This is a genomic window from Pseudomonas sp. PD9R, from assembly GCF_019200975.1.
GTDB lineage: Bacteria > Pseudomonadota > Gammaproteobacteria > Pseudomonadales > Pseudomonadaceae > Aquipseudomonas.
On record NZ_JAHTMR010000004.1, the window covers coordinates 1 to 57,671 of the forward strand.

Below are 57,671 nucleotides of genomic sequence, written 5' to 3' on the forward strand. Positions count from 1 at the left end.
AGATCGCAGCCTGCGGCAGCTTAAAAAAGATCAAAAGATCGCAGCCTGCGGCAGCTCCAGGGTGGAAAGGAGGTTTTGTGAAAATGAACAATAAACGTCATCGCGACTTGTGCAGTGGACCGGCGTCATTGTTCATGGCAACTGGCAGCATGGTCTCCATAACAACCGGAGAACTCACATGAAAATCGTCATCGCCCCCGACTCGTTCAAGGACAGCCTGAGTGCCCAGGGCGTGGCTGACGCCATCGCCCTCGGTCTGGCAGAGGTCTGGCCCGATGCGCAATTGGTCAAGTGTCCGATGGCCGACGGTGGGGAAGGGACCGTCGAATCGATTCTGGCCGCCTGCGATGGCGAACTGCGCCGCACTGAAGTTCGTGGCCCCTTTCGCGCAACCGTCGATGCCGCTTGGGGCTGGTTGCCGCACAGCCACACCGCGATTATCGAAATGGCCGAAGCCAGCGGCTTGCAGTTGGTCCCGGTGGGCCAGCGCGATGCCTGCATCAGCAGCACGTTCGGCACTGGTGAGCTGATCCGCGCGGCATTGGATACCGGGGCGCAGCGGGTGATCCTGGCAATTGGTGGCAGTGCGACCAATGACGGTGGCGCGGGGGCCATGCAAGCGCTGGGGGTGAGACTGCTCGACGCCCAGGGTCAGACGCTGGCACCGGGCGGCCTAGCGCTGGCGCACCTGGCACGCATCGACCTGAGCGAGATTGATCCAAGGCTGGCCACGGTGCGTTTCGACATCGCAGCCGACGTCAACAATCCGTTGTGCGGCCCTCATGGTGCCTCCGCCATTTTCGGCCCGCAAAAGGGTGCTTCACCGGAGCAGGTCCAGCAACTGGATCGCGCCTTGGGGCACTTTGCCGAGCATTGCGCGCAGGTTCTGAACAAAGACGTGCGCGACGAAGCGGGCAGCGGTGCGGCGGGTGGCCTGGGGTTTGCTGCCAAGGCTTTTCTGGGCGCGCAATTCAAGTCCGGCGTCGACGTGGTTGCCGAGCTGGTGGGACTCGCCGAGGCAGTTGCGGGCGCCGACTTGGTGATCACCGGCGAAGGCCGTTTTGATGCGCAGACCTTGCGTGGCAAGACTCCCTTTGGCGTAGCGCGCATTGCTCAGAAGCATGGCGTACCGGTCGTCGTCCTCGCCGGCACCTTGGGCGAGGGCTATCAGCAGCTGTATGCCCATGGCATTGATGCAGCGTTTGCCCTGGCGAGCGGGCCGATGACGCTGGCGCAAGCCTGTGCCGAAGCCCCGCGTTTGCTGCGTGAGCGCGCAACAGACATCGCTCGCGTGTGGCAAATGGCGGCGCGATAAAATCAAAAGATCGCAGCCTTCGGCAACTCCTGCATTTTAAATGCGATCTCCTGTAGGAGCCGCCGAAGGCTTCGATTTTTTGATCTTGCTGTTTCACGAATGAAACACTCGTAACCTCTTGAAATATATTTGCTCAACCCCCGAAGAATTTCTCAAGCCTGGCCGATACAGCTAACAGGCGCACTCGAATCCTTTACGACAGTGACGCCCGGTTGAAAGGCAGCGCGCCCGCGTGCCCGACAGCGATTACGGCACGGACGCTCGCAGCCTCAATCCCCCGAGAGTCGTCCTATGTCCCTGCGCAATCTGAATATCGCACCTCGAGCCTTCCTTGGCTTCGCCTTCATTGCCTTGCTGGTCATCGTGCTGGGTGTTTTTTCCGTCAACCGCATGGCGATTATCCGCCAGGCCTCCGTGGACATGGAAAGCAACCAACTACCCAGCGTGACGTTCCTGGGCACCATCACCGAAAACGTCCTGCGCTTGCGCATTCTTTCATTCCGGGTGCTGGTGAACCGCGACGCGGCGGGTTTGCAGGAAGCCGAGCAACGCATCTCCGTGTTGGTGGACAAGGTCAAACAGGCGCAGGCCGGTTATGCGACATTGCCGGCAGGCGACGAAGAAGCGGCGGTGTTCAAGACCTTCAACGCCACGCTCGACAACTATTTTCAGGCCCAGCGCCAGATGATGGAGTTGTCACGGCAGAACAAGCTCGACGACTTGCGTGAGTTGATCAACACCCGCATCAAGGACGGCACCGATCAGATGGGCGAGCAGTTGAACAAACTGATCGCGATCAACAAAACGGGCGCGACACAAGCCGACGCCGAAGCAAATGAACAGTATGCCTATGCCACCAACGGCATCATCGCCGTGTCAGTGTTTGCGGCACTCATGACCGTAGTGCTGGCCTGGTTGTTGACCCGCAGCATCGTTGTGCCGTTGACCCGTGCAGTTCAGGCGGCACAGACCATTGCCGATGGCAATCTGACCAAGGCCATCGAAGTGGATGGCAAGGATGAGCCGGCGCGTCTGCTCGAAGCGTTGTCGGCGATGCAGGTCAACTTGCGTAAAACCATCGAACAGATTGCCGGTTCCGCCACGCAACTGGGCGCCGCCGCCGAAGAACTCAGTGTTGTGACGCAGGAAGCGTCCCGAGGCCTGCAACAGCAGAACAATGAAATCGAACAAGCCGCTACCGCCGTCAACGAGATGACCGCTGCGGTAGAAGAAGTCGCGCGCAATGCCGTGTCGACCTCCGAAGCGTCTAACCAGTCGACCCAGGCTGCCCGTGAAGGCCGTGACCGCGTGGTGGAAACTGTCGGCGCAATCCAGACCATGACCCACGACGTGCAAAACACCTCGCTGATGATCGAAGGTCTGGCGGAACAGGGACGCGACATCGGCAAGGTGCTTGATGTCATTCGCGCTATCGCTGAACAAACCAACCTGCTGGCGTTGAACGCAGCGATCGAAGCGGCTCGCGCCGGTGAAGCCGGTCGAGGTTTTGCGGTGGTGGCGGACGAAGTTCGGGCGCTGGCCCATCGCACGGCGCAGTCGACCCAGGAAATCGAAAAAATGGTCGCCGGCATCCAGAACGGCACCGGTGAAGCGGTGGCGTCGATGCAACAAAGCAACCAGCGCACGCAAACCACGCTGGAATTGGCCCGCGCAGCCGGCGTTGCGTTGGAGCAAATCACCCAGTCGATCCACCTGATCAACGAACGCAATCTGGTCATTGCCAGCGCTTCCGAGGAGCAGGCTCAGGTGTCCCGCGAGGTTGACCGCAACCTGGTGAACATTCGCGACCTCGCTACGCAGTCTTCTGCTGGTGCCAACCAGACCAGCGTCGCGACCCACGAATTGTCGCGCCTGGCGGTGGATTTGAATGCCATGGTGGCGCGTTTCGTGATTTGAGATAGGGTTGTGGCTGGGAACCCGCGCGACAGGAGAATTACATGCGCTACTCAGCCTTGACCAAACGAATCGCCGGTGACGGAGCGGCGGCCTGGCAGATTCATTACCGAGCGCTGGAACTGCGCGAACAGGGAGTTGATGTATTGCTGTTGTCCGTCGGCGATCCGGATTTCGATACGCCAAAACCTATCGTGCAGGCCGCCATCGACAGCTTGCTGGCCGGCGATACTCATTACTCGGATGTGCGCGGCAGCCGGGGGTTGCGCGACAGCATCGCCCGCCGGCACAGTCGACGCAGTGGTCAGGCGGTGGATGCCGAGCATGTGATTGTGCTGCCGGGTGCACAGAGTGCGGTGTATTCGGTGACGCAATGCCTGCTCGATCCGGGCGATGAAGTGATCGTCGCCGAGCCAATGTACGTGACCTATGAAGGTGTGTTCGGTGCCTGCGGCGCCAAAGTCGTTCCCGTGGTCGTGCAGCCGCAAAATGGTTTTCGCGTTGATCCCGCGGACGTTGCTGCTTTGATCACCCCGAAGACCCGCGCCATTTTACTCAACAGTCCGAATAATCCCTCTGGCGCCAGTTTGCCGCTGCTGGTCTGGCAGGAGCTGGCCTCGCTGTGCATACGTCACGACTTGTGGCTGATCAGCGACGAGGTCTACAGCGATCTGCTGTACGAGGGCGAGCACATCAGCCCGGCGAGTTTGCCAGGCATGGGCGAGCGTACGGCGACGATTAACAGCTTGTCCAAGTCCCACGCCATGAGTGGTTGGCGGGTGGGTTGGGTGATCGGGCCGAAAACCTTGAATGACCATCTGGAGCATCTCTCGTTGTGCATGCTGTTTGGCATTCCGGAGTTTGTGCAGAAGGCTGCGCAACTGGCCCTTGATGAAGATCTGCCGGAAGTGGCGTTGATGCGCGAGGAATATCGCCAGCGTCGTGACCTGGTGTGTGCGAGCCTGAATCATTGCCCTGGCATCCGTGCCATCCGGCCCGATGGCGGGATGTTCGTGATGGCCGATGTGCGCCAGACCGGGCTGTCCGCCCAGCACTTTGCCGAGCGACTGCTGGAAGGTTATGGCGTGTCGGTGTTGGCGGGCGAGGCGTTCGGGCCGAGCGCGGCGGGGCACATTCGCATTGGATTGGTGGTCGACCAGCGCCAACTGGCAGACGCGTGCCGGCGCATTGCGCTGTGTGCGACGGATTTGCTGGAGGGGCTGCGGGCCTGAAGGCACAAGAAAAGATCGCAGCCTGCGGCAGCCCCTACACGGATCGATGTAGGCGCTGCCGAAGGCTGCGATCTTTTGATCTTTAGCCTTTCCAAACCACTGGATTTACCAAATTCACCGGCCGCTCACCCGCCAACGCCGCCAACAGATTGTCCACCGCGCATTGCGCCATGGCTTCCCGTGTCTCATGGGTCGCCGAGCCTATATGCGGCGTCGCCACCACATTGTTCAACTGCAACAACGGCGAATCAGGGCTCAGTGGCTCACGCTCAAACACATCCAGCCCCGCTGCGCGAATCTGGCCCGCGCGCAGTGCTTCGATCAGCGCCGCTTCGTCGACCACCTTGCCTCGTGAAATATTGATAAAGATGCTTTCCGGGCGCATCAGTGCGAACTGCTCGACGCCGATCAAACCTTCGGTTTCAGCCGTCAGTGGCAAGGTCAGGCAGATGAAATCGGCCTGCTGCAACAGCTCGGTCAAACTGCGGTACTGCGCGCTGAAGCGCTGCTCGACCGCCGGTTTCGGCGAGTGGCTGTGGTAGATCACCGGCATGCCAAAACCGAAATGCCCGCGTTGGGCCAGTGCTTCGCCGATGCGACCCATACCGATGATGCCCAGGGTTTTACCGTGCACGTCACTGCCGAATTGTGCGGGACCGATGTTGCGGTTCCACTGTCCGGCGCGGACCATGTTCGCCAGTTCCACCACACGCCGGGCGGTTGCGAGGATCAACGCGAACCCAGTGTCTGCGGTGGTTTCGGTCAGCACATCCGGCGTATTGCTGAGCAGGATGCGCCGCTCGGTGAGGTAGTCGATGTCGTAGTTGTCGACGCCCACCGAAACGCTGGCAATGGCTTCAAGGTTGGGCGCGAGGTCGAGCAGATCGGCATCCAGTTTCAGACTGGCACCGAGCAAACCATGGGCATGGGGCAGGGCGTCGCGCAGTTGAGCCAGACCTGCTGAATCGAGGCTGTCGATCAGCGTTACTTCGACCCGCTCGTGCAGGCGAGTCATCAGCGCTGGCGAGAGTTTTTTGTATAGAACGACCTGCTTTTTCATCATGGTTTTCTCAACATCAATTCATGGGTGGACAGCGGTACGGGGGCTCAGCGCAACCGTGGGACGCTCCCGGTCGCTGGCGCCGGGCTTGAGGAAAACTGTCAGCACCACCGAAAGCAACAATGCGCCGCTCATCAACAGGTACGACGCGCCCGGCGAGCCAGTGGAGCTGTTCAGATACCCGACCAGATACGAACCGCCAAACGAACCGAGTGCGCCCATGCTGTTGATCAGCGCCATGGCGCCACCGGCGACGTTGGCCGGGAGGATTTCCGGAATGATCGCGAAGAACGGCCCGTAAGGGGCATACATGCAGGCACCGGCAATCACCAACAGGGTGTAGGACCACCAGAAGTGTTCGGCGCCCAGGGCGTAGGAACCGTAGAACGCAATCGAGGCGATCAGCAGCGGCGGCCAGACGAAGCGTTTGCGTTTTTGCAACTTGTCCGAACCCCAGGACACCAGCAGCATGCCAATCACTGCCGCGAGGTAAGGCAGGGCCGAGAGCCAGCCGGCCTCGATCATGTCCATTCTGGCGCCGGCCTTGAGGATCGACGGCAGCCACAGTACGAAGCCATAGACACCAATGCTCCAGCAGAAAAACTGCAAGGCCAGGATGATCACTTTCGGCGAGCGGAAGGCTTCGGCGTAGTTTTTTACCGCTTTGATGCCGACCTGTTCGGCGGCCAGTGCGCTTTCCAGATCGAGCTTTTCCTGATCGCTGAGCCACTTGGCTTGCGCCGGGCGATCATCGGCCAGACGCCACCAGATAAATGCCCAAAGCACCGCCGGCAAGCCTTCGATGATGAACATCCAGCGCCAGCTGAAATGTTGCACCAGATACCCCGACACAACTGACATCCACAGCATCGTCACCGGGTTGCCGAGGATCAGGAAGGTGTTGGCCCGTGAGCGTTCGGCACGGGTGAACCAGTGGCACAGGTAGATCAACATGGCCGGCATCACTGCGGCTTCGACCACGCCGAGCATGAAGCGGATGACGATCAGCCAGTAGGCGTTGGAGACGATCCCGGTCAAGGTCGCCAGGCCGCCCCAGAGAATCAGACTGACGAAAATCAGTTTCTTCACGCTGTGTTTCTGGGCGTAGATCGCGCCGGGCACCTGAAAGAAAAAGTAGCCGAGGAAGAACAGTGCGCCGAGCATCGACGACAGGCCGGGGGTGATCATCAGGTCGGCGGCCATGCCGGACGCGGCGGCGAACCCATAGTTGGCGCGATCGAGGTAAGCCAGGCTGTAGGTGATGAACACGATGGGCATGACGTACCACCAGCGGCGGGCGGCGAGTGTGGCTGTTTTCATGGTTGGTGCTCCTGAGCTTGTTGTTTTTGTCGCAGCAGGTAACGGTTTTGGTTCAGATATTCAGTGACTGGGCGGGCCTCTTCGCGGGCAAGCCTCGCGCCTACAAAAGCAATGCGTTCCCCTGTAGGAGCGAGGCTTGCCCGCGAACAGCGTTCTCAAATTCGGCGGACATTTCAGTTCGGCTCGGCAACCCCTCCATATCCCCCCGGCTCTGCACCGCACGGCTGCCAATCCAGTTGGCACGCATCACGGCTTCGGCAAAGCTGTGGTTTTCCAGCAGTGCGCTGATCATGCCGACGGCAAAACCATCACCGGCTCCGACGGTGTCGACCACCGTTTCCACCGGCACGCCGGCGACGAAACCGGCGTCCAGTTGCGTGCGGTAATAAGCGCCGTGCGGCCCAAGCTTGATCGCCACGGCTTCGGCGCCCTGGTCGAGGTAAAACGCGGCGATGTCGGCCGGGTCTTCGTAACCGGTGAGCAACCGGCCTTCACTCAACCCCGGTAATACCCAATGGGCGAGGGCGGCGAGGCGGTTGATCTCGCTGATCATCTGTTGCTCGCTGGCCCACAGGCTCGGGCGCAGGTTCGGGTCGAAGGACACACTGCGACCGGCCTCACGCATGCGCGTCATCAATTCGAACGACATCTGCCGCGCGGTTTCCGACAGCGCTGGCGGAATCCCGGTGGCGTGCAGGTGTCGGGCGTTGAGCAATTCGGGAACGATTGAGTGCGAGGACAGGTGACTGGCCGCCGAACCCCGACGGAAGTACTCGACGGCAGGGTCGCTGCCATTGTCGGCACGTGACTTGAGTTGAAACCCGGTGGGGTGCGCGGTGTCGATGTCGACGTGGCGACAGTCGAGGCCTTCCTTCTCCAGCGTGTCGACGACGAAACGTCCCAACGAGTCGGCACCCACGCGGCTCAGCCATGCGACCTTGAATCCCAATCGCGATAGACCAATAGCAACATTGCTGTCAGCCCCGGCAATGCGCTTGTGAAACGCGTCGACTTTGGCCAGATCGCCGGCCTGTTCGGCGACGAACATCGCCATGGTTTCGCCGAACGACAGAATATCGAAATCAGACATGAGCGCTCTCCAGCCGTGATTGGCCCAGATGGGCGAGGGCGGCGACGTGTTCGGTGGTCAGTTGCACCAGGTCATCGCCTTGCAGCGGGTATTCCGCCGCTCGCATAACGCCTTGGGCCATGTGCCGCAGCAGGTGTTCCCACTGTTGCAGGTCGGTGGCCGCCGGCGGAATGGCAACCAGTTTGCCGTCGGCGCGGCGCGTTACCGCTTTGCAGTGCACATAGCCGACGTGACGCCCGAGCAGACGTGCGGCGCTGGCGGCTGACTGGTCTTGCCAGTGCCAGTTGCCAATGTCGAACGTCATTTTGATTGGCAGGCTGTGTTGCTCGACCTCATCGAAAAAGCGCTGAAACGGTTCGATGCGGCCACCGTGCAGGGTCTGGTCGTTTTCCACCAACAACAGCACCGGGCTCTTACCGAGCACGCGGGCCAAGGTTTGCAGGTCGCAGTTGTCGGTGAAGTAGCCCAGCGACACTTTCAGCCATTTCGCACCGAATGCCTGGGCGCGTTGCAGAGCGGTGATCAGTTCGGGGTTGGGTCTGGATTGACCGGCCAGCCACAGTTCCATTGGCGAGGAATACACACTCTCAAGGCCCTCGGCATGCGTTGCCTCGGCCAGTTGTATCGGGTCTTCGGCGGTCAGCAGTTCTTCGCGCCACTCAATGCGTGTCGCGCCGGCGGCGGACAATATTTCGATGAAACTGCCTTGGCCGCGTTGGCGTACCAGGTCGGCGCCATAGCTGGACAGGCTGATGGAAACGGGGGGTTTATTCATTGTTCTCTACCTCTGAAACCGGTTTCATTTTTGTTCAAAAAAATATTGTTATTGCTTTAGAGACTCTTCGCGGGCAAGCCTCGCTCCTACAGAGAATTGCAATGCCCTTGTAGGAGCGAGGCTAGCCCGCGAAGGCGACCTCACACCGAAACGCGCCTTGTAGTCGACCCTCGCACAACCAACCGCGCCGAAAAATCCAGCGTCCGCACCGCCCCGTCATCCCCACGCAAGCGCTTGAGCAAACACTCAAACGCACTGGCGCCAATTTCGCTGGTCGGCTGGGCGAGGGCGGTGATGCCGGTGCCCACCAGCGGGTACCAATCCAGGTCATCGAGGGCAATCAGACCCACGTCTTCAAATAAATTGCATTTGAGTTCACGCAAGGCGTGGGTACTGGCCAGCGCCGCAATCCCGTTCGCACAAAACAGCGCTTTCGGACCGGGGCCGGGCGTGTCGAGGAAGGTGTTCAGTTGGGCGGTGAGTTCGCTGCCGGTTTCGATCAGCGTGCCGCGAAGCATCGGGCGTTGCGCAATTTGTGTCTTGAAACTGGCGACTCGCTCAATCCGCGAACTGGTCCCGTCAAACGGTTCTGTCACCAGCAACACATCGCGATAACCGCGCTCTTCAAGGTGGGCGAGGGCCATCTCGGCAGCGGCCGGATTATTCAGCCCGACCATGTCGCTCTCAAGGTGCTCGACCTTGCGATCCACCAGCACCAGCGGCATTTCCCGATGCAGTTCGAGCAATTCGTCGCGGTGATGACCGAGGGTGTTCACGATCAGGCCTTCGATGTTGTACGAGCGCAGCAGGGCCAAGTGTTGGCGCTCCTGCTCGTCGTCGCGGTCGGTGTTGCACACCACCAAGCTGTAGCCGTACTGACGGCAGGCGGTTTCCACCCCGTGCATCACGGCAATCGAATAAGGGTTACGGATATCGGCCACCAGCATGCCGATCAGGCGGGTACGCCCACGCTTCAGGCCGCGGGCCATCTGGTTCGGGCGATAGCCCAGTTCGGCAATTGATTGTTCGATGCGCTGGGCAATGGCATCGGAAAGCAGGGCGCGATCATCGCCGATAAACCGCGAGACGCTGGCCTTGGAGACCTTGGCGTGTTCGGCCACGTCGAGCATGGTCACGCGGCTGCGCTGGGCGGCGGAAAAATCGTTCACGGGCTGAAACCTTCTTATTGGATTTATAAGGTTTGTGCTTTTGACTTAGCACTGAAACCGGTTTCAGAAGACACCAAAAACAAATACGCCGTCAAGTGGCGGGTGCACCCACAGGCGATTTACACCGACGGGCGGCAATCAGGCCAGCACACTCAGCCAGGCCGAACCCAGCAGCAACAAGGCCATGCAGCGGTTGAAACGCTGCATGGCGAGGGGGGAGCGCAACCAGCGATTGGAACCTGCGCCGAGCAAGGCCCAAACAGTCAGGCATGGCAAGGAAATCAAGAAAAACACCAGCGACAGGACCATCACATGCACAAATCGGTCTTCGCCCACGCCGGCGAACACGCTGACCACCGCCAACGCCATCATCCAGGTTTTCGGGTTGATCCATTGCAAACCCGCAGCGCCGAGTACTCCGAGACGTGTTTGGGTTTTCTGTGTGGAGATAGCCGCCGCCGGAGCGCGGAAAATCTGCCAGGCCAGATAGCTCAGCCACGCCACGCCGGCCCATTGCATAAACGTCTGCAGGGCAGGCCAGGCGGTCAATGTCGTACCGGCGCCAGTGCCGACCAACAACACAAGAACGGCAGCACTGGCACAGGCGCCGAAGATGATGGGGACGGCAGCCGCCAGACCAAATCGGGCACTGTTGCTCAACACCAGAATGTTGGTCGGGCCGGGCGTGATCGAAGCCACAAAAGCAAACAGCAGGAAGGGCAGTAACGTCGGGAAAGAGGACAGCATCGCGGGATAACTCCGGTGAAGATCGGTGATGTCGATCTTCACAATCCGCGGTTTACCTGTCTGGAAGATTTGAGCAGCGCTTGCGGTACAGCGCCGGCGTCAAGCCGTAGGCGCGCACAAACCAGCGCCCCAAGTGGCTCTGATCGGCAAAGCCCAGCGTCATGGCCACTGTCGCGGGTTGTTCACCCGCAGCGAGCATTCGCCGTGCGGTGGCCAGGCGCAATTGCACCAGATAGGCGTGCGGCGCTAATCCATAAGCAGCCTTGAAGGCGCGGGTCAGACGGAAGCGGTCGACGCCGGTTGTCGCAGCCAGTTGGTCGAGGCCGATGTCGCAATGGGCATTGGCGTGCAGATAGTCGCGCGCCTGTTGTGCCACTCGCGGCAGACGCGGATCTTCGGCGTATCGGGCGCGCCATTGCAGGTGGCTGGTCAGGCGTTCGAGTAAACCGTCGAGAGCCGTTTGCCGAACGATTTTAAGTTCACCGCGATGCAGGGTTTCGAATGCCAGGCTGGTGGCTTCGGCCAAACGAATGTCGGTGGTCAGGGTGTTGGCGAAGCTCAACTGGCTGTTGTCGGGCGCATTGTGGAACACGGCAGCGAGTTCGCGCTGCAACCACTGCGGGTCGAGGTACAGCATGCGATAGGTAAAACCGTCCTCGGTTGGGGCTTCACCGTCGTGAATGTCTCCCGGTTCGAGCAAGAACACCTTGCCCGGCGTGCTTTGGTGTTTGGCCCGCCGGCAATTGAATTGCTGAACCCCTTGCTCGGTGACGCCTACCAGGTAGCTGTCATGCCAGTGCGGATCGTAGGCATGGCCCTCGAAATGCGCGCGCAGGGTCTCGATGCCGGTATCGGCATCCTGGGCCAGGTCGATCCAGTTGTGAGAAGTCATGCGGCACCTGCGCGGCGGTTTTACCGAGCCATTAAACGCCAGCACCCAAAGCGATGACTAGAACGTTTGTGCGCTATCAGTTGAACAACCCCGCGGCAATGTTGATCGAGAACCCGAGAATCGCAGTGTTGAATAAAAAACCGATCAGCGATTGCGCCAGTACGATTTTGCGCATGTCACGGGTCGCCACGCCGACATCGGCGGTCTGCACCGCCACGCCGATGGTGAACGAGAAATACAGGAAGTCCCAGTAATTGGGCGTCGTCAGGCCCTCGGCAAAACGCAGTGCCGGTTCTTTGCCTTCCCAGGTGTAAAACAACCGCGCGTAATGCACGCTGAAAATCACCCCGATCAGCAACCATGAGCCGATCACCGTCAGCGCGGTAAAGCCGTAATGCAGCAACTTGCGAGCGGTTTCCAGATCTTTGCTGCCGGCCAGTTCGAAGGTGATGGTCGCCAGGCTGGCAATTGCCGCAATGCACACGACGAACAGCACGAGGCCGGCGTTTTCGTCCTCGATCTCGGCGATGCGTTTCACATCCGCCGCTTTGGAGCGTACGACAAGCCAGAACATCAGGATCAGGTATGCCCAGACCCCGACATTCCAGCCGAAGAGTATTTTGCTGATGATCGAATCGGCCGGAACCAGAATGCCCACCGCGATACCGAGGGTCATGGCCGCAGACAGGCGAGGGTGGGTGTGGGTGAGAAAGGACATGTGCGCTCACAGAAGCAGAAGTATCCCCACCATAGCCCAGGTAAACACGCTTTGTGTAGGCGCTATGTAGGAGCTGTCGAGTGAAACGAGGCTGCGATCTTTTGATCTCGTTTTTTAAAAAAAATCAAAAGATCGTCCGAACGCGGCCCGAGCCTGCGGCCGCTCCTACAGGGGATGTGTTGGGTCAGGTGTTCTTGTGGCGTTTGCGCACCAATTTCATCACCACCACAAAAAACACCGGCACGAACACCACGGCCAACGTCGCCGTGATCATCCCACCAATCACCCCGGTGCCGATGGCTTGCTGGCTCGCCGAGCTGGCGCCGGTGGCAATCGCCAGCGGTACCACGCCAAGGATGAAGGCCAGGGAAGTCATGACAATCGGCCGCAGTCGCAGGCGCGCGGCTTGCAGTGTGGCGTCGATCAGGTCGTGGCCTTCGTCGTACAGGCTCTTGGCGAACTCGATGATCAGGATCGCGTTCTTCGCCGATAACCCGATAATAGTGATCAGCCCGACCTTGAAGAACACATCGTTAGGCATTCCGCGCAAGGTCACGGCCAGCACTGCGCCGAGCACGCCCAGCGGCACGACCAAAAGCACCGAGGTCGGAATCGACCAGCTCTCGTACAGCGCCGCCAAACACAGGAACACGATCAACAGCGACAGACCGAGCAGGATCGGCGCCTGGCTGCCGGACAAACGTTCCTGCAACGACAACCCGGTCCACTCCTGCCCCAGCCCCGCAGGCCCCAAGGCCACCAGGCGTTCGATTTCCGCCATGGCTTCACCGGTGCTGTGGCTGGGCTTCGGTTCACCGGAAATACTGATCGCCGGGTAGCCGTTATAGCGAGTCAATTGCGCCGGGCCCTGGGTCCATTTGGCCTGGACGAACGCTGACAACGGCACCATTTTTCCGGCGTTGTTGCGCACGTGAATCTTCAGCAGGTCCGCCACCTGGCTGCGCTGATCACCTTCAGCTTGCACCACCACCCGCTGCATCCGCCCCTGATTGGGGAAGTCGTTGATGTAAGCCGAACCGACGGCCGTGGACAGCACGCTGCCGATGTCGGAAAACGACACGCCCAGCGCATTCGCCTGTTTACGGTCGACGATCAATTGCACCTGCGGCGCTTCGGCCAATGCACTTTCGCGCACGTTCATCAGGATCGGGCTCTTCTCGGCAGCCGCCAGCAACTCGCTGCGCGCCTGCATCAATGTGGCATGCCCGAGGCCGCCGCGATCCTGCAAGCGAAACTCGAAACCGCTGGAGGTGCCGAGTCCGTCGACGGGGGGCGGCAGCACGGAAAAGGCCATCGCGTCCTTGATCTGGCTCAACGCGATGTTGGCCCGGTCGGCAATCGAACTGGCCGAGTCGTCGGCACCGCGTGCGGACCAGTCTTTCAACGTGGTAAACGTCAACGCCGCGTTCTGGCCGCTGCCGGAAAAGCTGAAGCCGAGAATCACCGTGCTGTCGCCCACGCCGGGTTCGGTGGCGTTGTGCGCTTCGATCTGCTCGACCACCTGCACCGTGCGGTTCTTGCTTGCGCCCGGTGGCAGTTGAATGTCAGTGATGATGTAACCCTGGTCTTCCACCGGCAGGAACGAAGAGGGCAGGCGACTGAAGCACACCCCCAAACCAATCAACAGCACGCCATAGATCAGCAGGTAACGCCCGCTGCGTTTTAACGCGTAGGCAACCCAACTCTGATAGCGCTCGGTGAACGCATCGAAACGGCGGTTGAACCAGCCGAAGAAACCACGTTTTTCGTGATGCTCGCCTTGGGCAATCGGCTTGAGCAAGGTCGCGCAAAGCGCCGGAGTCAACGTCAGGGCGAGGAAGGCCGAGAACAGAATCGAAGTGGCCATGGACAAAGAAAACTGCCGGTAAATCACCCCGACCGATCCCTGCATGAACGCCATTGGGATGAACACGGCCACCAGCACCAGCGTAATGCCGATGATCGCCCCGGTGATCTGCTTCATCGCCTTGCGCGTCGCTTCCTTGGGCGACAGGCCTTCAGTGGCCATGATCCGCTCGACGTTCTCCACCACCACGATCGCATCGTCCACCAGGATGCCAATCGCCAGGACCATGCCAAACATGGTCAGCACGTTGATCGAGAAGCCCAGCGCCAACATGGTCGCGAACGTGCCCATCAGCGCCACCGGCACCACCAGCGTTGGGATCAGCGTGTAACGGATGTTTTGCAGGAACAGGAACATGACGGCAAACACCAGCAACATCGCCTCGCCCAAGGTGTAAACCACTTTGGTGATCGAGACTTTGACGAAGGGCGAGGTGTCGTAGGGAATCTTGTATTCCACGCCCGCCGGGAAGTAGCGCGATAGTTCATCCATCTTCGCCCGCACCAGCGTCGCTGTGCTCAGGGCATTGGCGCCCGGCGACAATTGCACGCCGACGGCCGTCGACGGTTTGCCGTTCAGCCGCGTAGAGAACTGATACTCCTGACTGCCGATCTCAACCCTGGCGACATCACCGACGCGCACGGTGGAACCATCAGGATTGGCTTTGAGCACGATGTCGGCGAACTCTTCGGGCATCGACAACTGGCCCTTCACCAGAATGGTCGCGGTGATTTCCTGGGTGGTGCGGCTGGGCAAGTCGCCAATGCTACCGGCTGACACCTGAGCGTTTTGAGCAACGATAGCGGCGTTGACGTCGCCCGGCGTGAGGTTGAAACCGACCAGTTTTTGCGGGTCGATCCAGATGCGCATCGCCCGTTCAGCGCCGTACAGTTGCGCCTTGCCGACGCCGTCCAGGCGCTTGATCTCATTCATGACGTTTCGCGCCAGGTAATCGCTGAGCGCAACGTCATCGAGCTTGCCATCGCTGGAGGTAAGGGTGATCAGCAACAGGAAACCGGCAGACACTTTCTCTACCTGCAAACCTTGTTGGTTCACCGCTTGCGGCAGGCGCGACTCGACGATTTTCAGGCGGTTCTGCACATCGACCTGGGCCATTTCCGGGTCGGTGCCGGGCTGGAAAGTCGCCTTGATCGTCGCGCTGCCGAGGCTGCTTTGGGATTCGAAGTACAGCAAGTGGTCAGCGCCGTTGAGTTCTTCCTCAATCAGGCTGACAACGCTCTCGTCCACGGTCTGCGCCGAAGCGCCCGGGTACGTTGCGTTGATTTCGATTTGTGGCGGCGCGACGTCGGGGTACTGCGCCACCGGCAACTGCGGAATGGCCAATGCACCGGCCAGCAAGATGAACAGTGCGACCACCCAGGCAAACACCGGTCGGTCGATAAAGAACTGCGGCATAAAAAAGCGTCCTGCTTACTGGCCAGAAACCTGGGCAAGTGGAAGAGGGGAGTCGTCGATCTGCACTTTTTCGCCGGGGCGCGCATGTTGCAGGCCTTCGATGACGATGCGGTCACCGGGCTTGAGTCCGCCGGTGACGACCCACCGATCGTTCTGCACCGGGCCCAGTTCGACCGGTTGCAGCCCGACCCGTAGTTCGTCGTCGAGCAGCAGCACTTGCGCCACACCCGCGCTGTCACGCTGGATGGCCCGCTGTGGCACGCTGATGCCTTGCTGATTGACCGCTTGCTCCAGGCGTACACGCACGAAACTACCGGGGAGCAGGTCGAGGTCCGGGTTGGGGAACTCGCTGCGCAGGATGATCTGCCCGGTGCCCGGATCGACCGTGATGTCGGTAAACAGCAGCTTGCCCGGTAATGGATAGAAACTGCCGTCGTCCTGAATCAGCGTGGCTTTGGCTTGTCCCTGACCGACTTCTTTCAATTGGCCGGAACGGAACGCGCGGCGCAGTTCGTTGAGCTCGCGGGTCGATTGGGTCAGGTCGGCGTGAATCGGGTTCAGTTGCTGAATCAATGCCAGCGGCGTGGTTTCGTTCTGCCCGACCAGTGCGCCTTCGGTCACCAGTGCGCGGCCAATGCGTCCGGAAATCGGTGCGGTGACGGTGGCGTAACCGAGGTTCAATTTCGCTCGTTCCAAGGCAGCCTTGTTGGCCGCGACATCAGCGGCGGTTTGCCGCGCATTGGCCCGGGCGTTGTCGTAGTCCTGGCCGCTGATGGCCTTGTCGTCGATCAACTGGGCGTAGCGCTGTTCTTGCAGCCTGGCCTGGAACGCGTTGGCGTCGGCCTTGCGCAGCGCGGCTTCGGCACTGTCGAGGTCGGCTTTGAACGGCGCGGGGTCGATGCGGAACAGCACGTCGCCCTTTTTCACGTCGCTGCCTTCACGAAAGGCACGTTGCAGCACCACACCGGCGACACGGGCGCGCACTTCGGCGATACGCGGCGCGGCAATCCTGCCGCTCAGTTCGCTGCTGATCGACAGCGGTCGGGCTTCGATGGTTTCGATGCGAACGGTGGCCAATGGCGCCTGTTCTTCGGCGTTGGAGGATTTGTCGCACGCGCTCAGCGTCAACGCCAGCGCCACGAGACTGAGCCTGGCAAGCAGATTCTTTGACATGAATGACCCCAATAATGACCCCAGCATCCTACTGGGCGTCGGCGAGGGTAGCGGTGAAGCTTTGTAGGTGCTGTGTGAAATTGTGTAAGGGTTTTGCTCAGGTGGGCGTTCGGGCGTATATCCTTCTGGCCTTGAATCTTATTGCGCCTGTTATGCCGCCTTCGCGGGCAAGCCTCGCTCCTACAGGATTTGCGCGGTCCCGGATTGACGCATGACCTGTAGGAGCGAGGCTTGCCCGCGAAGAGGCGCTAATGGTCGCCACTGCACTTTCTGGAACACCCCATGCCCAACATCCTCCTGGTCGAAGACGACACCGCACTCGCCGAGCTGATCGCCAGCTACCTGGAACGCAACGGTTACAGCGTCAATGTGATCGGTCGCGGTGATCAGGTGCGCGAGCGGGCGCGGGTCAGTCCGCCGGACCTGGTGATCCTTGACCTGATGCTGCCAGGGCTCGATGGTCTGCAAGTCTGTCGCTTGCTGCGCGCCGATTCGGCGACGCTGCCGATCCTGATGCTCACGGCCCGTGACGACAGCCACGATCAAGTGTTAGGCCTGGAAATGGGCGCCGACGACTACGTCACCAAGCCCTGCGAACCGCGAGTGTTGCTGGCACGAGTGCGCACCTTGTTGCGGCGCAGCAGCCTCGGCGAACCGCAGACCGCTAACGACCGAATTCTAGTGGGCAACCTGTGCATCGACCTGTCCGAGCGCACGGTGACCTGGCGCGATCAATTGGTGGAGCTGTCCAGCGGCGAATACAACCTGCTGGTGGTGCTGGCCCGGCATGCCGGCGAAGTATTAAGCCGCGACCAGATTCTGCAACGCCTGCGCGGTATCGAATTCAACGGCACCGACCGCTCGGTGGACGTGGCGATTTCCAAATTGCGGCGCAAGTTCGACGACAACGCGGGCGAGGCGCGCAAGATCAAAACGGTGTGGGGCAAGGGTTACCTGTTCAGCCGTTCCGAGTGGGAATGCTGAGACGATGTTCAGAATCCTCTTTCGCCTGTATGTGGTGACCATCGTCTCGTACAGCGCGGCGATTTATCTGGTGCCGGATCTGGTGGTCAAGGTGTTCCACGAACGCTTTGTCACCTACAACCTCGATTATTCCCGAGGCTTGCAAAGCCTAATCGTTAAACAGTTCAAGGCGGTGCCTGCTGCACAATGGCCGGCGTTGGCCGCCGACATGGACAAGGAATTCAATCCGCTGCACATCGTGCTTAGCGGCAACGACGATGCCGGCTTTTCCCACGATGAGCAGCAGCGTTTGCAGCGCGGCGAGAACGTGGTGCGCATCGGTGACTGGGGCTGGCGCACCCTGGCGGTGGCGCCGCTAAACGAGCGCACCGTAGTGCAAATGGTCGTGCCGCCGGATCCGATGGACGTCAATCTGTTGTACTGGAGCATCAACGTGTTGATCGGCGCGACCATGCTCGCGTGCCTGTTGCTGTGGTTGCGCCCGCACTGGCGTGATCTGGAGCGGCTCAAAAGCGCGGCTGAACGCTTCGGCAAAGGTCATTTGAGTGAGCGCACGCAGATTGCCGCCAGTTCCAACATCGGCAGCCTGGCCAATGTGTTCGACACCATGGCCGGGGACATCGAAAACCTGCTGAACCAGCAACGGGACCTGCTCAATGCGGTGTCCCACGAATTACGCACGCCGTTGACGCGCCTGGATTTCGGCCTGGCCCTGGCCCTGTCCGATGACTTGCCCGCAACCAGTCGCGAGCGCCTGCAAGGGTTGGTCGATCACATTCGCGAACTCGATGAGTTGGTGCTGGAACTGCTGTCTTACAGCCGCCTGCAAAACCCGGCGCGGGTACCGGAGCAGGTCGAGGTATCGCTGGACGAATTCATCGACAGCATTTTGGGCAGCGTTGATGAAGAGCAATCGCCGGATATCGTTATCGATGTATTGCTCCACGGCCAACTCGAACGCTTCAGCCTTGACCCGCGCCTGACCGCCCGTGCCCTGCAAAACCTGCTGCGCAATGCCATGCGTTACTGCGAAAAACGCATTCAGATCGGCGTGCAGGTCTGCCCCAAGGGCTGCGAGATTTGGGTCGACGATGACGGAATCGGCATTCCGGATATTGAGCGCGAACGGATTTTCGAACCGTTCTACAGGCTGGATCGCAGCCGTGATCGGGCGACCGGCGGGTTTGGCCTGGGACTGGCAATCAGTCGGCGGGCACTTGAGGCGCAGGGTGGGACCTTAACCGTCGAAACCTCACCGTTGGGTGGCGCGCGATTCAGGTTATGGCTACCCACCCCGGCTTAACTCGCCAGCCAAACGACGATCAAAATGTAGGAGCTGCCGAAGGCTGCGATCTTTTGATTTTTTTTAACGACAAGATCAAAAGATCGCAGCCTCCGGCATCAGGCGCAATCAGGCGCAATCAGGCGCAATCAGGCGCTTAAACGGGTGCGCAATACCTTGGCCATCCCCTCAAGCTCTGCGGCCGGGTTATGCCCGATTAGCATCCACGCGTGCTCCATGTCCGCCCAATAGACAATGTTCAGCCCGCGTCGACGTTCCTGGGCGAAATGCCGGCTGCCCGTATTGGAGCGAGTGATGCACAGCGCGAGCGGGCCGTGGACCGGATCGAGGTAGGTGATCTGGGCAATGGGCACGCCATCGTATTCAAGGATTTGCGCTCGCTTGAGTTCGATGCGCGGCAAGCTCAGCTGTACGGGCGCGATGTTCAGGCCCAGGCGTTCATCGAGGGTGCGCAATTGCGCGCTCTGGCCGGCTTCGTCGCTGGGTAAGTGATCCAGGGTTTGCGGCACATAAAGCGACATGTAGTCCGCCACCAGGCCGCGCCAGTTGTGTTTCTGCTGGCTCGCTTGCCAACCCAGGAACAATCGGTCCGCCACCACACTACCGGCCACCAGCCCGGCCGCCGCCGCGAGAAACCAGCGGCGACTCATCGGCGGGCGAGCCGGTGAGGGCAGGGTGTCGAGCATGGCTTGCAGGCGATCGACCGGGGCCTGTCGATTCAACTGGCTGTAAGCTTCCTTGAACGGCAGGCTGCTGCGGTTCAGCCATTGCAGGCGCAGGCCGAGCATCGGGTCTTCGGAGATGGCGGCGTCGATGCGCTGGCGCTGTTCGGCGTCGAGCTGGTCGTCGAGGTAAGCCACCAGTTGCTCGTCCGAGAGTTTCGCGTTCATCGACGTTCTCCGGTGGAAGGGTTTGGCACGGACTGTAACGGCGGATACTCGGCCAGCTTTACCCGGGCGGCCGCCAGGCGGCTCATCACGGTGCCGATGGGTATTTGCAGCACTTCGGCGACTTCGCGGTAGGACAAGCCTTCGACGTACGCGAGGAACACCGCCTCGCGTTGCATTTCTGGCAGTGCGTCGACGCGGCGGATGACCTGCGACGCCAGCACATGAGTCTGCGCCGCGTATTCACCATCGAACGACAAAGCGCTGTCGGCATCCACCAGGCCCTCGCCGATACGCACCCGGCGCGCACGGACTTCGTTGACCCAGATCGAATGCAGAATGCTCATCAGCCAGCGGTCCATTCGCGTGCCGGACTCAAATTGCCCGGCCCGCTCCAGCGCCCGCACACAAGTGGCCTGCACCAGGTCCTCGGCGACATGCCGTTGTCGGGACAACAGCAAGCCGTAGCGCCATAACCGCGCCAGGTGTTGGCTCAACTCTGTCCGTATTGCCTGATCGCTGGCGATGGTGACCTCCGCCCGTTCGGGGTGTCAGGTTTTCGATGAATCGTTGATGGCTTCGGCAAGGTCCTGGTATTCCTCGCAAGCGGTGTTACCGCAAATCGACTTGATCCGCTGTAGCTGTTCCTGCGCTAGATCCAGCCGACCTTTAACCACATAGGCTTCGCCCAGGTATTCACGGACTTTCGCGTACTGCGGGTCAAGTTTGACTGATTGCAGGTAGTAACCGATGCCTTCGTCGGTGCGCCCCAGTTTACGCGTGGCATAGCCGCGATAGTTCAGTGCCTTGGCGGTATTTGGGTTTTCGAGTGTATCGAGCAGGGCCAGCGCTTCTTCATAGCGTCCGTCCTTGGCCAGTTGATAAGCGTAGTCGGTACGATCCTCGTCCGGCACCAGTTTGCTGGTCTGCAGGACGCACTTGCGCGCCTTTGAGTCGAAAACCTGCCCTCTGGGGCACTGGGGTTTGGCCGGGGAGTCATCACCGCCGCCGCCACCACTGGCCAGCGCCAATGGGCTGGAGAACACGACCACCAACAACAAAGGCGCAAGGTAAAAACGGCTATTCATGGGAACGCTCCATAGGGTCAAGGGTGGGACATCGAACAGGCCGAAAACATTGAGACGTGCTGTTGGCACCCGGTAATAGGTAAACACCGCACCGTGAACAATTATTCATTTCTTTCCAGGATTCTTTGCAAGGAAAGCTCAAATCGAAGGGTTATGCTCGTCAGCATTGGTCATTGATCTGGAGTTTCGTCATGAAAAATCAGGTTCATCACTCGGCGGCGGCCGGCTATAAAACCGGTGCCGATACCTATGTGCGCGGACGCCCGGATTACCCGTCGCCAGTGGCCGACTGGCTCACCCAAACCCTGGGATTGAACGCGGACAAAGCCGTTGTCGACCTCGGGGCCGGCACCGGCAAGTTCACAGGCCGGCTGCTGGCCACTGGCGCGCAAGTGATCGCCGTGGAACCGGTGGCACAGATGCTGGAAAAGCTATCCGAAGCCTTTCCCGAGGTGTTGGCCGTAAACGGCACCGCGGCGGACTTGCCGCTGCCTGATGCTTCGGTGGACGTGGTGGTGTGTGCCCAGGCATTCCACTGGTTTGCCAGTACTGACGCGCTGGATGAAATCGCCCGAGTGCTCAAGCCCGGCGGCAAGCTTGGGCTGGTGTGGAATCTGCGTGATACCCAAGTGGGTTGGGTGACGAAACTCGATGCGATCGTCAATGCCTTGGAGGGCGACACCCCGCGTTATTACACCGGCGCCTGGCGCAAGGTATTTCCGCACCCGGCGTTTGGGCCGCTTGAGGCGCAGCATTTCAGCCATGGGCACACCGGCCCACCGGAAGACGTGATCTTCAATCGCGTACGCTCCACCAGTTTCGTTGCCGCGCTGCCGGGTGCCGAGCGGTCGAAGATCGACGAACAAATCCGTTCGCTGATTGAGAGCGAGCCTGAATTGCGTGGGCGGGATGTGGTGACCGTGCCTTATGAAACGGCGGCGTTTGTGGTGGTCAAGGGAGGTTAGAACGGTGGTGCGGCTGTTCGCGGGCAAGCCTCGCTCCTACGGCATATCCGCCGCCTGTAGGCGCGATGCTTGCCCGCGAAGGGGCCTATCCCGACACTCAATGTCCCAAATTAGTCCCGCATTTGGCCGAACCACTGCCTTACTGCCCACCTAGATGCCTTGTTATAGTTCGGGCCTCTTTTTTGCCCGCTAAAGGATCACTGGCATGTCTGAATACACAGCGTTCAACGTCGAACTGGTCGATAAAATCGCCCATGTACAGATCAACCGTCCGGAAAAGATCAATTCGATGAACGCTGCGTTCTGGAGTGAAATCGTCGAGATTTTCCAGTGGATCGAAGACACCGACGAAGTGCGCGTGGTGGTGCTCAGCGGTGCCGGCAAGCATTTTTCTTCCGGCATCGACCTGATGATGCTGGCCGGCGTGGCCAATGAACTGGGCAAGGATGTCGGGCGCAACGCGCGTCTGCTGCGACGCAAAATCCTCAATCTTCAAGCTTCCTTCAATGCCGTCGACAACTGCCGCAAACCGGTGCTCGCGGCCATTCAGGGTTATTGCCTGGGCGGTGCCATCGACCTGATCGCCGCTTGCGACATGCGCTACGCCGCCGAGGACGCGCAATTCTCGATCAAGGAAATCGACATCGGTATGGCTGCCGATGTCGGTACGCTGCAACGCTTGCCGCGGATAATCGGTGACGGCATGCTGCGTGAACTGGCTTACACTGGTCGCACTTTCGGCGCCGACGAAGCGCGTGGCATGGGCCTGGTCAATCGCGTTTATAGCGACACCGCCAGCCTGCTCGACGGCGTCATGGGTATTGCCCGCGAGATCGCGAGCAAGTCGCCGATTGCCGTCACCGGCACCAAAGAGATGATCAGCTATATGCGCGATCATCGTATCGATGATGGCCTGGAATACGTCGCCACCTGGAACGCTGCCATGCTGCAATCCACTGATCTGCGCGTGGCCATGGCTGCCCATATGAGCAAACAGAAACCCGAATTTCTGGATTGATTGAAAAATGACTTCACGCTGGACCACTGCAGTACTGGACACCGAGCAACCTGGCGGTTGGGCCGTGGCGCGTAGCCCGGAAGGCTTTTTGTTCGATGACAACGGCGCGCTGTTTGCGCGTGAATGGCTCAAGCGTCAGGACCTGTCTATTCTCGCCGAACATGGCATCGGCCACCTCGATGGCGAGCCGGTTTATCTGCTGGAATTGCGCGGTCAAAGCGAAGTACCGGGCTGCAACTGGAAAGGCCTGCGGGCGTTCATGCTCGAAGGCGACCACACGCTCTACAAGGTGCTCGGGTATGCCGCGCAGATTGGCACCTGGGCTCGCGAACATCGTTTTTGCGGTAACTGCGGGCAGGCGACGCATCAGGTGGTGCGCGAGCGGGCGATGTATTGCGAACCGTGCGATCTGCGTTATTACCCACGGATTTCACCGAGCATGATTGTGCTGGTGACCCGGGGCGACGAGATTCTGCTGGGGCGCTCACCGCGTTTTGTGGCCGGGGTCTACAGCACGCTGGCGGGGTTTGCCGAACCAGGTGAGTCGGCCGAGGACTGCCTGATTCGCGAGGTTCGCGAAGAAGTGAGCATCGAGGTCAAGAACATCCAGTACCTGGGCAGTCAATGCTGGCCGTTCCCGCACTCGATGATGCTCGGTTTTCATGCTGAATACGCCGGTGGCGAAATCGTCTGTCAGGAAGACGAGATCGAAGACGCCCAGTGGTTCAACGTACACGCGCTGCCGCCGTTGCCGGCGTCACGCTCGATTGCCCGTTACCTGATTGACGTCTATGTGGCGCGGCGCTTAGGCCACGCTGAACCAGTGTTGCCAGGCTAGCCGCACGGTCAAGCCCAGCACCACGGTAATGAACACCGGACGAATGAACTTCGCGCCGCCGCTGATGGCGGTGCGCGCGCCAAAGAAGGCGCCGACCATCAACGACGAGCCCATGCTCAAGCCGATGATCCAGTCCACCTGGCCGGAAAAAATGAAAATCGACAGCGCCGCCGCGTTGCTGACGAAGTTCATGCTGCGCGCCACGCCGCTTGCCTTCACCAGGTCGATGGGGTAGAGCAGCAGGCTACTGACGGTCCAGAACGCGCCAGTGCCGGGACCGGCCACGCCATCGTAGAAACCGAGGCTGAAGCCTTGGGTCGATTGCCACTTTTTCTTGATCGGTGCGTCGCTGTCCAGCGGCGCTTGTGGCGTACCGCCAAACAACAGATAGACGCCGCAGGCAAAGACGATCACCGGCAGCATTTTGTTCAGCCATTCTGCCGGCAGGTAGTGCGCGACCACTGCACCGGCCAACGCGCCGACCAGCGTGCCGAGGATGGCGTGGACCCACTGCCGGGGATGGAACAGTTTGCGTCGGTAGAACGTAAAACTGGCGATGGCCGAGCCAAACGTCGAACTGAGCTTGTTGGTGCCCAGCACCAGATGGGGCGGCAGGCCGGCGGTCAGCAAGGCCGGGGTGGTCAACAGGCCGCCACCGCCGGCGATGGCGTCGATGAAGCCGGCAACAAATGCGACAAGGGCCAGAATGGCCAGGGTGGTGAGGTCAACGCTGAGTTCGAAAGGCATGGAATCGGCTTAATCGGCGGGTGCAGGAAAAGGGCTGCGGGAAGGTGCGACATCTTACCCATAACCGTTTCTCCGGGCGACCTTATGCTTATGTAGGAGCTGCCGCAGGCTGCGATCTTTTGATCTTGTCTTTTAAAAAAACAACGTCAAAAGATCGCAGCCTGCGGCAGCTCTCCTACAGGGGGGAATAGTATTTAGAGACCCAAGTCAGACAAGCTCGCGTGATCATCGGGTCGACGACCCAGCGGCCAGTGGAACTTGCGCTCGCTTTCCTTGATTGGCATGTCGTTGACGCACGCGAAGCGGCGGGCCATCAGGCCGTCTTCGTTGAACTCCCAGTTTTCGTTGCCGTAGGAACGGAACCAGTTACCCGAATCGTCGTGCCATTCATAGGCATAACGTACCGCGATGCGGTTGTCGGTGAATGCCCAGAGTTCCTTGATCAGGCGGTAGTCGAGTTCCTTGGCCCATTTACGGCTCAGGAAGCCTTTGGCTTCTTCGCGGTTGTAGGCGAATTCGGCGCGGTTACGCCATTGGGTGTCCAGGGTGTAGGCCAGCGACACCCGTTCCGGGTCGCGGGAGTTCCAGCCATCTTCGGCCAGGCGAACTTTTTCGATGGCCGATTCACGGGTAAATGGCGGCAATGGCGGACGAACTTCGGCGTTAGACATTCAATGTCTCCCTATCAAGTTAAAGTTCCAGCAAGTAGTCGGTCTTGAATAAGTTATTACAGGTCCAATAACTTCCGTGCCATGCATTGCGCATTATCGGCGGCACTGTAGTCACCCATGACAAGTGCGACGGTGATGGCTCCGTCGATCAGGATCAGCAGCTGTTTGGCCAGCGTCTCCGGATCTTCAGCGCCATGTTCGGTGCACAGCTCGCCCACGTAGTCGAGCAGCTTCTGTTTGTGGTCTTTGGCGACCAGACGAACCGGGTCCTGCGGATCGCCGGTTTCGCCGCTGGTGTTGATGAAAGCACAGCCGCGAAAGCCATCGGAGACGAACCAGGACTTGAGCACGGTAAACAGATTGAGCAGCCGGTCGGTCGGGGTTTCGGCCTGGTCGACGGCGTTTCTGTACCAGTGCATCCATCGCAGGTCGCGGCGTTGCAGGGCCGCGACAGTGAGCTCCTCCTTGTTGGCGAAGTAGCGGTAGATGCTTTTTCGGGAAACACCGGCGGTTTTCACCAGAAGATCCATGCCGGTGGCTGCGATGCCACTTTTGTAGATCAACTTTTCGGTGACATCCAGAATGATGTCGCGTGTTTCGTTGCTGCTGATATCGTTCATGTGCAAACAGTAGAACGATCGTTCTCCTTGGTCAATGTGTTTTTTGGAATCAAAAAATCGCAGCCTTCGGCAGCTCCTGCAGTGACCGGTGCAGGAGCTGCCGAAGGCTGCGATCTTTTAAATGGTGTGGGGCGGCCACAAGACCCAAACCAATCCATGGTGTAAGCTCTCTGACTCTTCGGATTCGACCCATTGCGAGCCCTATGCCGTCGCTTTTCAAACGCTCTCTGCTGCCCAAACTGCGCAGTTTTCCGCTGACCGCCGATGCCGTCACCATCCTTTCTGGCGCTGCCGAGTTCCGCCGTTGCCTGCTGGAAAAAATCGCCAGCGCTACCCAGCGTATCTATATCGTTGCGCTGTACCTGCAACAGGACGAGGCCGGCCAGGAAATTCTCGATGCCTTGCACGCCGCCAAACTGGCGCGTCCGGAACTGGATGTGGTGGTAGTCGTTGACTGGTTGCGTGCCCAGCGCGGTTTGATCGGTGCTGGCAAGCAGCCGGGCAACTCGGCCTGGTATCAGGAAATGACCCGCACCCACGCAAGCGAAGTGCCGGTTTACGGCGTGCCGGTGCAGACCCGCGAACTGTTCGGCGTCCTGCATTTGAAGGGCTTCGTAATCGATGACTGCGTGATCTACAGCGGTGCGAGCCTGAACAACGTCTACCTGCACAAGTTCGACAAATACCGCTACGACCGTTATCACTTGCTACAGAACCGTGCCCTGGCCGATTCGATGCAACACTTGGTGCAGCACGGTCTGGTCGCCTCCAAAGCGGTGCATCGTCTTGACCTGCCGAACCTGCCGACCACCCGCAGCTTGCGCAACGACATCGGTGACCTGCGCAGCCGTCTCAAGCATGCGGCGTACGACACCACCCAAGGCAGCACGGACAAAAACATTCTGTCGGTCAGTCCCTTGCTTGGCGTCGGCAAGAACAACCCGTTGAGCCGGGTGATTGGCGAGTTGATCGCCGGCGCCCAGCACCAACTGACTATCTGCACGCCGTACTTCAACCTTCCCTTGGCCGTGACCCGGGAAATCAATCGGGCACTGGCGCGGGGTGTGAAAATCGACATTGTGGTGGGCGACAAGACCGCCAACGATTTCTACATCCCATCAAGCGAGCCGTTTAAGGTGATTGCGGCGCTGCCGTATCTTTATGAAATCAGCCTGCGCCGGTTCGCCAAACGTCATCAACGCAACATCGACAGCGGGCAGTTGAACCTGCACCTGTGGAAGGACGGCGATAACACCTACCACCTCAAAGGCATGTGGATCGATCAGCGCTACACCTTGCTGACCGGCAACAACCTCAATCCGCGGGCATTCCGCCTCGATCTGGAAAACGCCTTGTTGATCGATGATCCCAAAGGCGAGTTGCTGGAACCGCGTCGCACGGAACTGGCCGAGATTTTCCAGCATACCCGGCGCATTGAGCGTTATCAGGACCTCGAAACCTTGCTTGAATATCCTGCCGCTGTTGCCAAATTTCTCAAGCGCGTCAGCCGCGTGCGCATCGAGCGTTTGCTTTACCGGATTCTGTAAGGCGTACGCGCCGTTGCGAGTCAAAAGACCCCGGGTGAAGACTCATCCAGGGTAGAGCGTTTTTTAGTAGTTCCTTTGAAGTGTGCCGAATAGGCTGGGTTCGAGCACACTCTCAAAAGGAATTCAGATTGACACTTCACGCGCTCTCGACAACCACCCCGGGTTCCGTCTCACAACCTTTTCCAGTCCAGACGCCTGCAGCCCAAAGCCGGTTATCGACGCCTTGGGTGATGACGGACTCGCCGTACAACCGTTGAGTACAGGCGCACCCATGCCGACCAATTGCTCCACGCTGCACACGATTGGAAGATAGCGATGAACCAGTTTGCGATTCTCTACGGAGACCGATCTACCAGGCCGAGCTGGTAGAACAACGGCCTGCCTGACGGCAGGCCTCAATCAGCCCGAACAAAAAAACTGATACTCCCAGCGTTAGTTCAAACCCAATTTCCCACGCAACGTCGACAAGTCCTCAGCCAAAGTATTCACCGGGCCTACCAGTGCCTTGCGGTCGTTTTCCTTCACTTTGTCATAGGTCTCGAAACCGCCATCCTTGGTTTTGTACTTGGCCAGGACTTTGTCCACGGTTGCAAAGTTCTTGTCGACTTTGGCCACGAACGCAGCGTCTTGCTTCTCGATCTGCGGACGGAACAGGTCGACGATTTTCTTCGCGCCGTCGATGTTGCCCTGGAAGTCATAGAGGTCAGTGTGGCTGTAGCGATCTTCTTCGCCGGCGATCTTGGTCGCGGCGACTTCTTCAAGCAGTGCAGCGGCACCACCGACGACCTTTTCCGGTGGGAAGGTCAGGCCGGCGACGCGGGTTTGCAGGTCTTTGACGTTATTGTTCAGGCCATCGGCCAGCTCGCCCAGACCCTGGGTGCTTTTTTCCGTAAACAGCGTGTACTCGATGCGATGGAAACCGGTGAAGTCTGCGGCTTTCACGCCTTTTTCGTGGTCGTCGACGCGCGAGTCGATGGACGCGTCGAGGTCGCTGAACAGCTCGGCGATCGGCTCAATCGATTCGTAGTAAACGCGGGTTGGCGCGTAGAGTTTTTTCGCCGTGGCCAGGTCACCTTTTTTCACCGCATCGGTGAACTGCTGGGTGTGGCTGGCCAGTTCGTCCAGTTGTTCGTTGACGTAGATCTTGTAGTCCGAGACCGGTCCCACCAGATCCATCGGCGCTGTCGCAGCAAAAGCCGAAAGCGGGGTGTTGAGCAAGCCTAGGGTCAGCAGTAACGCGAGTGGCGACTTTTTCATGGGACGGTTCCGTGTTGGAGTGGGTTATGTGGTTGTTGTTGGTTGTGTGGCGTTGAGCAGCGAGCGACCGATGAAATCCTTGTCGCCAGTAACACCCGGCAAGGTGAAGAAATAACCGCCGCCGACCGGCTTGAGGTATTCCTCCAATGGCTCGCCGTTGAGTCGGGTTTGCACGGTGATGAAGCCTTTCTCCAGATCGGCCTGGTAGCAGATGAACAGCAGTCCCATCTCCAGCTGACCGTTCTTGTTCACCCCGTTGGAGTAGTTGAACGGTCGGCGCAGGATCAGGTTGGCCTGAGTGGCGGCGGTGCGCGGGTTCGCCAGGCGGATATGCGCGTCGAGTTTGGTCAGCTTGCCTTCCGGGTCCGTGGTGTAGTCCGGCACTTCGGTTTCATGCTGGCCGCCCATGGGCGCGCCGCTGCTTTTGACCCGACCGAGAATGCTTTCCTGTTCCTGCAGCGGCGTGCGGTCCCAGCGCTCGACGAAGTTGCGGATGATCCGCACCGCCTGATAGCTGCCGTTGGCCGCCCAGGCCGGTTCATCGTTGCCGGGTTGAACCCAGACGATGTTGTCCATGGTGTTGGCATCGTTGGAGTTCGGGTTGGCCGATCCATCGCGAAAACCCAAAAAGTTGCGCGCGCTCTGCGCCGGGACTCCGGGTTTCGCCGGGGCCTGGGGCGGTACGCTGCCTTCTTGCTTCCAGCGCACCAGCAGCAAGTCCGGGAGGTTTTTCACGATGTCGCGCAGGGCGTGAATGTTGGTGTCGGTGGTGTTGGCGCAAAATTGCAGGCTGAGGTCGCCGTGGCAGCAATCGGGTTCCAGCGCATCGTTGGGAAAACCGACCATACGGATCAGCCGTTTGGGCTTGGCGCCTTCCAGACCAAAACGCTCATCGAACAGTGAGGCGCCGACGGAGACGGTGATGGTCAGGTTATCCGGTGTCACCACTGGCCCGAGAATGCCCGAATCCACCGGTGGCAGTTTCGGATCGACCTGCGTGACTGGGCCGCCTTCCATCAAGAACGCGATGCGCTTGTTGAGGGTACGGAACAGTCGTTCCAGGTCTTCGCGATCGCTGGCCAGCACATCAAACGAGACCAGCATGCCGGACGCCGGGCGCGGGGTGACAATACCGGTCTGGTGCGTGCCGTGGAACGCGTGGCGGTCTTCGGTGCGGTCGCTGCTTGGCGCCTCGGTCACCTGCGCGGGGCTGGCGGCCATGGCCGGGCAGCTCAGCGCCGAGCCGGCGAGGGCGACACCGGCGGCGCCCATGCCCATCAAGACCCGGCGACGCTGGAGATTGAATTGCTCTGAATCGTTCATCTAAAAGTCGTCTTCTGCTTACAGGCCGGAAAGGCCAAGGGCGGGATCGATTCCATCGAGTGCAGCGGCCAGTGCCTTGGCCTTGTCGGCAATCTGTTTGCGTTGCTCGGCGCTGATACTGTCGTAGCTGGCGTAACCCTCCTTGAGCTTGAAGCCGTTGAGCTCGGCCTCGAAGGCGCTGAGCGCGCTGTCGATCTTCGGCAGCAAATCGGCGGCAGATTTGACCAGCAAGGGGCGCAGCAGCACGACAACTTTGTGTGCGGCGTCGAGGTTGGCGGCGAAGCCGTTCAGGTCGGTGTGGCTGTAGCGTTCTTCTTCGCCACTGCTGGCGCGGACATCGGCGATGCTGTTGAGGTTGCGCACGACGATGCTGACCAGTTGCTCCGGTGGCAGCGACTGTGCCAACAGCTGTTGTTTGAGGGTGGTGACATCGACGACCAGCCGTTGGGCCACCGGCACCATGCCGTCGAGGTTGCGTTGCTGGAACAGCGCAAATTCAAGGCGATGGAAGCCGACGAAGCTCGGGTCCTGTTCGCGTTTTTCGAAATAGTCGGCGCGGGCGTTGATGCCGTTGTCCAGCTCGGCCAGGCGCTGGGCAGCCGGTGCGATTCGTTGATAAGCGGCGCGAGCCGGGGCGTACAAGGCTTGGGCCTGGCCCAGGTCACCGGCGTCGATCGCTTGTTCAAGCGCCGTAACGGCCTTGATCAGCGCGTTGCCCTGGCTGCTCAGGTACACACGAAACTCCGACAACGGCCCGACAAACGCGACCATCGAAGGCTTGGCCTTGGCAGCCGCGTCGGACGCCGCCGTCGGGGTGACGTGCAAGGAGCCGCGCGGGTTGCTCAGCAGGCCGCAGGTGATTGTGTAGTCGCCGGGCAACAGGTTGGCGTTGATCACTTGGCTCAAACCGGGTGCGATGTTTTCCCGTTCTTCGATCACCAATACGCCGTCGAGAATTTCCCATTCCACGGCACGGTCGGAGCGATTGACGATACGGAAACTGGCGCGACCGGCCGGGACTGTCAGCGCATTCGGCTCGCAGCTGTGTGGGTGGATGGTCACCAGCACTTCGTCGTGGTTGGCCAGACGCTTGGCCGCCGCCATTTTCGAGGCGTAGTAGAACAGGCCGCCGGCGGCGATCATCACGATCACCGAACCGGCCACCGCCCAGCGCAAGGCGCGGGGAGGGGAAGCCTGGGGTGGGGCTTGATTTGGCATGGTTGCCCTTACTGACTGGAAATTACCGCTGAGAAATTTCAACGCCCATGCCCCCTGTAGGAGCGAGTTTGCTCGCGAAAAAACCGAGAGCGCCACAGGGTTTCAGGCATGCAGCGTCATCGTTAACGATCATCGCGAGCAAGCTCGCTCCTACCAGGGGGTGGGGCCGGGAGAAAGAACATCACCAGCGCCACCAGCAGATAAATCAGATAAGCGCCGAGGGTGCTGACGGTTGGCGCGTCCTGATATCCGAACATGCCGGCCAGCACCGAGCCCAGCGGGCCGTCCATCGGCAACGTCGCGCTGAGGTCGAAGAGTACGGTTTGCAGGTGGTTCCAGAGCCCGGCTTCATGCAGTGCTTGCACGGAGTTGGAAAGGATTCCGGCGGCCACCACGAGAATGAACAGACCGGTCCAGCGAAAGAACGCGCCGAGGTTCAGGCGCATGCTGCCGGTGTAGATCAGGAAACCGATGATGATTGCCAGGATCAGGCCGAGCAGGGCGCCGATCGGGGCGGCCGGGCCCTCGCTTTGCTGGAACACCGCGAGCAGGAAAAACACCGTTTCCAGGCCTTCACGGGCCACGGCGAAAAACACCATGGCAATCAGCGCGGTCACTTGATGCTTGGAGCCCGTCAGCGCGTGATCGAGAGAGACGTGCAGCGAATGCTTGATCGAACGCGCGACTTTGCGCATCCAGAACACCATGGAGCTGAGAATGCAGACGGCCACCAGGCCGACCACGCCTTCAAACAGTTCCTGTTGTTTCTGCGGAAATTCGGCACTGACCAGCTCAAGACCGCCGCCCACCAGCAGGGCGAGGGCAGCCGCGAGGAACACGCCGATCCAGACGGCGGGCATCCACTGGCCGCGGCCGGTCTGTTTGAGGTAGCTGGCGATGATGCCAACGATCAACGCGGCTTCGATGCCTTCGCGCAGCATGATCAGAAAAGGAACGAGCATTCAGCACCGTGACGGGATAGATAGGGTGCTAATTTGTAACATAATGACACTCATTCCCATATGGGAGCGATTGACAATTACCTGAACGTAAGCTGAACAAATCAAAAGATCGCAGCCTTCGGCAGCGCCTACACCGATCTCTGTAGCAGCTGCCGAAGGCTGCGATCTTTGATCCTGGCTGCGCTAATATGCCCACCACTCAAACAACAGGGCTCACCTCGCTCAATGGCTGAAAAAGACACCATTTCCATTCAACTGGTGCGTGAAGCGCTGCTGCAAAGTTGCGCCCCGGGTGTTGCCACCGAAGAGGTGTTGAACAAGGTCGGCATCGATCCGGCTCTTCTGAACAGCAGTGATGCCCGGGTGCCGGCCAGCGATTACGCGCGGCTATGGCGTTTGTTGGCGCGACGCGGGGATGATGAGTTTTTCGGCATGGACCCGCGCAGGCTCAAGTCCGGCAGCCTGGCGTTCCTTTGTCGTTGCGCGATGGTCCAGCCGAGCCTGGCGGCGGGCCTCACCAGTGGCCTGGGTTTTCTGTCGTTGATGCTCGAACACATGCCCGCTGAGTTGGTTCGTCAGCAAAGCCTGGCAGAGATCGTATTGCTGGAGGACGGCAAGGACCCGCGCCGCGCCTTCACCTATTTCACTTACTGGATGATCGTGCACGGCGTGGCTTGCTGGCTGGCGGGGCGGCGGATTCCGATTCTGGCCATCGAACTGCGCTGTGCGCAGCCGGATTTTTGCGACGATTACCAGGTGATGTTTTCCGAAAACCTGCGTTTCGACCGTCCGCGCACGCGGATGATCTTTTCCGCCGATTGCCTGGATGTGCCGATCAAGCGCAGCGCGGAAGAGCTCAAGCGCTTCCTGGCCCATGCGCCGGCAAACATTCTGGTGAAATACCGCGACCCGCAAAGTCTGGCCAGCCGGATCAAGCACGATCTGCGGCAACTGCCCGCCGAACAGTGGCCGGAAACCGAAGCCCTGGCGCAACAGCTGTGCATGTCGGCCTCGACCCTGCGCCGGCGTCTGGCCGAGGAAGGCCAGACCTATCAAGGGCTCAAGGACAGCGTGCGCAAGGAACTGGCCATCGTCTGGCTGGCCGAACCGGCCATCAGCTTCGCCGAAATCGCCGCGCGGCTAGGGTTCGCCGATGCCAGTTCGTTCTACAAAGCCTTTCGCAAGTGGTCGGGCTCCAACCCGGGGCATTACCGCAGCCTGATCCTCAACGAATCACCCTGACGAAACCCGACCTCCTGTAGGAGCTGCCGCAGGCTGCGATCATTTGATTTTGATCTTTTCAGAATCGCCGAGAAGCAAGATCAAAAGACCGCAGCCTGCGGCAGCTCCAGGTAGAGGGCTGGTCATTGTTCTTGGCCAAACCAGTCAAACAACTTGATAACTTTGACCATTGCCCTGCAACCCGCGCAGAGCGAGTATTTCCCTGTTAGTTACGGTTCCCCCAACCTAATAAAAACACAGAGGGATTCTGGCAATGCGCGATTACTTGTCTGCCACTTCACAGTTCAATTATCAGCACACCGTCGACGCCGCACTCGCGGGTGATCTGACGGCCGTCAATGCCTGCATCGAGTGTTGCGACCGGCATGCCTTGCCGGGTCGGATCGCGCTGTTCTGGGAAGGCCGCGATGGCTCCAGTGCGACTTACACCTTCAGTGACTTGCAAGACAAGGCCGCGCGTTTTGCCAATTTCCTCCTGGCCCAAGGTGTGCAAAAAGGCGACAAGGTCGCCGGTCTTTTGCCACGTAACATCGAATTACTCATTACAGTCTTCGCCACCTGGCGCATCGGCGCGGTCTATCAGCCGCTGTTTACAGCCTTCGGGCCGAAAGCCATCGAGCATCGCCTGGGCTGCTCCGGGGCCAAAGTGGTGGTAACCGACGCAGTCAACCGCTCGAAACTCGTCGAAGTCGCCGACTGCCCGACCATCGTCACCGTCGCCGGCCCCAAGGGGCAGGGCATTGTTCGTGGTGATTACAGTTTCTGGGCCGAACTGGCCAACCATTCCCCGGCATGCGAACCGGTCATGCTGACCGGCGAAGACCCGTTCCTGCTGATGTTCACTTCGGGCACCACCGGCCCGTCCAAAGCCTTGTCTGTGCCGCTAAAGGCCATCGTCGCCTTCCAGAGCTACACCCGTGATGCCGTGGATCTGCGCCCTGAAGACGCGTTCTGGAACGTTGCTGACCCAGGCTGGGCCTACGGCATTTATTTCGGTGTGACCGGGCCGATGTCCATGGGACACCCGATCACCTTTTACGATGGCCCGTTTACCCTGGAAAGCACCTGCCGGGTGATCAACAAGTACGGGATCACCAACCTCACCGGCTCACCGACGGCCTATCGTCTGTTGATCGCCGGTGGCGACGAATTCTCCAAGTCGATCAAAGGCAAGTTGCGCATCGTCAGCAGCGCTGGCGAGCCACTGAACCCGGAAGTGATTCGCTGGTTCGCCGACAACCTCGGCGTGGTCATTCACGACCATTACGGCCAAACCGAACTGGGCATGGTGCTGTGCAATCACCATGGCCTGGAACATCCGATTCACATGGGTGCTGCCGGTTTCGCCTCGCCGGGCCATCGCATCGTGGTACTGGATGATGAATACAAGGAATTGGGCGTTGGCCAGCCAGGCATCCTCGCTATCGACCGGACCCAGTCGCCCATGTGCTGGTTCGCCGGTTACGAAGGCGCGCCGACCAAAGCCTTCGTCGGCGACTATTACCTCAGCGGCGATACCGTCGAATGGAACCCGGACGGCAGCATCAGCTTCGTCGGCCGTAGTGACGACGTGATCACCACCTCCGGTTACCGCGTGGGGCCGTTCGATGTCGAAAGCGCCTTGATCGAACACCCGGCCGTGGTGGAAGCGGCGGTGGTTGGCAAACCCGATCAGGAGCGCACCGAGCTGGTCAAAGCCTTTGTCGTGCTCAGCCCGCAATATCGCGCAGGGCCGGAACTGGGCGAAGAGTTGCGCCAACACGTACGCAAGCGTCTGGCAGCGCACTCATATCCCCGTGAAATCGAATTTGTCAGCGAGTTGCCGAAAACCCCAAGCGGCAAATTGCAGCGCTTTATCTTGCGCAACCAGGAAATCGCCAAGGCTCAAGAGGCTGCGGCGAAGAACGTTTCAGCTTGAATCCAAGGAAACAATGATGCAGATCGAAAACAAGGTTTTTCTCGTCACCGGTGGTGCTTCCGGGCTCGGTGCGGCCACTGCTGAAATGCTGGTCGCGGCTGGTGCCAACGTGATGCTGGTGGACATGAACGCTGAAGCGGTCGCGGCGCAGGCCCAGCGTCTGGGCGCGCAAAGCGTGGTCGCGGACATCAGCGACGAAGCGGCGGCGGAAGCGGCGGTGCAGGCGACGATCAAAGCCTTTGGCGGCCTCAATGGTCTGGTCAACTGCGCCGGCATCGTGCGTGGCGAGAAGATCCTCGGCAAAAATGGTCCGCACGCGCTGTCGAGCTTCAGCCAGGTGATTAACGTCAACCTGATCGGCAGCTTCAACATGCTGCGCCTGGCCTCGGCGGCGATTGCCGAAACCGAAGCGGACGCCGATGGCGAGCGCGGCGTAATCATCAACACCGCCTCGGCAGCAGCCTATGACGGCCAGATCGGCCAGGCTGCCTATGCGGCATCGAAAGGCGCTATCGTCAGCCTGACCTTGCCCGCCGCCCGAGAACTGGCGCGCTTCGGCATCCGCGTGATGACCATCGCCCCAGGCATCTTCGAAACGCCAATGATGGCCGGCATGACCCAGGAAGTCCGCGATTCCCTGGCGGCCGGCGTACCGTTCCCGCCGCGTCTGGGCAAGCCGGGCGAGTACGCCGCGCTGGTCCGGCATATCATTGAAAACAGCATGCTCAATGGCGAGGTGATCCGTCTCGATGGTGCCTTGCGCATGGCCGCCAAGTAAGGAGGATTTGTCATGACAATTGCCAACGATCCAATCGTTATCGTCAGCGCCGTTCGCACCCCGATGGGTGGTTTCCAGGGCGAACTGAAAAGCCTGACTGCGCCACAACTGGGCGCTGCGGCGATCAAAGCCGCGGTCGAGCGCGCCGGTGTTGCGCCTGACGCTGTTGAAGAAGTGCTGTTCGGTTGCGTGCTGTCCGCCGGCCTCGGCCAGGCACCGGCACGTCAGGCTGCCCTCGGCGCCGGGCTGGATAAATCGACCCGCTGCACCACACTGAACAAGATGTGCGGCTCGGGCATGGAGGCGGCCATTCTGGCCCACGACATGCTGATTGCCGGTAGCGCTGATGTGGTGGTCGCCGGTGGCATGGAAAGCATGTCCAACGCGCCTTACCTGCTGGACCGCGCCCGCAGCGGCTACCGCATGGGCCACGGCCGCGTGCTTGACCATATGTTCCTCGACGGTCTCGAAGACGCCTACGACAAGGGCCGCCTGATGGGCACCTTTGCCGAAGACTGCGCCGAAACCAACGGCTTCAGCCGCGAGGCCCAAGACGAATTCGCCATTGCTTCGACCACCCGTGCGCAGCAGGCGATCAAGGACGGCAGCTTCAAAGACGAGATCGTGCCGTTGAGCGTCATGGTCGGCAAAGAGCAGGTACTGATCAGCAACGACGAACAGCCACCGAAGGCCAAACTGGACAAGATCACCGCGCTGAAACCGGCGTTCCGCGAGGGCGGCACGGTCACGGCGGCGAACTCCAGTTCAATCTCCGATGGTGCGGCAGCATTGGTGCTGATGCGCCGTTCCGAAGCCGACAAACGCGGCCTCAAACCGCTGGCGGTGATCCACGGTCACGCGGCGTTTGCCGATACACCGGGCCTGTTCCCGGTGGCTCCGGTTGGGGCCATCAAGAAACTGATGAAGAAAACCGGCTGGTCGCTGGATCAAGTTGATCTGGTTGAAGTCAACGAAGCCTTCGCCGTGGTCAGCCTGGTGACCATGAGCAAACTGGAAATCCCTCACGAGAAGGTCAACGTGCACGGCGGCGCTTGCGCCCTCGGCCACCCGATCGGTGCGTCCGGCGCGCGGATTCTCGTGACCTTGCTCTCGGCGCTGCGCCAGAAAGGCCTGAAGCGCGGCGTTGCAGCCATTTGCATCGGCGGCGGCGAAGCCACAGCCATGGCCGTTGAATGCCTCTATTAAGGCCCATTTAGGCTCTGTGTAGGAGCTATGTAGGCGCTGTCGAGTGAAACGAGGCTGCGATCTTTTGACGTTTATTTAAAAGCAACATCAAAAGATCGCAGCCTGCGGCAGCTCCTACAGGGAAATTGTATTTTTAAGGAACTCGCATGATTCCCAATGACGAACAACAGCAGATCAGCGAAGCCGCCCGTCAGTTTGCCCAGGAGCGGCTGAAACCGTTCGCCGCCGAGTGGGACCGTGAGCACCGTTTCCCCAAGGAAGCCATTGGCGAAATGGCCGAACTGGGCTTCTTCGGTATGTTGGTGCCGGAGCAGTGGGGCGGTTGCGACACCGGTTACCTGGCCTACGCCATGGCCCTGGAAGAAATCGCGGCCGGTGATGGCGCCTGCTCGACCATCATGAGCGTGCACAACTCGGTGGGTTGTGTACCGATCCTCAACTACGGCACCGACGAGCAGAAAGAGCGCTTCCTCAAGCCCCTCGCCAGCGGTGCAATGCTCGGTGCTTTCGCCTTGACCGAGCCGCAGGCCGGGTCTGACGCCAGCGGCCTGAAAACCCGTGCTCGCCTGGAAGGTGATCACTACGTGCTCAACGGCTGCAAACAATTCATCACCTCCGGGCAGAACGCCGGGGTGGTGATCGTGTTCGCCGTGACTGACCCGATCGCTGGCAAACGCGGGATCACGGCACTGATCGTGCCGACCGATTCGCCGGGCTACAAAGTCGCGCGGGTCGAAGACAAGCTCGGCCAGCATGCGTCCGACACCTGCCAGATCCTCTTCGAAGATGTGAAAGTCCCGGTGGCCAACCGTCTGGGCGAAGAGGGCGAAGGTTATAAAATCGCCCTGGCCAACCTCGAAGGCGGCCGTGTCGGTATCGCTTCACAATCGGTGGGCATGGCCCGCGCCGCGTTCGAAGCGGCGCGCGACTACGCCCGTGAGCGCGAGAGTTTCGGCAAGCCGATCATTGAGCATCAGGCTGTCGCGTTCCGTCTGGCGGACATGGCGACCCAGATCGCCGTGGCCCGGCAAATGGTGCATTACGCAGCAGCGTTGAGGGACAGCGGCAAACCGGCGCTGGTCGAGGCATCGATGGCCAAGCTGTTCGCTTCGGAAATGGCTGAGAAAGTCTGCTCCTCGGCGTTGCAAACCCTCGGTGGTTACGGTTATTTGAACGACTTCCCGCTGGAGCGGATTTACCGCGACGTGCGGGTATGCCAGATCTACGAAGGCACCAGCGATATTCAGCGCATGGTCATTTCGCGCAATCTGTGAAAACGCACCCCTGTAGGAGCTGTCGAGTGAAACGAGGCTGCGATCTTTTTGAGACAAGATCAAAAGATCGCAGCCTTCGGCAGCGCCTACAGGGCTACATAGGGCTTAGGAGTTGGTTATGAGTTACGAAACGATTTTGCTGGAAACCCACGGCCGTGTGGGCCTGATCACCCTCAATCGGCCGCAGGCGCTGAACGCCTTGAACGCGCAGATCGTCAGCGAACTGAACCATGCCCTCGATGGTCTGGAAGCCGATTCGAACATCGGTTGCATCGTGCTGACCGGCTCGAAAAAAGCCTTTGCCGCCGGCGCCGACATCAAGGAAATGGCCGAGCTGACCTACCCGCAAATCTACCTCGACGACCTGTTCAGCGATAGCGATCGCGTGGCCAATCGCCGCAAGCCGATCATTGCCGCAGTCAACGGTTTTGCGCTGGGCGGCGGCTGTGAACTGGCGCTGATGTGCGATTTCATCTTGGCCGGCGACAACGCCAGGTTCGGTCAGCCGGAAATCAACCTCGGTGTATTGCCGGGCATGGGCGGCACCCAGCGCCTGACCCGCGCCGTGGGCAAAGCCAAAGCCATGGAGATGTGCCTGAGCGGGCGTTTGATCGATGCCGTGGAAGCGGAACGTTGCGGGATCGTGGCGCGGATCGTGCCGGCGGATGAATTGCTGGACGAAGCACTGAGAGTCGCGGCGTTGATTGCCAAGAAGTCCTTGCCGATTGCGATGATGGTCAAGGAAAGCGTCAACCGCGCCTTTGAAGTAAGCCTGTCGGAAGGTGTGCGCTTTGAACGTCGGGTGTTCCATGCGGCGTTTGCGACACAGGATCAGAAGGAAGGAATGGCGGCGTTCATTGCCAAGCGAGAGGCCGAGTTCCAAGGGAAATAATGGTGCGTCTGTGATGACGCCTTCGCGGGCAAGCCTCGCTCCTACGGGGTTTGCGTACCCGTGCAGGAGCGAGGCTTGCCCGCGCAGCTTTTAAGGCTGATAGCCTCCAGCTACTCTTGTCGACCAACGTGAATCAATTCAGCGGAGGTTGTCATGCGTATCGGATTTATCGGGCTGGGTTCCATGGGCAAAGGCATGGCGGCCAATCTGCTCAAGGCGGGTCATCAGGTACTGGTATGGAACCGTAGCCCCGGCGCGGTCGAGTCCCTGGTCAAACTGGGCGCTGTCGCGGCCGGTCATCCAACCGAGGCCTTCGATGCCGAAGTGGTGATCAGCATGCTCGCCGATGACGCCGTCACCCGCCGCATCGTCATCGAAAGTGGCGCCTTGGCGTCGAGCAAACCGGGTTTGATTCACTTGAGCATGGCAACGCTGTCGGTGGATTTCGTTCGGGAAATGGCTGATTTACATGCTAGCGCCGGGGTCGAGCTGATTGCCGCGCCGGTGTTCGGTCGCAATGACCTGGCCGAATCCGGCATGCTCAACATCGCCGTCGCCGGGCCCCAAGCGGCTATTGCCAAGGTTCAGCCGTTGCTGGACGTGCTTGGGCAGAAAACCTGGCCGATGGGCGAAGACCCGGTCAATGCCAGCATCCTCAAAATCGCCACCAACATGATGTTGATCAGTGCCATCGAAGCCACCGGTGAAGCGATGGCGTTGACCCAAAGTTATGGCGTGGCCAACAACGATTTTGTCGATTTCATTACCAACACCTTGTTCGCGGCGCCGGCCTACAAAGTCTATGGGCCGAAAATTGCCAAGCGTGAAACCGCGGGTGCGGGTTTTACATTGCGTCTAGGGCTGAAGGATGTGAGCCTGGCGTTGAAGGCTGGCGAGCCGAAGCATGTGCCGCTGCCGTTTGCCAGTGTGTTGCGCGATAACTTGCTGGATGCGGTGGCGCTGGGTGAGGGCGAGAGCGATCTGGCGGCGCTGGGGGTGAGGGCGGTGAGGCGTTCCGGGCAGGATTAAAAGATCGCAGCCTGCGGCAGCTCCTACATGGGGACGCAATCTCCTGTAGGAGCTGCCGCAGGCTGCGATCTTTTGCTTTAAATCAGATAATTCTTCAACTCGCGGGCAATCACCATCCGCTGAATCTCGCTCGACCCTTCATAGATCTGGGTGATCCGCGCATCGCGGTAATACTTCTCCACCGGATAGTCTTCCAGATACCCATAACCGCCATGAATCTGGATTGCCGATGAACACACCTTCTCGGCCATTTCCGAGGCAAACAGTTTGGCCTGTGAGGCCTCCGACAGACACGGTTTACCAGCACTGCGCAAGCGCGCGGCGTGCAGGATCATCAATCGCGCGGCGTTCAGTTGCATGTGCATGTCGGCCAGCAGGTTGGCGATGCTCTGGTGTTCGTTGATCGGCTTGCCGAACTGTACGCGATCGCGGGAATAGGCCAGCGCCGCTTCGAATGCCGCGCGGGCGATGCCCAGTGCCTGGGCGGCAATACCGATGCGTCCGCCCTCAAGGTTGGACAGGGCGATGGCCAGGCCTTTGCCCCGTTCACCCAGCAGGTTTGCTTCGGGAATCACGCAATTGTTCAACGTCACCGCACAGGTATCGGAAGCACGGATGCCCATCTTGTGTTCCATGCGATCAACGATGAAACCGGGGTTATCCGTTGGCACCAGGAACGCCGAGATCCCGCGCTTGCCCAAGTCCGGGTCGGTCACGGCAAACACGATCGCCAGTTTCGCCCGTTTGCCGTTGCTGACAAATTGCTTGGCGCCGTTGATCACCCACTGTCCGTCGCGCAGTTCGGCGCGGGTGCGCAAGTTGTGCGCTTCGGAGCCTGCCTGGGGTTCGGTCAGGCAGAAGCAGCCGATGGTTTGACCGCTGGCCAGATCCGCCAGCCAGGTTTGTTTCTGTTCTTCGCTGCCGTAGTTGAGCACCGGCCCGCACCCTACGGAGTTGTGGATGCTCATCAACGCGCCAGTGGCCCCATCGCCGGCCGAGATTTCTTCTACCGCCAGGGCATAAGCGACGTAGTCAACGTAAGTGCCGCCCCATTCCTCCGGCACGACCATGCCCAGCAGGCCCAGTTCGCCCATCTTCGCTACCAGGCTGTCATCGATCCAGCCAGCCTTTTCCCAGGCCTGGGCCTGAGGCGCGATTTCGCCGCGGGCAAAGTCCCGGGCCATGTCGCGGATCATCACTTGTTCTTCTGTCAGTTCGAGATCGTGCATGGCTCAGCTCCCGCTCTCATCGAAACCCTGGAAGAAACTCGCCACATGCTCGGCATTCAGCGCCTGCAAGGTTGGTGGGTTCCAGCGCGGTTTTTTGTCTTTGTCGATCAGCAAGGCGCGCACGCCTTCGATCAGGTCGCCGCGCTCAAACCACTGGCGGTCCAGATGCAGCTCCAGGGCAAAGCATTGTTCAAGGCTCAGATGCCGACCGCGTCGCAGCATTTCCAGCGTTACGCCCATGGCCAGGGGCGAGCGGGTTTCCAGCAGGTCGGCGGTGGTCGTGGCCCACTCATGGCTGTCAGCGACCGTCACTTCGCGCAGTTGCTCAACAATACTCGGCACATCGGGCAGGGCGAAGAAGTGGTCGATGGCCGGCCGCAATGCTTTCAAAGGTGCATCGGGCAGTTGCTGTACAGCGAGTTTCGCCAGCAAACCCTGAAGGTCTTTCAACGGCGTGTCGTGCCATTCCAACTGATCGAGTTTTTCGTCCAGCGCACCGAGTTTGCTGCTGTCCAGATACCAGTCGGCCAGGCCGCAATAGAGTGCATCCGCCGCGCGGAACTGCACACCGCTGACGCCCAGGTAAATCCCTAGCTCGCCGGGAATGCGTGGGAGGAAGTAACTGCCGCCAACGTCCGGGAAATAACCAATCCCCACTTCCGGCATTGCCAGACGGCTTTTATCGGTGACCACTCGCAGATCGGCACCTTGCACCAGGCCCATGCCACCACCGAGGACGAAACCGTCCATCAAGGCCAGTACCGGTTTGCGGTAATGATGGATTGCGATGTCGAGAGCGTATTCCTCGACGAAGAAGTCCTGGTGCAGCGTGTCGCCGCTTTTGAAACTGTCGTGCAGCGAACGAATGTCGCCGCCGGCACAGAAGGCTTTTTCGCCGGCGCCGCGCAACACCACGGCATGCACTTGCGAATCCTGCGCCCAGGCATCGAGCTGGCGGTGCAGGAGGCGGACCATGTCCAGAGTCAGGGCGTTGAGCCCGGCGGGGCGGTTGAGGGTCAGGTGACCGATGTGGTTGCGAACCTCGGCCAGCACTTCATTTTGCATGGCATCCATGGACTGAGTCCCCGGAGAAGAAACCTGAGCAGTCATCACTAACTCCCTGCTTTTGTTGTTCTTTATAGAGTAGCTCGCGCGCGAGCGATGCAGGATCGTAACAGTGCAAATTTGTGATGTACAACGGGGATATATGCAGGGGCTGTTTGCGTTTTTGCCTTATCGGCGAATCAAAAGATCGCAGCCTGCGGCAGTTCTTACATGGAATGCGCTTCAATGTAGGAGCTGCCGCAGGCTGCGATCTTTTCATCTTCAATGACTTCGGCTCAATACCTCACCAATACTGCGACGTTTGGCGTGTAACTCACTGGCATGGATCAATTGTTCGAGGTCTTCCGGGGTGACGTCGAAGAAGGCTTCCATGTCGGCCAGGGCCAGTTTCAAGTCCTGGGCGGTGATTGCCTGGCTGTCGGTCGGCGGATGATCGGCAGGTATCATCGGCACCGGTTCGCTGGCACGTTTCGGGTAACGGATGCGCGTCAGGTTGTTGTAGGCCAGGGCGCTGAGCAACATGATCGAACCGCCGAGCATTACCGGGCCGAGGGCTTTCCAGTCCATGGCAATGGTCGCGGGGTCGGCGAGCACCAACGTCAACGCCAATGCGCCGGCCGGTGGATGCAGACAACGCAACCAGCACATCAGAAGCAACGCCATGCCCGCTGCGAGGCATGCGCTTCCGAGGGTTCGACCGAGCACGTGTGCGACCAGCAACGAGACGACCCCGGCGCTCAAGTAGCCGCCGAGTATCGACCAGGGTTGCGCCAGAGCACCGGAAGACACTGCGAACAACAACACCGCCGAAGCCCCGAGTGGCCCGATCAGGTGTTGCGCCACCTCCACGCCAAATACCTGGCCACACAGCCAGACGCTGAGCATTGTCCCCAGGGCCATGCCAATCGCAGCGCGGCTCCATTCGGTGGGGCGGGTATTGATGGCGGCGGGCAACCAGCGAGCAAACATGACGAACCGTTCCCTTGTGAAAAAACCGAGGAAAAAAAAAGGCTTATCTGGGATACCCAGAAAGCCCTTGAAGGTGTTCCAACTATTGGGGGAGGAACGAGCACAGTGTGCCGATCATTGCTGATGCTGACAAATTCATATTAATGAGGCTTCAGTTCACTAATTCTGATGTATCGCCACGCGACGGCCACTCATGAAGCACAGGAGTCCGCCAAGGGCAGCGAGTGCACTCAAGGCATAAAACATGGTGGGCGCGGGTGTGTGCATCAGCAGGAAGCCGCAAATGACCGGGCTCAGCGCGCCGCCAAGGGCCGCGAGGTTCTGAGCACCGTAGTAGCTACCGCGCAATGCTTCAGGAGCCAGGGTGTCCACGAACAGAAATTCGGCTGGGTAAATAATGATTTCGCCAAGGGTGAAGATGAACATCGCCACGCACCAACCCAGCAAACTGTTCGCGAAGCTGAAACCGATCAGCCCGAGGATGAACAGGCCGGTGCCCACCACGATCCAGTGGCGCAAATGCTCGCGCTTGAGGAAACGCCCGATCTGGTATTGCAGCAGGATCACGCTGATGGCATTGCAGGCGAGCAGGGCGGCCATCACTTTCAAGGTGTTCTGGTCGTCGCTGGTGACCAGCAGGTACTGCGACAGGTAGAAGGTAAAGCGACCATGCACCACAGTGCTGAGCAGGCAGCCGCAAGTGAACATAATCAGCGTGCGGTCGTTTTTCAGTGTTATCAAGGTTTTGAGAAAGCTCTGGACTTGACCGGTCGCAGGCGTCAATGCGGGGTTCCTGGCAATTCCGGTCATCAAAAAGAGGCTGGAAAATGCAATGCCGGCGGCGATCAAGAACGGTGCAATCGGATAGACACCAGCAATCACCACACCCAGCATCGGGCCGATGGCGTAGCCAATATTGGTCAAGGTGTAATTCAGGGAGAACGCCTTTGCGCGTTGGCCGACCGGCAGGTTTTCGCTGAGGATGGCTTTGGAGCCGATGAGAAACAGCGCCGAAGCGGTTTCGGTGGCCACCAGGGTGACAGTAGTCAGGTAGAGGTTTTCGGCGAAGGTCAGCAGCACCAGGCCAATGGCACTGGAAAGCATCGTCAGAATCAGCAGCCGGCGCTTTTCCAGGCGATCGATGATGTAACCACCGTAGAGCGCGAGCAGCGTCGCGATGAACACTGCGATACCCAACAGCAAGCCAACGTCCTGCTGATTAAGGCCGAGCTTGTTGCTCAGAAAAAGTGTGAGCATCGGGCTGGTGATCGCGCGGCTGACGACGATGGTCAACGAACAGATCAGCAAGCGGCGAATGACGAGCGAGTAGGTGGTCACGGAGCGTGAATGTCCTTATTCGAATCGCATCATCGTACACGCTCATGTAGAAGCTGCCGAAGGCTGCGATCTTTTGATCTTAAATCCAGGGTCAAAAGATCGCAGCCTTCGGCAGCGCCTACAAGGGGCGGTGCAGCAGGACGAAATCGTTTTTGTCGAAACGTCCGTTCAGAACTGGCGTCAACGCGCCCAAAGGCGTGCCATGCAGGGCGCGGTAGTCGCTTTGATCCATCACCAGCCACAGCGGCCCCTGAAGGTTTTCCAGTTCCTGAATCGACTCGGTAAACACCGGTTGCACGTCCTGCTCGATATTGACCATGAACTTGATGGCCTTGGCGTCTTTGCCCATGCCGTGCAGCACCAGCGGCGCGGGGTCCTTTTGCACTTGTGCAAAGGTTGCGCGGCTGAAAGATTGGGTGTCGTAGAGCTGCCGCTCGACCGGTTCGAACACCAGTATGCACACCGACCACAGCGCCAGAACCGCAGAAAACGCCAGGACTTGCGCACGCCAGCGCGCTTTCGCAAGTACCGCCAACGCGATCACTTGCAAACTACCGAGCACAATCAACACCGGACCCAGGCTGGTCAAAACTTGTGGATAACGTCGCTGGGCAAGCAGCAATCCGCCGATCAAAAGCGCGGGCAGCAGCAGCCACATACCCTGCATCAATACGCGTATTCCATTGAACAGCCGGCCCTGAGCCACCGCAAAAGGGTACGCCGCAATGATCGCCGCCATAGGCAGCATAGGCAGCATATACCGGGCCTTTTTTGCCTGAGGTATGGAGAGTCCCAGCATGACGATCAACCCGGCCGCGGCGCAGTACTGCACCAAGCGCAACGCCGGCCCGTTCTGACGAGGGTTACCCAGCAGCACCGCGACCAAGGTCAGCAATGCCAATGGATAGGCCAGCGCGTAGTTACCGATTGAGCTCGTGAAGTAATACAGCGAACCGCTGACGCCTTCGCTGCCGTCCATGCGTCCCATGAACTGCATGCGAATCACATCCTGCATGAAGATCGGGCCGCCGCTGGTTTCGGCCAGCCACAGCAGGGCACCGACGCACACCGCCAGCAGCAGTGCGGCGGTCAAACCAAAACCAAACAGTCGCTGCCAATCACGATTGAGCATGTAGTAGCTGCAAAGCATGCCCGTGGGTACGACCAGTCCGATCGGCCCGCGAACGCCGAAACCAAGCAGCAACAGGAACAGGATCAGCACCCAACGGCGCCGCGCCGCGAAATGATCGGCGGCATAGCCCAGGTAAAACACGGCAAACGCCACCGCTGCCAGCATCAAATCCTGGGACACGGCGCGGGTTTCGGTGACGAAGGTGTTGGTCAGCAGCATCAGGGCGATGCTCAGCAGTGCCCAGCGTCTGGAATACGGCGCCACCAGTCGGTACATCAAGGTAACGATGACCGCCCCGGCGATGGCGCTCGGCAGCCAGGCACTCAGGCTGTTGACCTGCCCGAACGGCAGGGCCAGCAGCCAGATAAACACCGTCGAAAGCGCCGAGTAGTCGGCGTAAGGCTGGCCATAGGTGGTGGGGAAAAACGACGGCCCGTGGCGCAACATCTCCTGGGCAAACATCACGAAGCGCGAATCGAAGCCGATTGGCGCCTGCTGATAGACCCCGGCGCTGAATAACAGCAGCGCCAACAGCCCGACGACGAAGGACTGCTGGCGGATACTCAGGGTCATGACGATTGAGCGACCACCGAAGCGGCAGACCATTGCTGATGCGGGATCGGCAATTTGCGCGACTCGCCACGGCCCATCGGGAAGTACAGGAAACCATTGCGAGACAGGCGCTCGGCGTCGTACAGGTTACGGCCGTCGAAAATCACCGGAGCGCTGAGCCGCTGACGGATCAGATCGAAATCCGGTGCCTTGAACTGTTGCCATTCGGTGCAGATGATCAGCGCGTCGGCGCCGTTCAATACCGATTCCGGCGTCCCCATGAGCGCCAGTTTGGCTTCATCGGGATACAGATTCTGGGTTTCCTGCATCGCTTCCGGGTCGAACGCCCGCACGCTGGCACCGGCGGCCCACAACGATTCGAGCAGGACCCGGCTCGGCGCATCGCGCATGTCGTCGGTGTTGGGTTTGAACGCCAGGCCCCACAAGGCGAAGGTCTTGCCGCGCAGATCGCCCTGGTAGAACGCATTGATGCGTTCGAACAGCTTGTGTTTCTGCCGCTGATTGATGGCTTCCACCGCTTGCAACAGGTCGCTGGAGCAGTGGGCCTCTTGGGCGCTGTGGATCAGGGCGCGCATGTCTTTGGGGAAGCACGAGCCGCCGTAACCGCAGCCGGGGTAAATGAAGTGGTAACCGATGCGCGAGTCGGCGCCGATGCCCAATCGGACCGATTCAATGTCCGCACCCAGGTGCTCGGCCAGTTCGGCAATCTGGTTGATGAAACTGATTTTGGTCGCCAGCATGCAGTTGGCGGCATATTTGGTCAGCTCGGCGCTGCGCAGGTCCATGAACATGATCCGGTCATGGTTGCGGTTGAACGGTGCATACAGATCACGCATCACATCACGCACTTCATCTCGTTCGCAGCCGATGATGATGCGGTCCGGGCGCCGGCAGTCGGTCACGGCCGAGCCTTCCTTGAGAAACTCCGGGTTGGAGACAATATCGAACTGCAACAACCGCCCGCTCTTGATCAGGCACTTGTCGATGTGCTCGCGCAAGGCATCTCCGGTCCCCACCGGCACTGTGGATTTCTCCACCAGAATGGCCGGCTGTTCGCGATGCCGCGCCACGGCATCGCCTACAGACAGTACGTAACGCAAGTCCGCCGAGCCATCGTCCCGAGACGGTGTGCCGACGGCGATGAACAACACCTGGCCGTGTTGTACGGCGAATTTTTCGTCAGAAGTGAACTGCAGGCGCTTGGCGTCGAGGCTTTCACGTACCAGGCTGGCCAGCCCCGGCTCGAAAATGCTCACGTGGCCTTGTTTCAGTAACTCGATCTTTTTTTCGTCAACGTCCATGCAGACCACGTCGTGACCGACTTCAGCCAATACGGCTGCCTGTACAAGGCCGACGTAACCGCTACCAAATACGCTAATTTTCATGGTGCACTCCTAAATTCGGGCGCGCGAGCAGGTCGAGAGTTAATGGTGATGACGCCGAGGATGACCAGCGCCACCCCGAGGCTTTTGGAAAGGCTGAAATGTTCGTTGAACAGCGGCAGGCTTGCCGCCGCCAGATACACCAGCGCGTAGCTGATGCTCAGCAGCGAGTAGGCCCGGCCCAGAGGCAGATCCCGCAGGGCGGCGAGCCAGCAGAGCATCGACAGCGCATAGGCGAAAATTGCCGCCAGCACCACCGCGATTGCGGTCAGGTCGATGTGAGCGCTGAGCCATTGTTCGGGCGACGGCAGGCGACTCATGCTCCAGCGCATGCCCAACTGAGCGGCGCTGACCAGCAGCACACTGCCCAGGGCGAAGGTGACTCCGCGACGCAGGTTCATGTGTGTTGCCCCAGCAAAACCACGCCACCGATCACCAGCGCTACACCCAGCCAGTGACGACGGTCGATGGTTTCATGAAAAACGAAGCGTGCGACCAGGGTGATCAGCACGAAATTGAGGCTCAGCATCGGGTAGGCGATGCCCACTTCGAGGCGCTGCAAAACCAGCAACCACACCAGCAGGCCCAGGCCAAGGGCAACAAGCGCCAACCATAACCAAGGCGAACGCAGTTTCTCGGCCCAGCCCGAGGGTTGCCCGCGCCAGCTTTCAACGGCGTACTTCTGGGCGATCTGACCAAGGCATGTCAGCAGGCAGGCAAACAGTAGTAGAAGCAGGCTCACGGTGCCGCCTGCGGAATAATCAAAATCACAATGTTGCCTTGTTCATAACGCTGGCCTTCCTTGGGCAGCTGATCGAGCTCGTGCAGTTCGTCGTCACCCTTGACCCGCATTACCACACCGACCGAACCGTGCTGACGGGCGTTGCGCATCCATTGCTGGACCTGATTGGGGTCGACTCGCTGCTTTATCGAGTCAGGATAGGCAAGGCCATATTTCAATTCGCCTATCGTGTTGTACAAAGCCACATCCGGGCGTTTCATGCGCCAGGCCAGGGCCGATGCGGCGCCCAGGTCATTGCTCAGCAATTGTCCGGTCTGGCTGAGTTCCTGAGCGTGATCGAGGATGAACTGGTCGGGCATTTTGTTGGCGACCACCGAATTAGGCAGTCCTGCGGGCAGCACGGCGATCAGCAAAAGGCTGCCGAAGGCTGGCGCGGCCCAGCATTGCAGGGGGCGAAACGCTTGCAGCAGGTTGGCCATGATCCAGCCAATCAGGCCGATGAACACCAGTACCAGATTGTGCAGTTCATGGTCGTACAGCGGCTTTTTCAGTTGCAGGTAAACCAGAGCCAGCAGGGTGACCACGCCCAGTATCAGGTTCAGCAGTCCGTTGAGGCCGAGCGTGCGGCCTTGTTCGAGCTTCAAGCGATCGGCCAGAGCGTTGCCCAAAAGCAAGGCCAATGGCAGCAGGCAGGGCAGAATGTAGGCGGGCAGCTTGCCTTTGCTCAGGCTGAAAAAGATCAGCGGCATCAGCAGCCACAACAACAGGAAGCCGATTTGAGCCTCGCGTCGGGTCTGCCAGGCTTGCTTGAGCGCGGCGGGCAGCAACGCGACCCACGGCAAGCTGAAGCCCACCAGCAACGGCAAATAGAACCACCACGGCGCGTCATGTTGTGCATCGTCACCGGCGAAGCGACGAATGTGTTCATGCCAGAAGAAGAACCTCCAGTAATCGGGTTCGTGGGCATGCACGGCCAAAGCCCATGGCAAGCTGACGACGACCGCCACCACAATCGCCACCGGGCCGTAAACGAGCAATTCACGCCAGCGTTTTTGCCACACCACCCAAGGCAGGGCGACCAGCACCGGCAATAACCAGGCGAGAAAACCCTTGGTCATGAAACCCATGCCACAGGCCAGCCCTAGCACCGCCCAACCTGCAAGGCGCTGACCACGACCGTGACTGTCCAGCGCGAACCACAACCCCACCAGGCTCAAATTGACCCAGAACGTGAATTGCGGATCGAGATTGGCATAACCGGCCGAGCCGGCCACCACGGTGAAACTCATGTACAGCAGCGCGCAGGCGAAACTCTTGCGTAGCTCGTTCCACATCCGGCGGGCGACCAGGTAACACAGCATTACGCTCAGCGCGGTGCTCAATGCCGAAGCGAAACGCACACCGAACAGGTTTTGCCCAAACACCGCTTGACCGAGAGCGATCATCCAGTAGCCGGCTGCCGGTTTTTCGAAATAGCGTACGGTCATGAAGTGCGGCGAAATCCAGTTGCCACTCAGCAGCATGTCCTGGCTGATCTGGGCATAGCGGGTTTCATCGGGAATCCACAAGCCATGGGTGCCCATTGGCAGCAGGTAGGCCAGCACCATAAGGGCCAGCAACATTGGCAGCGCCCAACGCTTGCTCATGCGCCTTGCACTCCCAGCCAGCCTTCACGACCTTCGAGCGCACCGCGCATGACGCGACCGACCGGTAAACTGCCGATGGACTCGGGCAACAGATTGCCCAAGGGTTGAAAACGGATGTCACGCTGGCGCGCATCGGCCAGCAGTTGACGAAAATCATTGGCCATCAGAATCCCTTCTACTTCGGCATGGATGGTGTAGACATTGAGTTTTTCTGCGCTGAAACGCTCAAGAATGAAGGCGTTGAAGTCTTTGGCTGCAACGCTTGGGCCGACCACTTCATCGAAAGTCGGCAGGTCCACTGGAATCTGCGGGGCGCCATGACCGCCACCGGCCAACGTCGGCTGGAACAGGCTGTGGCCGCGACAATCGCTGTTGTAGCGAAAGCCAAAAGCTTGCTTGGCTTCGATCACACGCTCGTCCGCACGCCATCCGGCGACGGCCGAACACTCGACTTTTGCGCCAAGGATGTCGCTGAGCGTGTCCACGCCGCGACGAATCTGCTCGACCAGTTGCGCGTCGCTCCAGCGCCCGGCATTGGCCTGCCAGCCATGGTGATCCCACGCGTGCAGGCCGACTTCATGCCCGGCGTCCCGGGCCTGACGCATCAGGTGCCCAAGGTCGCGGCCAATCGGTTTGCCTGGCCACGCGGTGCCGGCCAGCAGGATGTCCCAGCCATACAGGCCGGCAGCGTTGGAACGGAGCATTTTCCAGAGGAACTGCGGGCGGATAAGGCGCCATAAATGGCGCCCCATATTGTCCGGCCCGACGCTGAAGAAAAACGTCGCCTTGACCTGTGCTTCGTCCAGTATTTCCAACAACCTCGGCACCCCCTCACGGGTGCCTCGGTAAGTGTCGACATCGATCCGAAGGCCTGCCTGCATCAACGCTTGTCCGCTATTTCGAGCATGGCTTCGCGCAGGAAGAAGTCCAGCGTGTTGCCGATGGTTTCGCTCATTTCCACGGTTGGCGCCCAGTCCAGCAGACGCTTGGCATTGGCGATGCTCGGTTTGCGATGGGACACGTCCTGGTAGCCGGTGCCGTAGAACGCCTTGCTTTCGACATCGCGGAAACCGGCGAACGGCGGGAAGTTGTCGCGCAACGGGTGCGCTTCGAACTGACGCAATAACTCTTCGCCCAACTGGCGAATGCTGGCTTCGTTTTCCGGGTTACCGATGTTGATGATCTGGCCGTTGCAGGCATCGTTGTCGTTGTCGATGATGCGCGCCAGGGCTTCGATGCCGTCAGCGATGTCGGTGAAGCAGCGCTTCTGCTCGCCACCGTCGAACAGGCGGATCGGTGTGCCTTCCACCAGGTTGAGGATCAACTGAGTGATCGCCCGGGAGCTGCCGATCCGTGCCGAGTCCAGGCGGTCCAGACGCGGGCCCATCCAGTTGAATGGGCGGAACAGGGTGAAGTTCAGACCCTTGGCACCGTAGGCCCAGATCACGCGGTCGAGCAATTGCTTGGAAACCGAGTAGATCCAGCGCTGCTTGTTGATTGGACCGACCACCAGGTTGGAGGTGTCTTCGTCGAAATATTGGTCCTGGCACATGCCATAGACTTCGGAAGTCGACGGGAAGATCACGCGCTTGTTGTACTTGACGCAGTAGCGAACCAGTTTCAGGTTCTCTTCGAAGTCCAGTTCAAATACACGCAGCGGATTGCGGGTGTATTCGATCGGTGTAGCGATGGCCACCAGCGGCAGGACCACGTCGCATTTCTTGATGTGGTACTCGATCCACTCGGAGTGAATGCTGATATCGCCTTCCACATAGTGGAAGTTCGGGTGGCTGCGCAGGCGCTCGATGGCATCGGAGCCGATGTCCAGGCCGTAGACTTCATAACGGTCGTCACGCAGCAGACGCTCGGACAGGTGGTTACCGATGAAACCGTTCACACCGAGGATCAGGACACGAGTGCGGCGTGGTTTGCGGCCGGATTCAGCGCCGCGCAATACAGAGCCTTCCACCAGACCTAACTCGTTTGCCAGGGCCGAGCCACTCAGATACAGGCCGTTGTCGTTGCGCTGCCCGGCGTTGATCACCAGCGAGTCTTCGCCACAGGCAATGCGCAGCGGATCGACGCTGATCACCCGGCCCGGGGCCTGGCCTTCGTTGCCCTTTACCACTTGGGCGCTCCACACAATCAGTTTGTGCTCGCCTACCGCGCAGAATGCGCCCGGATAAGGCTTGGTCACGGCGCGAACCAGGTTGAACAGTTCTTCCGCCGGTTTTTGCCACAGCAATTTGCCGTCAGCCGGAGTACGGCGGCCAAACACGGTGGCTTTGGATTCGTCCTGCGGGGTCTCGACGACTGTACCCTGCAACAGCGCCGGCAAGGTGTCGCGCAGCAGGTCAGTAGCGGCCACGCGCAGTTTGCCGTGCAGGCTCAGTGCGGTGTCGCTGCGCTCAATGGCTACCGGTTGCTGGGCGAGAATCGCGCCGGCATCGGCCCGTTTGACCATGCGATGCAGGGTCACGCCGGTGTCGGTTTCACCGTTGACCAGTACCCAGTTGGCCGGTGCACGGCCACGGTAGCGTGGCAGTAACGAACCGTGCAGGTTGAACGCACCTTTGCGGGCGGTGGCCAGCAAGGGTTCGCTCAGCAGGTTGCGGTAATAGAACGAGAAAATGTAATCGGGGTTGAGCTTGCTGATGCGCTCGATCCACAGCGGGTGGTTGGCGTCTTCCGGCGCATGCACCGCGATGCCCTTGTTCGCGCACAATTGCGCAACGGAACCGTAGAAGGCGTTCTCTTTGGGATCATCGGCGTGGGTGAATACTGCGGCAATTTCGATGCCGCAACTGAGCAAGGTTTCGATGCCGGCACAGCCAATATCGTGATAGGCGAAGACAACAGCTTTTGCGCTCATGAAAGAACCTGATCTGAAGAAGTGGAAGAGAAACCGTCAACGGTAATAGCGGGAGCGGGGTCGGCAGGCTGGCTGCGCAGCACCTTTTCAATAAAGAAGCGCGGCCGGGCGCGAACATCGCTGTACATGCGGCCAAGGTACTCGCCGAGCAGGCCCATGCCGATGAACTGCCCACCGGTGAACACGAACAGCACCGCGAACAATACAAAGGTGCCACCACCGGCCCAACCGGCACCGAACACCAGGCGCAACAGGATCAGCGCGATCGCGAACAGCACGCCAAGCGCTGCCATGCCGAAGCCGACAATGCTCAACAAGCGCAGCGGCGTGGTGGTCATGCAGGTGACCAGGTCGAACATCAGGTTGACCAGGCGCATCGGACTGTACTTGGATTCCCCGTGCTCACGCTCGGCGTGAGTCACCAGGATTTCCGTGGTGTGGCGGGCGAAGCTGTTAGCCAGGATCGGGATGAATGTGCTGCGCTCACGGCAGGCGAGCATGGCGTCAACGATGGTGCGGCGGTAGGCGCGCAACATGCAGCCGTAGTCGCTCATGGCAACGCCGGTGGACCGTTGCACGGCAAGGTTGATCAGCTTCGACGGCCAGCGACGCAAGGCCGAGTCCTGTCGGTTATTGCGCACGGTGGCAACCACGTCGTAGCCAAGTTCGGCCTGGGCCACCAGCCGCGGGATTTCCTCAGGCGGGTTTTGCAGATCGGCGTCGAGGGTAATCACCACGTCGCCTTTGCACTGTTCGAAACCAGCCATGATTGCCGCATGCTGGCCATAATTGCGGTTGAGAATGACCGCCACTACCGGGCTGCCGGGGCGGGACGCGGCTTGCTCCAGAAGGTGCGCGGAGTCATCGCGGCTGCCATCGTCGACCAGCACAATTTCATAGGCATGGTTCAGTTGTTCGCATGCCGCTTCAGTGCGGCGCAGCAGTTCGGGCAGGCTGTCTTCTTCGTTGTAGACCGGAATCACGATCGATACGAAGTTGATTGGGTAAGGTCTCACAGGCGTCTGTCCAGGCAGTTTTCAATGGCACCGGCGACGCGCTCGACGTCATCGGTGGTCATGTCGGGGAACAACGGGATCGAAACCAATCGCGCCGAGTTCCATTCGGTGTTGGGGAGATAAATGTCGGGGTAGCGCTGGCGATACCAAGCGTGCAAGTGCGTCGCGATAAAGTGAATACCGGTGCCGATGTTCTGTTCTTGCAAGGCTTTCATGAATGCCTCGCGGTCCAGTCCGCAGTGTTCGGAATCGATACGCAGGATGAACAGGTGCCAGGCGTGCTGCTGCGAATGGGCCGGAATGGCCAATGGTTGTACCGGCAGGCCTTCCAGGCGCTGCAAATAAGCGGTGGCCAGCTGCGTGCGTTTGGCGTTGATCTCGTCCAGTCGCTCCAGTTGCACCAGCGCGATGGCGGCATTGATGTCGGCCAGGTTGTATTTGAATCCCGGCTCCATCACTTGAGCCTGGGGTTTGCGGCCATGGGTCAGGCGGTCATACGCGTCGACGCCCAGGCCATGGAATTTGAGCATGCGTACGCGCGAGGCCAGGGCTTCATCATCGCTGACGAACATCGCGCCTTCGGCGCAGGTCATGTTCTTGATTGCGTGGAACGAAAAAATCGCCGTGCCTTGGGCACCGACGTGGCGACCTTTGTACAAGGTGCCAGCTGCGTGGGCAGCGTCTTCGATAACGGCGATGCCGTGTTTGTCAGCCAGCGCATACAGTGGGTCGAGATCGAACGCGGCGCCGGCGTAATGCACCGGGATGATCGCTTTGGTACGCGGGGTGATCGCTGCCTCGATGCTCGCCAGGTCGCTCATTAGTGTGTCGCGATCAACGTCCACGAACACCGGGGTGGCGCCCAACAGGCAGATCATGTTGGCGGTGGAAACCCAAGTCTGCGACGGCGTGATGACTTCATCACCGGGACCGATGCCCAAAGCCAACAAAGTGATATGCATCCCGCCAGTGGCGGAGGACAGTGCCACCGCATGTCGGCAGCCGACATAGTTGGCAAAATGTTCTTCCAGTGCCTGGTTTTTTGGCCCGGTAGTGATCCAGCCTGAACGCAGTACTTGTTCTACGGCTGCGATTTCCTCATCGCCGATACTGGGGCGGGAGAAGGGGAGAAAAGCCTGACTCATGGGCACCTCGGGGCTGAAAAAAATAGCCGTTGAGGCTAAAAAAAAACACATCCGGTTTTAGCATAGACGCTAAAACAAAAGCCGCATCAATTAGTTACCTAAGAGAAATGAGAAACTGCATCAGTTGACTTTTTCTGCCCTGGCCGGCAGGTTGGGCGCCCATCAGAGCCAGTCGCATTGTTATGAGGGTATGCTCGATTTTGTGAAAGGAACATGAAAAAACGGTTGGCGAATCGTTTATCTGAAGGCTATTAAGCGACTGTTCAGACTTCTGCCGTTTATCGCTGCTTTTAACGGAAACTTCCTACAGAAAGTGTCGCCTTCTATATCGACGATGTTTCATTTATTAGTTGTTTCATTGAACTGTTTTCATTCAAGGCCGTTTCGTTTGATTGACTTACCTGTTGCCGATTCAAGTGCTACCAAGACCAACCCGCTGACCGTCTATCTGGCGCGGCTGGCGCCATCCAGCCAACTGACCATGCGCTACGTCTTGCAGGACGCCGCCGACCGCCTCGGCTTCGAAGACATGAACATCGAGGAAATTTCCTGGCATGAGCTACAACCCGAAGAGGTGATCGCGTTAGTTGCCGCCTTGCGCGCGGACGGTTACGCGCCGAACACTTCGTCGTTGTACGTCAACGCACTGCGCGGGGTGATGAACGAAGCGTGGCGCATGAGCCTGATCAGCCAGGAACACCTGCTGAAAATGCGCTCGGTCAAGGGAATTGCCGGCACGCGGCTGTCCCAGGGCCGTAATCTTCGGCGCACGTTGATCCAGGAACTGATGGAGGTGTGTGCCGCCGACCCACGGCCGCAAGGCCTGCGGGACGCGGCGATCATCGGGATTTTGTATGGTTCGGGGATGCGCAAGTCGGAATCGGTGAACCTTGATCTGAGTCAGGTCGATTTCACCGAGCGCAGCCTGCGGGTTACTGCCAAGGGCAACAAACAGCTGATCAAATATGCACCGGCCTGGGCCTTCGCCAAACTCGACGCCTGGCTGGAGTTACGCCGCTCACAGCTGAAGGAAGGTGAAGCGGATGACCCGTTTCTGTTCAACCGTATCCGTCGCGGCAGCCACATCACCCGCGAGCGCATCACCAAGCATGCGATCTATTACATCGCCCGCCAACGAGGCGCGCAGGTGGGCGTGAAAATCATGCCGCATGATTTCCGGCGTTCATTCATCACCCGGGTGATTGAGGAACACGATTTGTCGATCGCCCAGAAACTCGCCCACCACAGCAACATCCAGACGACCGCCAATTACGATGTGCGCGACGACAACGAGCGACGCCGGGCGGTTGATCGCTTCGATCTGTGAAAAGCAAAGATCGCAGCCTGCACTAAAACGCAACCCAATGCAGGAGCTGCCGCAGGCTGCGATCTGTTGGCGTTAAGGCTCGCTCAGCACATGAGCATGGCCAATAGTCGATACGTGAACAGCGCTGCCGGCCGGTGGCGCGTACATACCGGAACTGCGCACCAGCAATGAACGCCCCGACTCTTCACCGGGGGCCGATGCCTGCAATTCGACGGTCAACGTGCAGGTATTGCCGCTGAAATCCCGTTCAGTCACCACGGCACGGCAACCGGCAGCTTCTGCGGAATGGGGCAGGACGCTGGCCAGCTGCAACTGCTCCGGGCGCAACATTATTTGCGCCTCGCTGTTGTTGCGGTGGTTGTTGACCGGTATCCGTCCCAGGTCGCAATGGGCCCAACCGGCTTCGATTCGCGCCGGCATGACCACGGCGTCACCAAGAAACAGCGCGGTTTGTACATCATCAGGGTAACGGTAAAGGTCCAGGGGATGCCCCGACTGCACCAACCGGCCATGGCGCATCACCGCCAGCTGATCGGCGAACGACAGGGCTTCGCTTTGATCGTGGGTGACCAGGATGGTGGTAACCCCAGCCTCGGCCAGCAAGCGCGAAACCAGTTTGCGCATGCTGGCACGCAGGCCGGTATCGAGCGCCGAAAACGGCTCGTCCAGCAGCATCAACCGCGGCTGCTGGGCCAAGGCTCGCGCCAGCGCCACACGCTGCTGCTGGCCGCCGGACAGCTCATGCGGCCAACGCTCGGCCATGTTCGAATCAAGCGCAAC

The 57,671-nt window shown here is 59.8% G+C and carries 51 protein-coding genes (1 of these 51 running past the window's edge); 17 read left to right on the top strand and 34 right to left on the bottom strand.

The genetic code is table 11. The features are described 5' to 3' along the window. Positions 1-178: 178 nt before the first annotated feature. The 3 genes from KUF73_RS10165 (at position 179) to KUF73_RS10175 (ending at position 4,461) form a co-directional block, all read left to right on the top strand. Positions 179-1,315: a glycerate kinase gene (locus KUF73_RS10165; protein WP_218437916.1), complete on the top strand. Its 1,137-nt coding sequence runs from the start codon at positions 179-181 to the stop codon at positions 1,313-1,315. 291 nt (positions 1,316-1,606) lie between these two features. Next, positions 1,607-3,232, top strand: a complete 1,626-nt coding sequence (locus KUF73_RS10170) for a methyl-accepting chemotaxis protein (RefSeq protein ID WP_218437917.1) — start codon at positions 1,607-1,609, stop codon at positions 3,230-3,232. A gap of 41 nt (positions 3,233-3,273) precedes the next feature. After that, positions 3,274-4,461, top strand: a complete 1,188-nt coding sequence (locus tag KUF73_RS10175; protein ID WP_218437918.1) for a pyridoxal phosphate-dependent aminotransferase — start codon at positions 3,274-3,276, stop codon at positions 4,459-4,461. Positions 4,462-4,543: 82 nt separating this feature from the next. On the opposite strand, the gene KUF73_RS10180 is transcribed toward KUF73_RS10175, so the two are convergent. The 10 genes from KUF73_RS10180 to KUF73_RS10225 all read right to left on the bottom strand — a co-directional run bounded on the left by KUF73_RS10180 (position 4,544) and on the right by KUF73_RS10225 (position 16,688). Continuing rightward, positions 4,544-5,521, bottom strand: a complete 978-nt coding sequence (locus tag KUF73_RS10180; protein WP_218438229.1) for a D-glycerate dehydrogenase — start codon at positions 5,519-5,521, stop codon at positions 4,544-4,546. Positions 5,522-5,542: 21 nt separating this feature from the next. Further along, positions 5,543-6,841, bottom strand: a complete 1,299-nt coding sequence (locus KUF73_RS10185; RefSeq protein ID WP_218437919.1) for an MFS transporter — start codon at positions 6,839-6,841, stop codon at positions 5,543-5,545. Positions 6,842-6,941: 100 nt separating this feature from the next. Then, entirely contained in the window at positions 6,942-7,931 is a 990-nt protein-coding gene (locus tag KUF73_RS10190; RefSeq protein ID WP_218437920.1) for a sugar kinase, read from the bottom strand. Beyond that, the gene (locus tag KUF73_RS10195) at positions 7,924-8,706 is read right to left on the bottom strand and encodes a sugar phosphate isomerase/epimerase (RefSeq protein WP_218437921.1); all 783 of its coding nucleotides are present in this window, start codon (positions 8,704-8,706) and stop codon (positions 7,924-7,926) included. Before KUF73_RS10195 ends, KUF73_RS10190 begins: the two co-directional genes overlap by 8 nt. Positions 8,707-8,846: 140 nt before the next feature. Next, positions 8,847-9,875: a LacI family DNA-binding transcriptional regulator gene (locus KUF73_RS10200; protein WP_305516102.1), complete on the bottom strand. Its 1,029-nt coding sequence runs from the start codon at positions 9,873-9,875 to the stop codon at positions 8,847-8,849. A gap of 138 nt (positions 9,876-10,013) precedes the next feature. Continuing rightward, positions 10,014-10,622, bottom strand: coding sequence for a LysE family translocator (locus KUF73_RS10205; RefSeq protein ID WP_218437922.1), 609 nt, complete (start codon positions 10,620-10,622; stop codon positions 10,014-10,016). Positions 10,623-10,674: 52 nt separating this feature from the next. Then, positions 10,675-11,514 carry an AraC family transcriptional regulator gene (locus KUF73_RS10210; RefSeq protein WP_218437923.1) on the bottom strand — a complete coding sequence of 280 codons (840 nt, stop codon included), beginning with the start codon at positions 11,512-11,514 and terminating at the stop codon, positions 10,675-10,677. A gap of 76 nt (positions 11,515-11,590) precedes the next feature. After that, positions 11,591-12,232: a DUF1345 domain-containing protein gene (locus KUF73_RS10215; protein WP_218437924.1), complete on the bottom strand. Its 642-nt coding sequence runs from the start codon at positions 12,230-12,232 to the stop codon at positions 11,591-11,593. Between the two features lie 184 nt (positions 12,233-12,416). Then, positions 12,417-15,515: an efflux RND transporter permease subunit gene (locus tag KUF73_RS10220; protein WP_218437925.1), complete on the bottom strand. Its 3,099-nt coding sequence runs from the start codon at positions 15,513-15,515 to the stop codon at positions 12,417-12,419. A gap of 15 nt (positions 15,516-15,530) precedes the next feature. Continuing rightward, positions 15,531-16,688 (bottom strand): efflux RND transporter periplasmic adaptor subunit, encoded by a 1,158-nt coding sequence (locus KUF73_RS10225; protein ID WP_218437926.1) that lies wholly within the window; start codon positions 16,686-16,688, stop codon positions 15,531-15,533. Between the two features lie 282 nt (positions 16,689-16,970). Between KUF73_RS10225 and KUF73_RS10230 the strand changes: the two genes are divergently transcribed. Both KUF73_RS10230 and KUF73_RS10235 read left to right on the top strand, forming a co-directional pair. Beyond that, positions 16,971-17,672, top strand: a complete 702-nt coding sequence (locus KUF73_RS10230) for a response regulator transcription factor (protein ID WP_218437927.1) — start codon at positions 16,971-16,973, stop codon at positions 17,670-17,672. Positions 17,673-17,676: 4 nt separating this feature from the next. Continuing rightward, entirely contained in the window at positions 17,677-18,975 is a 1,299-nt protein-coding gene (locus KUF73_RS10235) for an ATP-binding protein (RefSeq protein WP_218437928.1), read from the top strand. Between the two features lie 128 nt (positions 18,976-19,103). On the opposite strand, the gene KUF73_RS10240 is transcribed toward KUF73_RS10235, so the two are convergent. From KUF73_RS10240 to KUF73_RS10250, 3 genes are read right to left on the bottom strand one after another with little or no spacing between them, the layout of a single operon-like run. After that, positions 19,104-19,865, bottom strand: a complete 762-nt coding sequence (locus KUF73_RS10240) for an anti-sigma factor (RefSeq protein ID WP_218437929.1) — start codon at positions 19,863-19,865, stop codon at positions 19,104-19,106. Next, complete coding sequence (locus tag KUF73_RS10245; RefSeq protein ID WP_218437930.1) at positions 19,862-20,359, bottom strand: RNA polymerase sigma factor; 498 nt, start codon at positions 20,357-20,359, stop codon at positions 19,862-19,864. The genes KUF73_RS10240 and KUF73_RS10245 overlap by 4 nt, the downstream gene beginning before the upstream one ends. A 54-nt stretch (positions 20,360-20,413) precedes the next feature. Then, positions 20,414-20,950 (bottom strand): tetratricopeptide repeat protein, encoded by a 537-nt coding sequence (locus KUF73_RS10250; RefSeq protein ID WP_218437931.1) that lies wholly within the window; start codon positions 20,948-20,950, stop codon positions 20,414-20,416. A 191-nt stretch (positions 20,951-21,141) separates the two neighbouring features. On the opposite strand from KUF73_RS10250, the gene KUF73_RS10255 reads away from it, so the two are divergent. The 3 genes from KUF73_RS10255 (at position 21,142) to nudC (ending at position 23,771) form a co-directional block, all read left to right on the top strand. Next, complete coding sequence (locus KUF73_RS10255) at positions 21,142-21,915, top strand: class I SAM-dependent methyltransferase (protein ID WP_218437932.1); 774 nt, start codon at positions 21,142-21,144, stop codon at positions 21,913-21,915. 205 nt (positions 21,916-22,120) lie between these two features. Continuing rightward, positions 22,121-22,933 carry a crotonase/enoyl-CoA hydratase family protein gene (locus KUF73_RS10260; protein WP_218437933.1) on the top strand — a complete coding sequence of 271 codons (813 nt, stop codon included), beginning with the start codon at positions 22,121-22,123 and terminating at the stop codon, positions 22,931-22,933. Between the two features lie 7 nt (positions 22,934-22,940). Then, positions 22,941-23,771, top strand: coding sequence for an NAD(+) diphosphatase (gene nudC, locus KUF73_RS10265; RefSeq protein WP_218437934.1), 831 nt, complete (start codon positions 22,941-22,943; stop codon positions 23,769-23,771). On the opposite strand, the gene KUF73_RS10270 is transcribed toward nudC, so the two are convergent. The 3 genes from KUF73_RS10270 to KUF73_RS10280 all read right to left on the bottom strand — a co-directional run bounded on the left by KUF73_RS10270 (position 23,739) and on the right by KUF73_RS10280 (position 25,809). Further along, positions 23,739-24,518 carry a TSUP family transporter gene (locus tag KUF73_RS10270; RefSeq protein WP_218437935.1) on the bottom strand — a complete coding sequence of 260 codons (780 nt, stop codon included), beginning with the start codon at positions 24,516-24,518 and terminating at the stop codon, positions 23,739-23,741. The two genes, nudC and KUF73_RS10270, sit on opposite strands and share 33 nt — an antisense overlap. A gap of 194 nt (positions 24,519-24,712) precedes the next feature. Beyond that, positions 24,713-25,189 (bottom strand): nuclear transport factor 2 family protein, encoded by a 477-nt coding sequence (locus KUF73_RS10275; RefSeq protein WP_218437936.1) that lies wholly within the window; start codon positions 25,187-25,189, stop codon positions 24,713-24,715. A gap of 56 nt (positions 25,190-25,245) precedes the next feature. Then, positions 25,246-25,809, bottom strand: a complete 564-nt coding sequence (locus KUF73_RS10280) for a TetR/AcrR family transcriptional regulator (protein ID WP_218437937.1) — start codon at positions 25,807-25,809, stop codon at positions 25,246-25,248. 203 nt (positions 25,810-26,012) lie between these two features. On the opposite strand from KUF73_RS10280, the gene pssA reads away from it, so the two are divergent. Beyond that, a complete protein-coding gene (gene pssA, locus KUF73_RS10285; protein WP_218437938.1) occupies positions 26,013-27,356 on the top strand; it encodes a CDP-diacylglycerol--serine O-phosphatidyltransferase in 1,344 nt (447 codons plus the stop codon). Between the two features lie 432 nt (positions 27,357-27,788). Here pssA and efeO (KUF73_RS10290) read toward each other — a convergent pair whose 3' ends face one another. The 4 genes from efeO (KUF73_RS10290) to efeU form a co-directional block, all read right to left on the bottom strand. Further along, positions 27,789-28,613 carry an iron uptake system protein EfeO gene (efeO, locus tag KUF73_RS10290; protein WP_218437939.1) on the bottom strand — a complete coding sequence of 275 codons (825 nt, stop codon included), beginning with the start codon at positions 28,611-28,613 and terminating at the stop codon, positions 27,789-27,791. A gap of 24 nt (positions 28,614-28,637) precedes the next feature. Then, positions 28,638-29,936 carry an iron uptake transporter deferrochelatase/peroxidase subunit gene (gene efeB, locus KUF73_RS10295; RefSeq protein ID WP_218437940.1) on the bottom strand — a complete coding sequence of 433 codons (1,299 nt, stop codon included), beginning with the start codon at positions 29,934-29,936 and terminating at the stop codon, positions 28,638-28,640. Between the two features lie 18 nt (positions 29,937-29,954). After that, positions 29,955-31,154 carry an iron uptake system protein EfeO gene (efeO, locus tag KUF73_RS10300; protein WP_218437941.1) on the bottom strand — a complete coding sequence of 400 codons (1,200 nt, stop codon included), beginning with the start codon at positions 31,152-31,154 and terminating at the stop codon, positions 29,955-29,957. Positions 31,155-31,276: 122 nt separating this feature from the next. Next, a complete protein-coding gene (gene efeU / locus KUF73_RS10305) occupies positions 31,277-32,116 on the bottom strand; it encodes an iron uptake transporter permease EfeU (protein WP_218437942.1) in 840 nt (279 codons plus the stop codon). A gap of 225 nt (positions 32,117-32,341) precedes the next feature. On the opposite strand from efeU, the gene KUF73_RS10310 reads away from it, so the two are divergent. The 7 genes from KUF73_RS10310 (at position 32,342) to KUF73_RS10340 (ending at position 40,455) form a co-directional block, all read left to right on the top strand. Beyond that, positions 32,342-33,358, top strand: a complete 1,017-nt coding sequence (locus KUF73_RS10310; protein WP_218437943.1) for an AraC family transcriptional regulator — start codon at positions 32,342-32,344, stop codon at positions 33,356-33,358. Between the two features lie 253 nt (positions 33,359-33,611). Then, positions 33,612-35,276, top strand: coding sequence for an AMP-binding protein (locus tag KUF73_RS10315; protein WP_218437944.1), 1,665 nt, complete (start codon positions 33,612-33,614; stop codon positions 35,274-35,276). Between the two features lie 16 nt (positions 35,277-35,292). Then, on the top strand, positions 35,293-36,054 hold the full coding sequence (locus KUF73_RS10320; RefSeq protein ID WP_218437945.1) for an SDR family NAD(P)-dependent oxidoreductase: 762 nt from the start codon (positions 35,293-35,295) through the stop codon (positions 36,052-36,054). A gap of 12 nt (positions 36,055-36,066) precedes the next feature. Further along, positions 36,067-37,260 carry an acetyl-CoA C-acyltransferase gene (locus KUF73_RS10325; RefSeq protein WP_218437946.1) on the top strand — a complete coding sequence of 398 codons (1,194 nt, stop codon included), beginning with the start codon at positions 36,067-36,069 and terminating at the stop codon, positions 37,258-37,260. Between the two features lie 146 nt (positions 37,261-37,406). Further along, the gene (locus KUF73_RS10330; RefSeq protein ID WP_218437947.1) at positions 37,407-38,534 is read left to right on the top strand and encodes an acyl-CoA dehydrogenase; all 1,128 of its coding nucleotides are present in this window, start codon (positions 37,407-37,409) and stop codon (positions 38,532-38,534) included. Positions 38,535-38,652: 118 nt separating this feature from the next. Beyond that, complete coding sequence (locus KUF73_RS10335) at positions 38,653-39,426, top strand: enoyl-CoA hydratase (protein ID WP_218437948.1); 774 nt, start codon at positions 38,653-38,655, stop codon at positions 39,424-39,426. Between the two features lie 153 nt (positions 39,427-39,579). Further along, on the top strand, positions 39,580-40,455 hold the full coding sequence (locus KUF73_RS10340) for an NAD(P)-dependent oxidoreductase (protein WP_218437949.1): 876 nt from the start codon (positions 39,580-39,582) through the stop codon (positions 40,453-40,455). A 77-nt stretch (positions 40,456-40,532) separates the two neighbouring features. Here KUF73_RS10340 and KUF73_RS10345 read toward each other — a convergent pair whose 3' ends face one another. From KUF73_RS10345 to arnB, 13 genes are all read right to left on the bottom strand, one after another. Next, complete coding sequence (locus KUF73_RS10345; RefSeq protein ID WP_218437950.1) at positions 40,533-41,684, bottom strand: acyl-CoA dehydrogenase family protein; 1,152 nt, start codon at positions 41,682-41,684, stop codon at positions 40,533-40,535. Between the two features lie 3 nt (positions 41,685-41,687). After that, positions 41,688-42,794 carry an enoyl-CoA hydratase/isomerase family protein gene (locus KUF73_RS10350; protein ID WP_218437951.1) on the bottom strand — a complete coding sequence of 369 codons (1,107 nt, stop codon included), beginning with the start codon at positions 42,792-42,794 and terminating at the stop codon, positions 41,688-41,690. Positions 42,795-43,010: 216 nt separating this feature from the next. Further along, a complete protein-coding gene (locus tag KUF73_RS10355; RefSeq protein WP_218437952.1) occupies positions 43,011-43,718 on the bottom strand; it encodes an HPP family protein in 708 nt (235 codons plus the stop codon). Between the two features lie 159 nt (positions 43,719-43,877). Then, on the bottom strand, positions 43,878-45,056 hold the full coding sequence (locus KUF73_RS10360) for an MFS transporter (RefSeq protein WP_218437953.1): 1,179 nt from the start codon (positions 45,054-45,056) through the stop codon (positions 43,878-43,880). Positions 45,057-45,174: 118 nt separating this feature from the next. Continuing rightward, positions 45,175-46,761, bottom strand: coding sequence for a glycosyltransferase family 39 protein (locus KUF73_RS10365; RefSeq protein ID WP_218437954.1), 1,587 nt, complete (start codon positions 46,759-46,761; stop codon positions 45,175-45,177). After that, complete coding sequence (locus tag KUF73_RS10370) at positions 46,758-48,146, bottom strand: UDP-glucose/GDP-mannose dehydrogenase family protein (protein WP_218437955.1); 1,389 nt, start codon at positions 48,144-48,146, stop codon at positions 46,758-46,760. The genes KUF73_RS10365 and KUF73_RS10370 overlap by 4 nt, the downstream gene beginning before the upstream one ends. Beyond that, the gene (gene arnF / locus KUF73_RS10375) at positions 48,143-48,544 is read right to left on the bottom strand and encodes a 4-amino-4-deoxy-L-arabinose-phosphoundecaprenol flippase subunit ArnF (RefSeq protein WP_218437956.1); all 402 of its coding nucleotides are present in this window, start codon (positions 48,542-48,544) and stop codon (positions 48,143-48,145) included. Before arnF ends, KUF73_RS10370 begins: the two co-directional genes overlap by 4 nt. Next, on the bottom strand, positions 48,541-48,885 hold the full coding sequence (gene arnE / locus KUF73_RS10380; RefSeq protein ID WP_218437957.1) for a 4-amino-4-deoxy-L-arabinose-phosphoundecaprenol flippase subunit ArnE: 345 nt from the start codon (positions 48,883-48,885) through the stop codon (positions 48,541-48,543). Before arnE ends, arnF begins: the two co-directional genes overlap by 4 nt. Beyond that, complete coding sequence (gene arnT, locus KUF73_RS10385) at positions 48,882-50,531, bottom strand: lipid IV(A) 4-amino-4-deoxy-L-arabinosyltransferase (RefSeq protein ID WP_218437958.1); 1,650 nt, start codon at positions 50,529-50,531, stop codon at positions 48,882-48,884. Before arnT ends, arnE begins: the two co-directional genes overlap by 4 nt. Beyond that, on the bottom strand, positions 50,528-51,412 hold the full coding sequence (arnD, locus tag KUF73_RS10390; protein ID WP_218437959.1) for a 4-deoxy-4-formamido-L-arabinose-phosphoundecaprenol deformylase: 885 nt from the start codon (positions 51,410-51,412) through the stop codon (positions 50,528-50,530). Before arnD ends, arnT begins: the two co-directional genes overlap by 4 nt. After that, the gene (gene arnA / locus KUF73_RS10395; RefSeq protein WP_218437960.1) at positions 51,412-53,403 is read right to left on the bottom strand and encodes a bifunctional UDP-4-amino-4-deoxy-L-arabinose formyltransferase/UDP-glucuronic acid oxidase ArnA; all 1,992 of its coding nucleotides are present in this window, start codon (positions 53,401-53,403) and stop codon (positions 51,412-51,414) included. Before arnA ends, arnD begins: the two co-directional genes overlap by 1 nt. Then, complete coding sequence (gene arnC, locus KUF73_RS10400; RefSeq protein WP_218437961.1) at positions 53,400-54,419, bottom strand: undecaprenyl-phosphate 4-deoxy-4-formamido-L-arabinose transferase; 1,020 nt, start codon at positions 54,417-54,419, stop codon at positions 53,400-53,402. The genes arnA and arnC overlap by 4 nt, the downstream gene beginning before the upstream one ends. Continuing rightward, on the bottom strand, positions 54,416-55,564 hold the full coding sequence (arnB, locus tag KUF73_RS10405) for a UDP-4-amino-4-deoxy-L-arabinose aminotransferase (RefSeq protein ID WP_218437962.1): 1,149 nt from the start codon (positions 55,562-55,564) through the stop codon (positions 54,416-54,418). The genes arnC and arnB overlap by 4 nt, the downstream gene beginning before the upstream one ends. A 388-nt stretch (positions 55,565-55,952) precedes the next feature. On the opposite strand from arnB, the gene xerC reads away from it, so the two are divergent. Then, complete coding sequence (xerC, locus tag KUF73_RS10410) at positions 55,953-56,891, top strand: tyrosine recombinase XerC (protein WP_218437963.1); 939 nt, start codon at positions 55,953-55,955, stop codon at positions 56,889-56,891. A 72-nt stretch (positions 56,892-56,963) separates the two neighbouring features. On the opposite strand, the gene KUF73_RS10415 is transcribed toward xerC, so the two are convergent. Then, a protein-coding gene (locus KUF73_RS10415; protein WP_218437964.1) for an ABC transporter ATP-binding protein crosses the window boundary here: on the bottom strand, positions 56,964-57,671 show its 3' portion. It continues 363 nt past the right edge of the window; 708 of the gene's 1,071 nt are visible here — the last part of the coding sequence; its start codon lies beyond the right edge, outside the window; the stop codon is at positions 56,964-56,966.

Bases quoted from the DNA above. Each gene is read 5' to 3' on its own strand.
- arnD (WP_218437959.1), bottom strand. From the start codon at position 51,412: ATGCAGGCAGGCCTTCGGATCGATGTCGACACTTACCGAGGCACCCGT.
- KUF73_RS10345 (WP_218437950.1), bottom strand. From the start codon at position 41,684: ATGCACGATCTCGAACTGACAGAAGAACAAGTGATGATCCGCGACATG.
- KUF73_RS10350 (WP_218437951.1), bottom strand. From the start codon at position 42,794: ATGACTGCTCAGGTTTCTTCTCCGGGGACTCAGTCCATGGATGCCATG.
- KUF73_RS10340 (WP_218437949.1), top strand. From the start codon at position 39,580: ATGCGTATCGGATTTATCGGGCTGGGTTCCATGGGCAAAGGCATGGCG.
- KUF73_RS10180 (WP_218438229.1), bottom strand. From the start codon at position 5,521: ATGAAAAAGCAGGTCGTTCTATACAAAAAACTCTCGCCAGCGCTGATG.
- KUF73_RS10240 (WP_218437929.1), bottom strand. From the start codon at position 19,865: ATGAACGCGAAACTCTCGGACGAGCAACTGGTGGCTTACCTCGACGAC.
- KUF73_RS10330 (WP_218437947.1), top strand. From the start codon at position 37,407: ATGATTCCCAATGACGAACAACAGCAGATCAGCGAAGCCGCCCGTCAG.
- KUF73_RS10370 (WP_218437955.1), bottom strand. From the start codon at position 48,146: ATGAAAATTAGCGTATTTGGTAGCGGTTACGTCGGCCTTGTACAGGCA.
- pssA (WP_218437938.1), top strand. From the start codon at position 26,013: ATGCCGTCGCTTTTCAAACGCTCTCTGCTGCCCAAACTGCGCAGTTTT.
- arnT (WP_218437958.1), bottom strand. From the start codon at position 50,531: ATGAGCAAGCGTTGGGCGCTGCCAATGTTGCTGGCCCTTATGGTGCTG.
- nudC (WP_218437934.1), top strand. From the start codon at position 22,941: ATGACTTCACGCTGGACCACTGCAGTACTGGACACCGAGCAACCTGGC.
- KUF73_RS10215 (WP_218437924.1), bottom strand. From the start codon at position 12,232: ATGTCCTTTCTCACCCACACCCACCCTCGCCTGTCTGCGGCCATGACC.
- arnF (WP_218437956.1), bottom strand. From the start codon at position 48,544: ATGAACCTGCGTCGCGGAGTCACCTTCGCCCTGGGCAGTGTGCTGCTG.
- KUF73_RS10315 (WP_218437944.1), top strand. From the start codon at position 33,612: ATGCGCGATTACTTGTCTGCCACTTCACAGTTCAATTATCAGCACACC.
- KUF73_RS10335 (WP_218437948.1), top strand. From the start codon at position 38,653: ATGAGTTACGAAACGATTTTGCTGGAAACCCACGGCCGTGTGGGCCTG.
- arnB (WP_218437962.1), bottom strand. From the start codon at position 55,564: ATGAGTCAGGCTTTTCTCCCCTTCTCCCGCCCCAGTATCGGCGATGAG.
- efeO (WP_218437939.1), bottom strand. From the start codon at position 28,613: ATGAAAAAGTCGCCACTCGCGTTACTGCTGACCCTAGGCTTGCTCAAC.
- KUF73_RS10355 (WP_218437952.1), bottom strand. From the start codon at position 43,718: ATGTTTGCTCGCTGGTTGCCCGCCGCCATCAATACCCGCCCCACCGAA.
- KUF73_RS10175 (WP_218437918.1), top strand. From the start codon at position 3,274: ATGCGCTACTCAGCCTTGACCAAACGAATCGCCGGTGACGGAGCGGCG.
- KUF73_RS10365 (WP_218437954.1), bottom strand. From the start codon at position 46,761: ATGACCCTGAGTATCCGCCAGCAGTCCTTCGTCGTCGGGCTGTTGGCG.
- KUF73_RS10205 (WP_218437922.1), bottom strand. From the start codon at position 10,622: ATGCTGTCCTCTTTCCCGACGTTACTGCCCTTCCTGCTGTTTGCTTTT.
- KUF73_RS10190 (WP_218437920.1), bottom strand. From the start codon at position 7,931: ATGTCTGATTTCGATATTCTGTCGTTCGGCGAAACCATGGCGATGTTC.
- KUF73_RS10250 (WP_218437931.1), bottom strand. From the start codon at position 20,950: ATGAATAGCCGTTTTTACCTTGCGCCTTTGTTGTTGGTGGTCGTGTTC.
- arnA (WP_218437960.1), bottom strand. From the start codon at position 53,403: ATGAGCGCAAAAGCTGTTGTCTTCGCCTATCACGATATTGGCTGTGCC.
- KUF73_RS10260 (WP_218437933.1), top strand. From the start codon at position 22,121: ATGTCTGAATACACAGCGTTCAACGTCGAACTGGTCGATAAAATCGCC.
- efeO (WP_218437941.1), bottom strand. From the start codon at position 31,154: ATGCCAAATCAAGCCCCACCCCAGGCTTCCCCTCCCCGCGCCTTGCGC.
- KUF73_RS10270 (WP_218437935.1), bottom strand. From the start codon at position 24,518: ATGCCTTTCGAACTCAGCGTTGACCTCACCACCCTGGCCATTCTGGCC.
- KUF73_RS10280 (WP_218437937.1), bottom strand. From the start codon at position 25,809: ATGAACGATATCAGCAGCAACGAAACACGCGACATCATTCTGGATGTC.
- KUF73_RS10195 (WP_218437921.1), bottom strand. From the start codon at position 8,706: ATGAATAAACCCCCCGTTTCCATCAGCCTGTCCAGCTATGGCGCCGAC.
- KUF73_RS10225 (WP_218437926.1), bottom strand. From the start codon at position 16,688: ATGTCAAAGAATCTGCTTGCCAGGCTCAGTCTCGTGGCGCTGGCGTTG.
- KUF73_RS10230 (WP_218437927.1), top strand. From the start codon at position 16,971: ATGCCCAACATCCTCCTGGTCGAAGACGACACCGCACTCGCCGAGCTG.
- KUF73_RS10255 (WP_218437932.1), top strand. From the start codon at position 21,142: ATGAAAAATCAGGTTCATCACTCGGCGGCGGCCGGCTATAAAACCGGT.
- KUF73_RS10185 (WP_218437919.1), bottom strand. From the start codon at position 6,841: ATGAAAACAGCCACACTCGCCGCCCGCCGCTGGTGGTACGTCATGCCC.
- KUF73_RS10320 (WP_218437945.1), top strand. From the start codon at position 35,293: ATGCAGATCGAAAACAAGGTTTTTCTCGTCACCGGTGGTGCTTCCGGG.
- efeB (WP_218437940.1), bottom strand. From the start codon at position 29,936: ATGAACGATTCAGAGCAATTCAATCTCCAGCGTCGCCGGGTCTTGATG.
- KUF73_RS10325 (WP_218437946.1), top strand. From the start codon at position 36,067: ATGACAATTGCCAACGATCCAATCGTTATCGTCAGCGCCGTTCGCACC.
- efeU (WP_218437942.1), bottom strand. From the start codon at position 32,116: ATGCTCGTTCCTTTTCTGATCATGCTGCGCGAAGGCATCGAAGCCGCG.
- KUF73_RS10310 (WP_218437943.1), top strand. From the start codon at position 32,342: ATGGCTGAAAAAGACACCATTTCCATTCAACTGGTGCGTGAAGCGCTG.
- KUF73_RS10220 (WP_218437925.1), bottom strand. From the start codon at position 15,515: ATGCCGCAGTTCTTTATCGACCGACCGGTGTTTGCCTGGGTGGTCGCA.
- KUF73_RS10235 (WP_218437928.1), top strand. From the start codon at position 17,677: ATGTTCAGAATCCTCTTTCGCCTGTATGTGGTGACCATCGTCTCGTAC.
- KUF73_RS10275 (WP_218437936.1), bottom strand. From the start codon at position 25,189: ATGTCTAACGCCGAAGTTCGTCCGCCATTGCCGCCATTTACCCGTGAA.
- KUF73_RS10170 (WP_218437917.1), top strand. From the start codon at position 1,607: ATGTCCCTGCGCAATCTGAATATCGCACCTCGAGCCTTCCTTGGCTTC.
- KUF73_RS10210 (WP_218437923.1), bottom strand. From the start codon at position 11,514: ATGACTTCTCACAACTGGATCGACCTGGCCCAGGATGCCGATACCGGC.
- KUF73_RS10165 (WP_218437916.1), top strand. From the start codon at position 179: ATGAAAATCGTCATCGCCCCCGACTCGTTCAAGGACAGCCTGAGTGCC.